46 protein-coding genes, 1 tRNA gene and 1 pseudogene (1 of these 48 only partly in view) are annotated in these 57,671 nt (G+C 69.6%); 27 read left to right on the top strand and 21 right to left on the bottom strand.

Annotated elements, in window-relative coordinates:
- Positions 1-1,176: the 3' portion of a serine hydrolase domain-containing protein gene (locus tag AB0H88_RS33515; RefSeq protein ID WP_357651566.1), read on the top strand. The gene continues 201 nt to the left of window position 1, outside the view; the window shows 1,176 of its 1,377 coding nt (coding positions 202-1,377); its start codon lies beyond the left edge, outside the window; it ends in the stop codon at positions 1,174-1,176.
- Between the two features lie 117 nt (positions 1,177-1,293).
- Here the strand turns inward: AB0H88_RS33515 and fdhA are convergent, their stop codons facing one another.
- The 6 genes from fdhA to AB0H88_RS33485 form a co-directional block, all read right to left on the bottom strand.
- A complete protein-coding gene (gene fdhA / locus AB0H88_RS33510) occupies positions 1,294-2,520 on the bottom strand; it encodes a formaldehyde dehydrogenase, glutathione-independent (protein WP_357651564.1) in 1,227 nt (408 codons plus the stop codon).
- Positions 2,521-2,574: 54 nt separating this feature from the next.
- The gene (locus AB0H88_RS33505; RefSeq protein ID WP_357651562.1) at positions 2,575-3,483 is read right to left on the bottom strand and encodes an MIP/aquaporin family protein; all 909 of its coding nucleotides are present in this window, start codon (positions 3,481-3,483) and stop codon (positions 2,575-2,577) included.
- Positions 3,484-3,561: 78 nt separating this feature from the next.
- Positions 3,562-5,496, bottom strand: a complete 1,935-nt coding sequence (locus AB0H88_RS33500) for a SelB C-terminal domain-containing protein (RefSeq protein WP_357651560.1) — start codon at positions 5,494-5,496, stop codon at positions 3,562-3,564.
- Complete coding sequence (gene selA / locus AB0H88_RS33495) at positions 5,496-6,845, bottom strand: L-seryl-tRNA(Sec) selenium transferase (RefSeq protein ID WP_357651558.1); 1,350 nt, start codon at positions 6,843-6,845, stop codon at positions 5,496-5,498. Before selA ends, AB0H88_RS33500 begins: the two co-directional genes overlap by 1 nt.
- A 15-nt stretch (positions 6,846-6,860) precedes the next feature.
- Positions 6,861-6,953, bottom strand: a tRNA-Sec gene (locus AB0H88_RS33490).
- Positions 6,954-7,027: 74 nt separating this feature from the next.
- Positions 7,028-7,735, bottom strand: a complete 708-nt coding sequence (locus tag AB0H88_RS33485) for an SDR family oxidoreductase (RefSeq protein WP_357651556.1) — start codon at positions 7,733-7,735, stop codon at positions 7,028-7,030.
- Between the two features lie 58 nt (positions 7,736-7,793).
- Between AB0H88_RS33485 and AB0H88_RS33480 the strand changes: the two genes are divergently transcribed.
- The 3 genes from AB0H88_RS33480 to AB0H88_RS33470 all read left to right on the top strand — a co-directional run bounded on the left by AB0H88_RS33480 (position 7,794) and on the right by AB0H88_RS33470 (position 9,942).
- Positions 7,794-8,201: a MerR family transcriptional regulator gene (locus AB0H88_RS33480; protein ID WP_357651555.1), complete on the top strand. Its 408-nt coding sequence runs from the start codon at positions 7,794-7,796 to the stop codon at positions 8,199-8,201.
- A 90-nt stretch (positions 8,202-8,291) separates the two neighbouring features.
- A complete protein-coding gene (gene selD, locus AB0H88_RS33475) occupies positions 8,292-9,449 on the top strand; it encodes a selenide, water dikinase SelD (RefSeq protein WP_357651553.1) in 1,158 nt (385 codons plus the stop codon).
- Complete coding sequence (locus tag AB0H88_RS33470) at positions 9,436-9,942, top strand: UTRA domain-containing protein (RefSeq protein ID WP_357651551.1); 507 nt, start codon at positions 9,436-9,438, stop codon at positions 9,940-9,942. Before selD ends, AB0H88_RS33470 begins: the two co-directional genes overlap by 14 nt.
- A gap of 30 nt (positions 9,943-9,972) precedes the next feature.
- On the opposite strand, the gene AB0H88_RS33465 is transcribed toward AB0H88_RS33470, so the two are convergent.
- A complete protein-coding gene (locus tag AB0H88_RS33465) occupies positions 9,973-10,632 on the bottom strand; it encodes an SDR family NAD(P)-dependent oxidoreductase (RefSeq protein ID WP_357651548.1) in 660 nt (219 codons plus the stop codon).
- A 77-nt stretch (positions 10,633-10,709) separates the two neighbouring features.
- On the opposite strand from AB0H88_RS33465, the gene AB0H88_RS33460 reads away from it, so the two are divergent.
- On the top strand, positions 10,710-11,087 hold the full coding sequence (locus AB0H88_RS33460; RefSeq protein WP_357651546.1) for a MerR family transcriptional regulator: 378 nt from the start codon (positions 10,710-10,712) through the stop codon (positions 11,085-11,087).
- A gap of 187 nt (positions 11,088-11,274) precedes the next feature.
- A complete protein-coding gene (locus AB0H88_RS33455; RefSeq protein ID WP_357651544.1) occupies positions 11,275-12,384 on the top strand; it encodes a serine hydrolase domain-containing protein in 1,110 nt (369 codons plus the stop codon).
- Positions 12,385-12,436: 52 nt separating this feature from the next.
- Here AB0H88_RS33455 and nrfD read toward each other — a convergent pair whose 3' ends face one another.
- Genes nrfD through fdh form a run of 3 tightly spaced genes read right to left on the bottom strand, consistent with a single transcriptional unit; the run spans position 12,437 to position 17,389 of the window.
- Positions 12,437-13,342 (bottom strand): NrfD/PsrC family molybdoenzyme membrane anchor subunit, encoded by a 906-nt coding sequence (nrfD, locus tag AB0H88_RS33450; protein WP_357651542.1) that lies wholly within the window; start codon positions 13,340-13,342, stop codon positions 12,437-12,439.
- Positions 13,339-14,160: a 4Fe-4S dicluster domain-containing protein gene (locus AB0H88_RS33445; RefSeq protein ID WP_357651540.1), complete on the bottom strand. Its 822-nt coding sequence runs from the start codon at positions 14,158-14,160 to the stop codon at positions 13,339-13,341. The genes nrfD and AB0H88_RS33445 overlap by 4 nt, the downstream gene beginning before the upstream one ends.
- A complete protein-coding gene (gene fdh / locus AB0H88_RS33440) occupies positions 14,153-17,389 on the bottom strand; it encodes a formate dehydrogenase (RefSeq protein ID WP_357651539.1) in 3,237 nt (1,078 codons plus the stop codon). The genes AB0H88_RS33445 and fdh overlap by 8 nt, the downstream gene beginning before the upstream one ends.
- A gap of 162 nt (positions 17,390-17,551) precedes the next feature.
- On the opposite strand from fdh, the gene AB0H88_RS33435 reads away from it, so the two are divergent.
- The 4 genes from AB0H88_RS33435 (at position 17,552) to AB0H88_RS33420 (ending at position 23,883) form a co-directional block, all read left to right on the top strand.
- A complete protein-coding gene (locus AB0H88_RS33435) occupies positions 17,552-18,802 on the top strand; it encodes a P-loop NTPase fold protein (protein WP_357651537.1) in 1,251 nt (416 codons plus the stop codon).
- Positions 18,803-18,805: 3 nt separating this feature from the next.
- Positions 18,806-19,801 carry a hypothetical protein gene (locus AB0H88_RS33430; protein WP_357651535.1) on the top strand — a complete coding sequence of 332 codons (996 nt, stop codon included), beginning with the start codon at positions 18,806-18,808 and terminating at the stop codon, positions 19,799-19,801.
- Complete coding sequence (locus AB0H88_RS33425) at positions 19,794-22,562, top strand: hypothetical protein (protein WP_357651533.1); 2,769 nt, start codon at positions 19,794-19,796, stop codon at positions 22,560-22,562. The genes AB0H88_RS33430 and AB0H88_RS33425 overlap by 8 nt, the downstream gene beginning before the upstream one ends.
- Positions 22,563-22,650: 88 nt before the next feature.
- A complete protein-coding gene (locus tag AB0H88_RS33420; RefSeq protein ID WP_357651531.1) occupies positions 22,651-23,883 on the top strand; it encodes an FxsB family cyclophane-forming radical SAM/SPASM peptide maturase in 1,233 nt (410 codons plus the stop codon).
- A 76-nt stretch (positions 23,884-23,959) separates the two neighbouring features.
- Here AB0H88_RS33420 and fxsT read toward each other — a convergent pair whose 3' ends face one another.
- Entirely contained in the window at positions 23,960-26,473 is a 2,514-nt protein-coding gene (gene fxsT / locus AB0H88_RS33415; RefSeq protein ID WP_357651529.1) for an FxSxx-COOH system tetratricopeptide repeat protein, read from the bottom strand.
- 184 nt (positions 26,474-26,657) lie between these two features.
- Here fxsT and AB0H88_RS33410 point away from each other — a divergent pair, with 184 nt between their 5' ends.
- Positions 26,658-26,819, top strand: a complete 162-nt coding sequence (locus AB0H88_RS33410) for a hypothetical protein (protein WP_357651527.1) — start codon at positions 26,658-26,660, stop codon at positions 26,817-26,819.
- 173 nt (positions 26,820-26,992) lie between these two features.
- A complete protein-coding gene (locus AB0H88_RS33405) occupies positions 26,993-28,990 on the top strand; it encodes a hypothetical protein (protein ID WP_357651525.1) in 1,998 nt (665 codons plus the stop codon).
- Between the two features lie 2 nt (positions 28,991-28,992).
- On the opposite strand, the gene AB0H88_RS33400 is transcribed toward AB0H88_RS33405, so the two are convergent.
- Positions 28,993-30,231, bottom strand: coding sequence for an MFS transporter (locus AB0H88_RS33400; RefSeq protein ID WP_357651523.1), 1,239 nt, complete (start codon positions 30,229-30,231; stop codon positions 28,993-28,995).
- 260 nt (positions 30,232-30,491) lie between these two features.
- Here AB0H88_RS33400 and AB0H88_RS33395 point away from each other — a divergent pair, with 260 nt between their 5' ends.
- Positions 30,492-30,926 carry a hypothetical protein gene (locus tag AB0H88_RS33395; protein ID WP_357651522.1) on the top strand — a complete coding sequence of 145 codons (435 nt, stop codon included), beginning with the start codon at positions 30,492-30,494 and terminating at the stop codon, positions 30,924-30,926.
- Positions 30,926-31,285, top strand: coding sequence for a hypothetical protein (locus tag AB0H88_RS33390; RefSeq protein ID WP_357651520.1), 360 nt, complete (start codon positions 30,926-30,928; stop codon positions 31,283-31,285). The genes AB0H88_RS33395 and AB0H88_RS33390 overlap by 1 nt, the downstream gene beginning before the upstream one ends.
- A gap of 50 nt (positions 31,286-31,335) precedes the next feature.
- Here the strand turns inward: AB0H88_RS33390 and AB0H88_RS33385 are convergent, their stop codons facing one another.
- Positions 31,336-34,836: a WD40 repeat domain-containing serine/threonine protein kinase gene (locus tag AB0H88_RS33385; RefSeq protein WP_357651518.1), complete on the bottom strand. Its 3,501-nt coding sequence runs from the start codon at positions 34,834-34,836 to the stop codon at positions 31,336-31,338.
- 103 nt (positions 34,837-34,939) lie between these two features.
- Complete coding sequence (locus tag AB0H88_RS33380) at positions 34,940-35,821, bottom strand: SDR family oxidoreductase (RefSeq protein ID WP_357651516.1); 882 nt, start codon at positions 35,819-35,821, stop codon at positions 34,940-34,942.
- Positions 35,822-35,908: 87 nt separating this feature from the next.
- Between AB0H88_RS33380 and AB0H88_RS33375 the strand changes: the two genes are divergently transcribed.
- Both AB0H88_RS33375 and AB0H88_RS33370 read left to right on the top strand, forming a co-directional pair.
- Positions 35,909-36,487 carry a helix-turn-helix domain-containing protein gene (locus tag AB0H88_RS33375; protein WP_357651514.1) on the top strand — a complete coding sequence of 193 codons (579 nt, stop codon included), beginning with the start codon at positions 35,909-35,911 and terminating at the stop codon, positions 36,485-36,487.
- A 237-nt stretch (positions 36,488-36,724) separates the two neighbouring features.
- Positions 36,725-37,870 carry an RICIN domain-containing protein gene (locus tag AB0H88_RS33370; protein ID WP_357651512.1) on the top strand — a complete coding sequence of 382 codons (1,146 nt, stop codon included), beginning with the start codon at positions 36,725-36,727 and terminating at the stop codon, positions 37,868-37,870.
- Here the strand turns inward: AB0H88_RS33370 and AB0H88_RS33365 are convergent.
- Positions 37,822-41,517: a serine/threonine-protein kinase gene (locus tag AB0H88_RS33365; RefSeq protein WP_357651510.1), complete on the bottom strand. Its 3,696-nt coding sequence runs from the start codon at positions 41,515-41,517 to the stop codon at positions 37,822-37,824. The genes AB0H88_RS33370 and AB0H88_RS33365 overlap by 49 nt on opposite strands.
- A gap of 711 nt (positions 41,518-42,228) precedes the next feature.
- On the opposite strand from AB0H88_RS33365, the gene AB0H88_RS33360 reads away from it, so the two are divergent.
- Positions 42,229-42,756 (top strand): hypothetical protein, encoded by a 528-nt coding sequence (locus AB0H88_RS33360; RefSeq protein WP_357651508.1) that lies wholly within the window; start codon positions 42,229-42,231, stop codon positions 42,754-42,756.
- A gap of 151 nt (positions 42,757-42,907) precedes the next feature.
- Here AB0H88_RS33360 and AB0H88_RS33355 read toward each other — a convergent pair whose 3' ends face one another.
- Entirely contained in the window at positions 42,908-43,957 is a 1,050-nt protein-coding gene (locus AB0H88_RS33355) for a helix-turn-helix transcriptional regulator (RefSeq protein ID WP_357651506.1), read from the bottom strand.
- A 205-nt stretch (positions 43,958-44,162) separates the two neighbouring features.
- Here AB0H88_RS33355 and AB0H88_RS33350 point away from each other — a divergent pair, with 205 nt between their 5' ends.
- Genes AB0H88_RS33350 through AB0H88_RS33340 form a run of 3 tightly spaced genes read left to right on the top strand, consistent with a single transcriptional unit; the run spans position 44,163 to position 45,544 of the window.
- A complete protein-coding gene (locus AB0H88_RS33350) occupies positions 44,163-44,336 on the top strand; it encodes a hypothetical protein (RefSeq protein ID WP_357651504.1) in 174 nt (57 codons plus the stop codon).
- A gap of 13 nt (positions 44,337-44,349) precedes the next feature.
- On the top strand, positions 44,350-44,952 hold the full coding sequence (locus AB0H88_RS33345; protein WP_357651502.1) for a dihydrofolate reductase family protein: 603 nt from the start codon (positions 44,350-44,352) through the stop codon (positions 44,950-44,952).
- Positions 44,953-44,956: 4 nt separating this feature from the next.
- Positions 44,957-45,544 (top strand): dihydrofolate reductase family protein, encoded by a 588-nt coding sequence (locus AB0H88_RS33340; protein ID WP_357651500.1) that lies wholly within the window; start codon positions 44,957-44,959, stop codon positions 45,542-45,544.
- A gap of 51 nt (positions 45,545-45,595) precedes the next feature.
- Here AB0H88_RS33340 and AB0H88_RS33335 read toward each other — a convergent pair whose 3' ends face one another.
- Positions 45,596-46,261 (bottom strand): nitroreductase, encoded by a 666-nt coding sequence (locus tag AB0H88_RS33335; RefSeq protein WP_357651498.1) that lies wholly within the window; start codon positions 46,259-46,261, stop codon positions 45,596-45,598.
- Positions 46,262-46,295: 34 nt separating this feature from the next.
- Between AB0H88_RS33335 and AB0H88_RS33330 the strand changes: the two are divergent.
- Positions 46,296-46,442: pseudogene (locus tag AB0H88_RS33330) on the top strand (isochorismatase family protein); the annotation flags it as partial.
- A 131-nt stretch (positions 46,443-46,573) separates the two neighbouring features.
- On the opposite strand, the gene AB0H88_RS33325 reads toward AB0H88_RS33330, so the two are convergent.
- Together AB0H88_RS33325 and AB0H88_RS33320 are read right to left on the bottom strand one after the other, a co-directional pair.
- Positions 46,574-48,109 (bottom strand): alpha/beta fold hydrolase, encoded by a 1,536-nt coding sequence (locus AB0H88_RS33325; RefSeq protein WP_357651496.1) that lies wholly within the window; start codon positions 48,107-48,109, stop codon positions 46,574-46,576.
- A gap of 158 nt (positions 48,110-48,267) precedes the next feature.
- A complete protein-coding gene (locus AB0H88_RS33320; protein ID WP_357651494.1) occupies positions 48,268-48,897 on the bottom strand; it encodes a helix-turn-helix domain-containing protein in 630 nt (209 codons plus the stop codon).
- A 90-nt stretch (positions 48,898-48,987) separates the two neighbouring features.
- Here AB0H88_RS33320 and AB0H88_RS33315 point away from each other — a divergent pair, with 90 nt between their 5' ends.
- Positions 48,988-49,401 carry a DUF4345 domain-containing protein gene (locus AB0H88_RS33315; protein WP_357651492.1) on the top strand — a complete coding sequence of 138 codons (414 nt, stop codon included), beginning with the start codon at positions 48,988-48,990 and terminating at the stop codon, positions 49,399-49,401.
- Positions 49,402-49,465: 64 nt separating this feature from the next.
- On the opposite strand, the gene AB0H88_RS33310 is transcribed toward AB0H88_RS33315, so the two are convergent.
- Positions 49,466-50,326 carry a TIGR03619 family F420-dependent LLM class oxidoreductase gene (locus tag AB0H88_RS33310; protein WP_357651490.1) on the bottom strand — a complete coding sequence of 287 codons (861 nt, stop codon included), beginning with the start codon at positions 50,324-50,326 and terminating at the stop codon, positions 49,466-49,468.
- Between the two features lie 320 nt (positions 50,327-50,646).
- On the opposite strand from AB0H88_RS33310, the gene AB0H88_RS33305 reads away from it, so the two are divergent.
- Together AB0H88_RS33305 and AB0H88_RS33300 are read left to right on the top strand one after the other, a co-directional pair.
- A complete protein-coding gene (locus tag AB0H88_RS33305) occupies positions 50,647-50,772 on the top strand; it encodes a hypothetical protein (RefSeq protein ID WP_284735274.1) in 126 nt (41 codons plus the stop codon).
- 64 nt (positions 50,773-50,836) lie between these two features.
- Complete coding sequence (locus tag AB0H88_RS33300; RefSeq protein WP_357651488.1) at positions 50,837-52,297, top strand: HEXXH motif-containing putative peptide modification protein; 1,461 nt, start codon at positions 50,837-50,839, stop codon at positions 52,295-52,297.
- Between the two features lie 97 nt (positions 52,298-52,394).
- On the opposite strand, the gene AB0H88_RS33295 is transcribed toward AB0H88_RS33300, so the two are convergent.
- Positions 52,395-55,337, bottom strand: a complete 2,943-nt coding sequence (locus AB0H88_RS33295) for a tetratricopeptide repeat protein (protein WP_357651486.1) — start codon at positions 55,335-55,337, stop codon at positions 52,395-52,397.
- A gap of 185 nt (positions 55,338-55,522) precedes the next feature.
- Here AB0H88_RS33295 and AB0H88_RS33290 point away from each other — a divergent pair, with 185 nt between their 5' ends.
- The 3 genes from AB0H88_RS33290 (at position 55,523) to AB0H88_RS33280 (ending at position 57,533) form a co-directional block, all read left to right on the top strand.
- Positions 55,523-56,290 (top strand): AfsR/SARP family transcriptional regulator, encoded by a 768-nt coding sequence (locus tag AB0H88_RS33290; RefSeq protein WP_357651484.1) that lies wholly within the window; start codon positions 55,523-55,525, stop codon positions 56,288-56,290.
- 119 nt (positions 56,291-56,409) lie between these two features.
- Positions 56,410-56,742: a PadR family transcriptional regulator gene (locus tag AB0H88_RS33285; RefSeq protein ID WP_357651482.1), complete on the top strand. Its 333-nt coding sequence runs from the start codon at positions 56,410-56,412 to the stop codon at positions 56,740-56,742.
- Positions 56,739-57,533: a hypothetical protein gene (locus tag AB0H88_RS33280; RefSeq protein WP_357651480.1), complete on the top strand. Its 795-nt coding sequence runs from the start codon at positions 56,739-56,741 to the stop codon at positions 57,531-57,533. The genes AB0H88_RS33285 and AB0H88_RS33280 overlap by 4 nt, the downstream gene beginning before the upstream one ends.
- The last annotated feature ends 138 nt before the right edge of the window (positions 57,534-57,671 follow it).

The following is a 57,671-nucleotide window of genomic DNA, read 5'->3' as shown; positions in this document are numbered from 1 at the left end:
CTGATGCGCCTGGTGGCGGAAGGCAAGGTGGAGCTGGACGCGCCGGTGCGGCGTTACGTACCCGAGCTCAGGCTCGCCGACGAGGCCGCCGCCGCGCAGATCACCGTGCTGAACCTGCTCAACCACACCGCCGGGCTGGACTGGAACCTGATCGACACCGATGAGAGCGACGGTTCCCTGGCCGCGTTCGTGGCGAAGCTGGACGAGCTGACCTTGATCGCGCCGCCCGGCGCCCGGGCCTCCTACAGCCAGGCCGGTTACAACCTGGCCGGGCGGGTCATCGAGAAGATCACCGGGCTACCTTTCGAGAAGGCCGTGGCCGCGCTGGTCCTGGAGCCGGCCGGGCTGTCGAACACCTTCTTCGATCATGATGACGTCATGATCCGGCGGTTCGCCGTGGGCCACAACCTCGGTGAGGACGGCACGATGCGCGCCGCGCGGCCGTGGACGTCGTGGCGGGCCGGCTCGCGGGCCAACTACCCCGGCGGGGGCAGCGTGTCCTCGGTGAGCGACCTGCTGCGCTGGGCCCGGTTCCACCTCGGCACCGGTGACGGTGTGCTGCCCGCCGAGGCGCTGCACCGCATGCAGGAGCCGACGGTCGAACTGCGGGCCAGCACGCTCGGCGACGCCTTCGGCATCTGCTGGTTCCTGCGTGAGGTGGACGGAGTCCACACCATCGGGCACGGCGGATCGGGCAACGGTCAGTTCGCCGAGCTGCTCATCGTGCCCGAACACGACTTCGCCGTCATCTCCCTGGCCAACGCCGGCCCTGACGGCTACCCCTTCAACCAGGCTGTCGTCCGCTGGGCATTGGAGAACTACCTCGGCGTGGTCGACCGGGACCCCGAGCCGATCCCCTACGACCAGGCGCGGGCGCGGCAGGTCGTCGGCCGCTACGAGATCGACGCCATGAACCTCGACATCGCCACCGACGGGCATCAGCTCACCCTTGAGGTCGGGATCAAGCCGGAGATCCGCCAGGCATCGGATGCCGACATGCCCCCGGACTACGCGCCGGCCGCCTTCGGGTTCCTGCCCGGCGACGGCGACGAGTACATCCTCACCGAGGGCGGGCTGAAGGGGCAGCGCGGCTACTTCAGCCGCGACGACAGCGGCACGATCGTGGGCGTCGACCTCGCCGGCCGGCTGTTCGTCCGGGCCACGACCTCATCGTGATCGATCGGACGTGCCGCGAGCGGCACGCGTTATGCCGGTGTGCTGCGAGCGGCACGTGTTCTGTCGGATGTGCTGCGAGCGGCGCGTGTCGCGCCGCTCGCAGTGGAGACCGCGTCGTCAGGACGCCGTCTTGGCGAGCATGCCGTGCGGGTCGAGCACGTACTTGCGCGCGGCCCCCTCGTCGAACTCGTGGTAGCCCCGCGGCGCGTCGTCGAGCGAGATCGGCGTCGCGTTGACGTTCTTCGCGATCTGCACCCGGTCGTTGAGGATCGCCATCATGAGCTGGCGGTTGTACCTCATGACCGGGCACTGGCCGGTGACGAAGGAGTGCGACTTGGCCCAGCCGAGGCCGATCCTGATGGACAGCGAACCGTGCTTGGCCGCCTCGTCCTGCGCACCGGGGTCACCGGTGACGTACAGGCCGGGAATGCCGAGCGCGCCACCCGCCCGGGTGATGTCCATCAGCGTGTTGAGCACGGTGGCGGGACGCTCCACGTCGGAGTCCCCGCCGTGGCCGCGGGCCTCGAAGCCGACGGCGTCGACGGCGCAGTCCACGACCGGCTCGCCCAGGATGTGCTCGATCTGGTCCTTCGGCTCACCCAGGGCCACGTTGATCGTCTCGCAGCCGAAGGTGTGGGCCTGGTCCAGCCGCTCCTTGTTCAGGTCGGCGACGATGACCACGGCGGCTCCGAGCAGGAACGCCGAGGTCGCCGCGGCCAGGCCGACCGGGCCGGCGCCGGCGATGTACACGGTCGACCCGGGTTTCACCCCAGCGCTCACGCAGCCGTGGAACCCGGTCGGGAAGATGTCCGAGAGCATGGCCAGGTCGAGGATCTTCTCCATGGCCCGTTCCTTGTCAGGGAACTTGAGCAGGTTCCAGTCGGCGTACGGCACCAGGACGTACTCGGCCTGCCCGCCTACCCAGCCGCCCATGTCGACGTAGCCGTACGCCGAGCCGGGCCGGTCGGGGTTGACGTTCTCGCAGACGCCTGTCTTGCCCTCCTTGCAGTTGCGGCAGCGGCCGCAGGCGATGTTGAACGGTACGGACACGAGGTCCCCGACTTTGATGAACTCCACGTCGGAACCGGTTTCGATCACCTCACCGGTGATCTCGTGGCCGAGGATGAGGCCCGGCGGGGCCGTGGTGCGGCCGCGGACCATGTGCTGGTCGCTGCCGCAGATGTTCGTCGCCACCGTTTTGAGGATGGCGGCGTGCGGTAGTTTGCGCCCTACGTTGCCCGGGTTCACTCCCGGGCCGTCCTTGAGCTCGAATTCGGGATAGTCGGTCTCGCGTACCTGGACGTTGCCTGGTCCTTCGTACGAAACTCCCCTATTGCCGGGCATGACTCCCCCTTGCCCGATAGATGGCGGATGTTCGTTCGCTCACGTGGTCACGGATCACCCCCCATGCCCAGGGCGCCAGCGGCGGCGGCCGATGTGCCCCACTCGGTCACGGATCCGGTCGTCGTGTGGGTGCCGGGCCGACGGGATGTCACCCGCGGCGCCCTGAGCGGCCTCGGGCAGCTCCTGTTCTCGCGCATCCTGTCCCCGCGCGCCGATGATCTCTCCGGCGGTGCCCTGCTCGGCCGTCACGGGCAGCTCGCGCATCGGGCGCGCCACCAGGTCGTACACCACGACGGCCAGCACCGCGCCGACGATCGGGCCGACGATGTAGACGCCGAACAGCCTCCATGGCGCATCACCGCCGAACAGACTGGTCGTGAGGTACGGCCCGAACGTACGGGCCGGGTTGACGGAGCCGCCCGTCAGCGGGCCGAGCACGAAGATCTCGCACGCCACGGCCAGCCCGATCATCCAACCGGCCCAGCCGCTCGGCGCCCGCCGGTCGACCGCCAGCGCCATGATCGTGAGCAGCAGCAGGAACGTCCCCAGTGCCTCCATCAGGATGCCCTGCCCATAGTTCACGCCCGGACCGAGCGCGGTCAGCCCGACGCCGTTGTCCACCGCCCGCCGGCCGAATCCGCCCACGATCAACAGCCCGCCGGCGAACGCGCCGACGAGCTGGGCGACGATGTAGAACGGCACCTCCGACCACGGGAACCTACGTCCCGCGGCCAGGGCGATGGTGACCGCCGGGTTGATGTGCGCGCCGGACGTACTGCCGAAGGCGTAGATGACGAGCGCGACCACCACGGCGAACGAGAACGAGATGATGCCCAGTGCGGCGTAGTCGAGCCGGCCGTTCTGCATGACCAGCGCGGACACCACGGACCCGGCACCGAAGAGGACCAGCAACATCGTTCCGATGGCTTCCGCGACAAGACGTCGCGGCAGATCTCCAACCATCGCAACCCCCCGATGACGATGGTTTATCCCACATTCGAATATATACCTGCCCTGTAGAGGAGACCCAGGTCAGGGTGGCTAGAGGCAGCGGCGATGACCCTCGTCCACCCGCCGCGTCAGCCCGCTCCGGTCGAGGTGTTCGAGCAGCGGCACCGCGACCCGCCGGCTGGTGTCGAGGGCCCGCCTGGCCTGGCTGACCGTGAAGGGCTGCGGCAGGCGGCGCAGCAGCTCCGCCGCCCGTGCGTCCGCGCCGGGCAGCAGCACGATCCCCTCGCTCACGCGCAGCAGACGCCCGGCCCGTACGGCCGCCGCCAGCTCCCGGGAACCCAGCCCCAGCCCGGCCAGCCGCCCGGCCTCCGGCGCTTGGAAGGGGTGTGCCGCCAGCTCCCCTCTCAGCCGCTCGACCGCCCGTGCCACCGGCTCGGGCAACCCGGCGGACCGGGTCACGATCCGCCCCTCGGCGAGCGCGAACGGCGCCCGGACCAGCGCGGCGACCAGCTGCCGGTCGGGCAGCCCGAGCGCGTGGCGGGCCGCCTCGATCGGCATGCCGGACTCCAGGGGGTGCTCGACGGCGTATCGCCGCGCCGTGTCGGCCAGCCGCTCGCCCAGCTCGGCCCAGTACTCGGGATCGGCGTACCAGTCCCCACAGACCGGCCCCCCGCCCAGGCCACCGGCCTCGACGGCCGTGTCCGGGTGGGACACGCCAGCTGTGGCGACCGTGCTGGAGCCGACCGAGTCCGGGCCGGATGTGCCGATCATGGCGCTCAGGTCGGCCGCGCGCAGCAGCCGGTGGATGCGCAGGGCGCAGGCCGCGTCCGGGGCGGCAGACTCCAGCCGGGCGGCGTGCGCCCGCGCCGCGCCCCGGCGGCCGAGCGCGGGCGGGCGCACGTCGAGCACGCTCGCCGCCGCCAGCACCCGCACCTCGGCCCGGTCGCGGCCGGGGTCGCGCAGCAGCAGCACGTCTCCGAGGTGGAGCGGGAGCGGGCGCGCCAGGCGCAGCCGTACGACACGCCCGCCGAGTGTCCGCACCTCACACGTCACCGCCGCCGACCCGATGTGCGCGGTCAGCAGCCGGGGCAGCCGCCTCTCCTCCTCCCTTCCCCGGCCACTCACCAGAACATCACCGCCGCTTCCTCCCGGAACGTCAGCCGCTTCGGGACAGGAGCCGGTGTCCCGGAGGGTCCCGACCGGGGTGATCCGGACGTCGACCAGGCCCGTGTACGTCCACCTGCCGGGTGTGACCAGCGCCCGGCCACGCTCGGGCAGACCATGGCCGCGCTCGGGCAGGCCGGGGCCACGCAGGTTGACCGCCACCCTGGCCACCCCGGTCACCGAGGACAACGGCTCCTTCAGGGACTCCAGCGCCCGCACCCGTACAGGCTCGCCGTCCAGCGCCAGCTCGTCACCCACCGAGATGGCACCCTCGGGCAGGGTCCCGGTCACGACCGTGCCGCTGCCCGTCACACTGAACGCCCGGTCGATCCACAGCCTGACCGGCGCCTCCGGATCGGGCGCGGGCAGCGCGGCGACCAGCCGGTCCAGCGCCTCCCGCAGCTCATCGAGCCCCTGCCCGGTCCGCCCGCTCACCACCACCGCCTCGACCACACCAAGCCCTGCAGTCAGGCGAGCACGCGCCTGGTCGAGGGCCGGCGCGGGGTCGGCGAGGTCGGCTCGGGTCACCGCGAGCAGGCAGCGCCGTACGCCGAGCGCCTCCAGCGCCACCAGGTGCTCCTCGGACTGCGGCATCCAGCCCTCATCCGCGGCCACCACGAACAGCACCGCCGGCACCGGACCCACCCCCGCCAGCATCGTGCTGAGAAACCGCTCATGCCCCGGTACGTCGACAAAGGCGAGGCGCCGCCCCGAGGGCAGCGTGGTCCACGCGTACCCCAGCTCGATCGTCAGCCCCCGCCGCCGCTCCTCCTCCAGCCGGTCGGGCTCCATCCCGGTGAGCGCCCGCACCAGCGTGGACTTGCCGTGATCGACGTGACCCGCCGTGGCCACGACGTACATCAGCCGCTCGCCCCGAAGCCGCTGGACCCGAGGTCATTCGCCTTGGAGTCACTCACCCCGAGGCCGCTCGCCCCGAGGATCGCGCGTCGCACGTCACCATCGCGATCACCGGGAACGGTGCGCAGGTCCAGCAGCAGCCGCCCGCCCTCGATCCGGCCGACCACCGGGGGCTCACCAGCGCGCAGCGGTGCGGCGAGCCGTTCGGGCAGGCTGACGGCGGCGCTCGCCAGCCTCACCCCGGGCGCCCCGCCGCCCCCGACGGCGGCCTGGCTCGGCACCGCCCGCGCGTCGACTCCCGCGTCGGCGAGCCGCCCGGCCAGGGCCGCGGCACGGTCGCCGAGCGCCGACAGGTCGGCGTACAGCGCCAGGCGGACGGGCACCACAGGGCCCCGGAGCGTGGCCTCCAGCGCGGCCAGCGTCAGCTTGTCGACCCGCAGCGCGCGGGCGAGCGGGTGCCGCCTGCAGCGTTCGACCAGGTCACGGCGGCCGAGGAGGAGACCCGCCTGGGGCCCGCCGAGCAGCTTGTCACCGCTGGCCGTCACCAGGTCCGCCCCGGCCGCGAGTACGGTCGCCGCGTCCGGCTCCTCGGGCAGCAGCGGCTCGCGCGCCAGCAGGCCCGAGCCGATGTCGGCGACGACGGGCACACCGAGCCCGGTCAGTTCGCGTACGTCGACGGAGCCGGTGAAGCCCTCGATCCGGAAGTTCGACGGGTGCACCTTGAGCACGCATCCGGTCTCCGGCCCCACGGCCGCCGCGTAGTCGCGGTAGGAGGTGCGGTTGGTCGTACCGACCTCGCGCAACCGCGCCCCGGTGGAGACGAGCAGGTCGGGGATGCGGAACCCGTCGCCGATCTCCACGAGCTCACCCCGGCTGATCACGATCTCCCGACCGGCGGCGAGCACGGTCGCCACCAGGACGAGCGCGGCGGCGTTGTTGTTGACGACGTGCACGTCCTCGGCGGCCGGCACGGCCCTGGCGAGCGCGTCCAGCGCGCCCCGCCCGCGCCGGGCCCGGGTGCCGGTCTCCAGGTCGAACTCCACGTCGGCGGCACCGGCCGCGGCGGCCATCGCCTCGATCGCGGCGGGCGACAGGGGCGCCCGCCCCAGGTTGGTGTGGACCAGCACGCCGGTCGCGTTGATCACCGCACGCAGGCTCGCGGCCCGCGGCGGGAGCGCCGCCACCGCCGCGTCGGCGACCTCCTCGGGACCGATCTCACCGCTGCGCGCCCGCTGCTGCGCCCGCGCCACCGCGTCCTTGACGACCGACCGGCCCAGCCGCCCACCCGCCGCGACCAGCCGTGGATCGGCGAGTACGGCATCAGTACGGGGTACGTGCCTGCGTGGGTCCACCCTTCGAAAATAGAGCGGAGGCGGACGGGAATCGAACCCGCCAGGCCGAGGACCTCGGCCTCGTCGGTTTTGAAGACCGCGGGGGCCACCAGGCGCCCAGACGCCTCCAACGCAGAACCTACCCGTCACAGCGGGTATGACCTCGAACGCCACACCCGCCGCGAGCCACCCGAGGCAGCAGGTCAGGCCGTGAGGGCGGCCGCCGCTTCCCGGTAGATGACGCCCGGGTCCTGGGACAGCCATGCCTTCACCTGGCGGCTCCAGTCGTCGGCGAGCACCTCGGGCCGGTGCGCCTCGATACCGTCGAGGGCCGCCGCGACGATCACCTCGGGGGCGCTCTTGTCGCCGTTGTACCAGGCCATCATGTCGGTGTCCGCAGCGCCCAGGTGCAGGCCCGTCACCAGAGTGCGCTGGTGGGCCAGCTCCAGGCGTGCGCTGTTGGTGAGCGCCCACTCGGCGGCCTTCGCCGCGTGGTATCCGCCCGCCCCGTCGAAGGCGAGCCACGAGATCGCGGACAGAACGTTGAGGATCGCGCCGTCGGCCAGCTGGGGCGCGAAGGCACGGATCACGTTGAGAGTGCCATAGAAGTGGGTGTCCATCTCACGGCGAATCGGGTCCAGGTCCCCGGTGACCAGATTCGCCCCGGTCGAGATTCCCGCATTGTTGATGACGATCTTGACATCAGGTGCCGCTGCCGCCGCGGCGGCGACCGATGCCGGATCCGTGATGTCGAGGCGCAGCGGGACGACCCCCGGTACGTCGATGAGCTCCGGGCGGCGGGCAGTGGCGTACACCTTGCCCGCGCCGCGGTCGAGGAGAGACAGGATGAATTGCCGTCCGAGGCCGCGGTTGGCCCCGGTCACCAGCACATGTGCTCCGTTTATCTGCATGCGGATAGGCTAAAACCTGACGTTGACGTCAGAGGCAAGTCTTGTGATGGAGGTCACGGTGCGTATCGGCGAGTTGGCGGCAAGGTCGGGCGTCAGCGTGCGGGCCCTGCGCTACTACGAAGAGCAGGGCTTGTTGGCCGCCTACCGGAGCGCCTCCGGGCAGCGCCGCTACCCCGAGGCGGCGGCCGACCGCGTCCAGCTGATCCAGATGCTCTACGCGGCCGGTCTGTCCAGCCGGACCATCGTCGAACTGCTGCCCTGCGTCGAGGCCAACGTCAGTACTCCGGAGTCGCGTGCCCGGCTCGCCGCCGAACGCAATCGCATCGATGCCCAGATCACCACGTTGACCCGTACCCGTGACCGCCTGGACACGGTCATCCGGCTCTCCGAAAGCCCGGACAGCGACTGCATGCGGATCGCGGACCAGGACCTCGCCGCAGAGGCGAGTCACTCCGCGACGCCGTGATCGCCGCCGCGCGGCTGGCCGGTCCTGAGGTGCTCCCACCGGGTATGAGTCCTGGACCTCTGTAAACGCGAGCCGACGAAAGCCACAGCCATGACACGCACCACCGAGACCGTCCGGCTGACGCAGTACGCGCACGGAGGCGGCTGCGCCTGCAAGATCCCACCAGGCGAGCTGGAAGCCGTAGTGGCTGAGCTCCGCACGCGCGACCGCAAAGCCGTCGGCGGGCGCGGAGCCGCAGGCGGGCATGGGGTTCCCGGCGAGCGTGAAGCCGTCGGCGAGCATGGGGTTGTCGGCGAGCGTGAAGCCGTCGGCGAGCATGGGGTTGTCGGCGAGCGTGACACCCTCGGGGAGCTGATCATCGGGCTGGACGACGGGGATGACGCCGCCGTGGTCCGTATCGACGGCGGCCGGGCGATCGTGGCCACCGCCGACTTCTTCACGCCCGTGGTGGACGACCCTTACGACTGGGGCCGCATCGCGGCGGCCAACGCCCTGTCGGACGTCTACGCGGTCGGCGGGGAGCCGCTGGTGGCGGTCAACCTGCTCGGCTGGCCGAGGGAGAAGCTGCCCATGGAGCTGGCGAAAGAGGTGCTGCGCGGCGGCCTGGACGTAGCCCGGGCGGCGGCCTGCCACGTCGCGGGCGGCCACAGCGTCGACGACCCGGAGCCGAAGTACGGCATGGCCGTCACCGGCCTGGCCGATCCCGCGCGGCTGCTGCGCATCGACGGCGGCCGGCCCGGACTGCCGATCTCCCTCACCAAGCCGCTCGGCATCGGGGTGCTCAACACCCGACACAAGGCGACCGGCGAGGTGTTCCCGCAGGCCATCGCGGCGATGACCACCCTGAACCGCGACGGCTCCCGGACCGCGCTGGCCGCCGGAGCGAGGTGCGCCACGGACGTGACCGGGTTCGGACTGCTGGGTCACCTCTACAAGCTGGCCAGGGCCAGCGGCGTCACGGCCGTGGTGGACGTGGCGGCCGTACCGTACCTGGAAGGGGCTCGTGAGGCGGTACGCGACGGCTACGTCAGCGGCGGCACCCGCCGCAACCTCGACTGGGTCCGCCCCTGGCTCGATCCCGGCGGCTACGGCGAGGCCGACCTGCTACTACTCGCCGACGCCCAGACCTCCGGCGGCCTGCTGGTGGCCGGGGAGATTCCTGGCGCGCCGATCATCGGCGAACTGGCCCCCCTGGACGGCCCCCACCTGCGACTTCGGCCACGCGGGAAAGGGCGTGTTCGTCCGTGACAGACAGCCGTTCGTCGTCAACGCAAGCGCGTACATGCCCCCAGGCCCTCGTGGATACAGCTACGAGCTTCTCAAGGTCGGGGAGATAACCCCTCCCAGCGATGTCGCCGCGGCGTTCACCGTCAGCGGTGACGATCTGGTCGTCATGCGCCACCGGCTGCTGTTGCATGACGGCGCTCCCGTTGAGCTGTCATGGTCTTACTACCCGGCGAGCATTGCGGCAGGAAGCCCGCTGGCCGCCAGGCGAAGAATCCGCGGTGGTGCGCCACAGGCGTTGGCCGACCTCGGGTTTCCGCAGCGCCACTTCATAGATCGCATCTCCGTTCGGCAACGCACCGAGACGGAGGTGCAAGGACTGGATCTCCCACCCGACGTGCCGGTGTTTCGGCAGTTCAGGGTTGCCTACAGCGACAGTGCGCGGCCGGTCGAAGTGTCGGTGCTGATCAAGGGCGGACACCTCTACGAGTTGTCGTATCACCAGCCCGCAGACTGACGCCCCCAGGCCGTTCTAAGGAGAATCTCCTTACGGCGTCGGTCCTGCGTGCAGGATTTCCTGCTGCCACCGGTGTCGCGGCTGCGTGTGCAGCTGCCAGTAACGCTCGGCGATGTCGTCCGGGTCGAAGTCGGTGCCGGGAGCGACCGGGCCGGCCACGGTGATGCTCGCCACGTGTACTCCGGAAGGTCCGTACTCCTCGTCGAGCAGCGTGACCAGGGTTCGGACGCCTGCCTTGCCCAGGGAGAGGCTCACGTACTGCGGCTTGGGCTCGGGCATGCCGCCCGTGATGAGGAACGTTCCGCTGCCACGTTCTGCCATGGCGGGCGCGATGTGAGCCGCGGCGTTGATCGCGCCGACCACGTTCACCGCCCATGCCTCCATGTGGCCGCGTACGGACAACTCGCCCGCCGCGTCCGCCTGGATGATCGCGGCGTTGTACACGACGACGTCCGGCACGCCATGCTCGCTGACAGCCTGGTCGAGTGCGGCGTTCAGCCCGGCCTGGTCGGTGCTGTCGGCTTCCAGCGTGACGACCGGGACACCGCTGGGAGCGACCGCCTCGGCCGCGGCGCGCAGCGTACGCTCGCTCCGGGCGATCAGCGTGATCGGCAACCCCTCCCTGGCGAACCGGCGAGCCACCGCCTGTCCGATCCCCGGACCCGCACCGATGATCACTGCACCTGACATCGCTATCTCCTCGCTTTCTTGATCAGTGATACTTGGGACGGTAAGGGTTCTCATCTATGTGAAGGTCAAGGATGCTCATGCGGATCGGCGACCTGGCTCACAAGACAGGGGTGAACAAGCGGCTGTTGCGCTACTACGAGGAGCAGGGTCTCCTCAGGCCGGTCCGGCTGGACAACGGCTACCGCGAGTACACCGAGGCGGACATCCCGACGGTCCGCCATATCCGCGCCCTGCTCGCCGCCGGGCTTTCCACCACGGTCATCGCCCGGATCCTGCACTGCGTGCACGACGATGGCGAGCTGATGGTGCCTTCCGGCTGCCCGGCTTTCATGGAGAACTTGCGGCGCGAGCGTGCCCACATCGCCGAGACGATCGCTCAGCTCCAGACTTCACAGAGAGTGCTGGACACGATCCTCGACGCGGCGCTACTAGATAGAGCGCGTATCGAGTCCTGATCAATCTGCCGGATTCAACGGCTGGGGCGGCCAGAAGGCCAACTCAGGCGTCCTTCCCGAGTCGGAGATCGTCGGCCTGGGATCAGGGTTTCCGTCGGGGACAGCCCCGATGCCGCACTGCCCTCTCGTGGCGGATCGTGATGCGGCAGAGGCCGACAGCCGGACTCCGTGAACCAGAGGAACGAACTTGACGGGAAAACGCCTCAGCGCGGCCGTCGTGGCCTGCGTGACCGTGTCACTGCTGGCAACACCCGCCGTGACCGACGCCGCGGCGGCCGACACGAGCCCGAGCAGTCGGCCGAATGTGCAGGCGATGCTGGACAAGGCCGTCGCCGACGGCTCGGTTGCCGCCATCGCCGAAGTTCGCGACGGAGACAAGACCTGGCGAGCCGCGAGCGGCAAGGCGAAGCTGAACAATGCCCGGCCGGCTCCGGTGAACGGGCGATTCCGGGCCGGGAGCGTCACCAAGTCATTCACGGCGACCGTGGTGCTTCAACTCGTGGGAGAGGGAAAGCTGCGACTGTCCGACAGCGTGGAACAGTGGCTGCCGGGGCTCGTGGACAAGGGCACCGACATCACGATCAGGCACCTCCTCCAGCACACCAGCGGCCTTCCCGAATACTCGACGGGCATGATGGACGAGGCGGGCATCCCCAAGGAACGCTACCGCACCTGGTCGGCACGCGAACTGGTGGAAAGGGCGGAGAAGCTCCCGCGCGACTTCCCGCCTGGAACTGACTACAGCTACTCCAACACGAACTACATCGTGCTCGGCATGCTGATCGAGAAGGTCACTGGCAGGCCGTACGCGACAGAGATCAGGGAGCGGATCCTGCGGCCGCTCGGCTTGCGGCACACCCGTGTTCCCGGGGCCTCTCCGAAGATATACGGCCCGCACGCCCACGCGTATGTGCCGGTCACCGAAGGCGGCAAGGTCATCCCTGTTGACGTAACGCGGTTCAATCCCACGATGGCCGGTGCGGCGGGCGAGATCATTTCCATGAACGAGGACATCAACCGGTTCTACCGCGCCCTGTTGCGAGGCAAGCTGCTCCGTCCTGATCTGCTGAAGGAGATGAAGGACCCCGGTACGGCGAAGGGGTACGGGCTGGGGCTGGAGCTGGCGCCCCTGCCCTGCGGCACTGCGTTCGGGCACGGCGGCGGTGGCCCCGGCTTCCTCGTGGTGGCGTTCAGTTCGGCCGACGGTTCGCGACAGGTCACATTGTCGATCACCACGTTCTCCGGCAACCCCCATAAGGCGGCCATGGCCCTGATGGCCTCTGCGCTGTGCCCTTAGAGGGCGTCAAAGGCCGAGATTGAGGCGGTTGGCAGGCCAAATTTCCCCATGATCAACGCGCCTGCCGCTGCCGTTGGGGAACGATCGTGTACTTCGGGTCGGCGGCCGAGGCTCTGCCCGCCTCCAGGACGCCGAACCGGGTGCACAAAGCACCCGCAGTAAGGGCTAGGCCGGACAGGGCGGTGAGGGTACGGCTGCGCCCGGCGACCGACGCGAGCAGCCCGCCACCGGCCGTCAGTACGCGGCCCGCGCGCATCCGGCCCCCTGCCTTGCCCAGCCGATACGGTTCGCCCACCAGGCCGAGTCGCCGTTCCATCACCACGCCCGCGACGCTCTCCATGACGGCACCCATCACCGCCACCATGCGAGCCGGTCCCGCCTGCGCCCGAGGGGTGGCCAGCATGCCCACTGCCCCGGCGCTGGCCAGCGCGCTCCCGGCGAACAGGAACGGCAGCTCCCGATAAGCCTCGTGCCAGGCGGGCACGGCGGTGTCGGCGACCACGACGGCGGTGTAGGTGGCGGTCAGCGGACCGGTCAAGCCCGTGGCCAGGGTCGCCGCGTCTCCCACGGCGGGCAGGATCCCGGTCAACCCGGTCGAGGCGGCGACCGCCGCCAGCCCGCCCTGTGCGGCCAGGAGCCAGGAGCCCAGACTCATCGGCGACGTGGGCTTGAACACGCGGAACATGTTGAGGAACCGTTCGGGCCTGCCCAGTTCGGCGATGAGGAACCCGGTGCCGGCGGCGGCGCCGATCGCCGCCGCGATCCGGGCGGTGCGCTCCAGCCGGTCGTGCCCGGTGAGCCCGGCCATGACCGCCATCACCGACGAAGCCCCCGACAGACCCCCCGCATAGAGATATGTCGGCATATGGGGTTCGTGCCAGACGGGGGCCTTGATCACTGGTCGCCCGTAGTACGACTGGAACTCCGCCTCCGGCACCATCGACCGCTCCCGCGTCACCGCCGCGCCCCCTTCCGCGACCCCGCGAAGGCCACCGCCACCACCCCGGCCACGGACAGCGCCGCCGCCCCCGCCCAGCGCCACATGGCCGGCAGGTCACGAGTGGTCACCACGGGATCCGGCGGCAGCCCGTACACCTCCGGCTCGTCCAGCAGCAGGAAGAACGCCCCCGCGCCACCCACCCCGTCGTCCGGGCTCTCGCCGTACAGGCGGGCCTCGGTCTGCCCATCGGCGTGCAGCCGCTCCACCCGCTCCTCGGCCCGCTCGCGGAGCTCATCCAGCGGGCCGAACTGGATCGAGTCGGTCGGGCACGCCTTGGCGCACGCCGGTTCGAGGCCGCCGAGCTGCCGGTCGTAGCACATGGTGCACTTCCACGCCCGCCCGTCCTCCTCACGCCGCTCGATCACGCCGTACGGGCAGGCGGACACGCAGTAGCCGCAGCCGTTGCAGATGTCCTCCTGGATCACCACTGTGCCGAACTCGGTACGGAACAGCGCGCCGGTCGGGCAGACGTCCAGGCAGGCGGCGTGCGTGCAGTGCTTGCACACGTCCGACGACATCAGCCACCGCTCGACGCCGTCATCAGCGGAAGCAGGCGTCGGCACCGGGCGGGACTGCTCGATGACCGGGCGGGACTGCTCGATGAAGGCCACGTGCCGCCACGTGTTCGCCCCGAGCGCCCCGGTGTTGTCGTAGGAGTTCGCCTCGAACACGAAGCCGTCGTCGGGCAGCTGGTTCCACTCCTTGCACGCCACCTGGCAGGCCTTGCAGCCGATGCAGACGCTCGTGTCGGTGAAGAACCCCATCCGCTCAGCCATGGCGGTACACCTCCAGCAGGTCGAGCATCGCCTGCCCCCTCGGCCGTCTACCGGGCCGTAGGTCGCAGGTCACGGCCTTGCTCTCCTGGATGTAGACATTCGGGTCGAGCGCCAGCGGGAGCAGGTCGTTGGCGACGTCGCCGGTCACCAGGCCGCCGCCGCCCCACCCCCAGTGGTACGGCAGGCCGATCTGGTGGATCACCCTGCCCTGGATCCGCAGCGGCCGGACCCGGCCGGTGACCAGCACCCGAGCCTCGATCACGGTGCGACTGGTCACGATCGTGGCCCAGCCGCCGTTGACCAGCCCCACCTCGGCGGCCAGCTGCGGCGACACCTCGCAGAACAGCTCCGGCTGCAGCTCGGCGAGGTAGGCCAGCGGCCGGCTCATGCCACCCGCCGTGTGGTGCTCGGTGAGCCGGTAGGTGGTCAGCACGTACGGGTAGCGCGGCGACTCCGGTGGGTTGTAGGGGCTCTCCGGTCTCAGGTAGACCTTGCGCGCGGGGTTGGCCTGCTGGGCGTACAACGGGTTGGCGACCGGCGACTCATGCGGCTCGTAGTGCGCGGGCAGCGGGCCGTCGGCCAGGCCGGCGGGCACGTACAGCCAGCCCTTCCCGTCGGACTGCATGATGAACGGGTCGATCCCGGAGAGCGCGGCCTCGGCCCGGGCGCCTTCGGGCGGCAGGTAGTCCGGTGGCTTGTTCGGCTCGAAGTCGGGCACGTCCTTACCGGTCCACTCGCCGCGCTCCGCGTCCCACCAGACGTAGGCCTTGCGCTCGCTCCACGGACGGCCCTCGGGGTCGGCGGAGGCCCGGTTGTAGAGGATGCGCCTGTTGGCCGGCCAGGCCCAGCCCCATTCGGGCGCCACGGGCGACTGCTCCTGCCCCGGCCTGCGCCGGGCGGCCTGGTTGACCTCGTCGGCGTACACACCGCAGTAGATCCAGCAGCCGCAGCGGGTCGATCCGTCCGGCTTGAGCTGGGTGTAGGCCGACAGCGCCCGCCCGTCCGGGCCGACCCCGTTGATCTCGCGGAGCACGGCCGACGCCGACGGGTCCCGGTGCTCTCCCAGCTCGGGGTAGTCCCAGGTCAGCTCGCGCACCGGCCGGTCGATCTCGTCGTCGGTCAGCCGGCGCCGGACCAGCTTGCCCAGGTGGTAGTAGAACCACAGGTCGCTGCGGCACTCGCCCGGCGGGTCGAGCGCCTTCTCCCGCCACTGCAGCAGCCGCTGGGTGTTGGTGAACGTGCCTTCCTTCTCCACGTGGCTCGCGGCCGGCAGGAAGAACACCTCGGTGGCGATGTCCTCGGTGCGCATCTCGCCGGTCTCGAGCTCCGGGCCGTCCTTCCAGAACGTGGCCGTCTCCACCAGCGTCAGGTCGCGTACCACCAGCCAGTCGAGGTTGGCCAGGCCGAGGCGCTGCGCCCGGCCGCCGGAGGAGCCGACCGCGGGGTTCTCCCCCACCACGAAGTAGCCCTTCACCGTCCCGTCGATCTGGCCCATCACGGTGGTGTAGTGGCTGTGGTCGCCGGTCAGGCGCGGCAGGTGGTCGAAGCAGAAGTCGTTCTGCTCGGTGGCCGCGTTCCCCCACCACGCCTTGAGCAGGCTGACCAGGTAGGCGCGCCGGTGGCCCCAGAAGCCGACGTCGCCGCCCTCCCGGGCGAGGTAGTCGTCCAGACCCTCGTGCCGGTAGGCGTGGGGCATGCTCAGATAACCGGGCAGGAGGCTGAACAGCGTCGGGATGTCGGTGGAGCCCTGGATGCTCGCGTGCCCGCGCAGCGCCAGGATGCCGCCACCGGGCCGGCCCATGTTGCCCAGCAGCAGCTGGAGGATCGAGGCGGTGCGGATGTACTGGGCGCCCACGGTGTGCTGGGTCCAGCCGACGGAGTACACCCAGGCGGTGGTGCGCTCCCGGCCGGAGTTGGCGGTGATCGCGTCGGCGAGCTCGGCGAAGCCCGCCCGCGAGATGCCGCACAGCTGCTCGACCAGCTCCGGGGTGTAGCGGGCGAAGTGCCGCCGGAGGATCTGGTAGACGCAGCGCGGGTGGCTCAGCGTCGGATCCGTCGCCGGGGTGGGATGCGCGGCGGCGCCCCCGGAGCCGTAGGTGTCCGCCCCGGCGGCCTCGGCATGGCGCCGGCCGCCTTCCATGTGCTCGCCCGGCGCCTGCGCGCCCGGCGCCTGCGCGCCCGGCGCCCGCGCGCTCGGCGTCTCCTTTTCCGGCTCCTTGTCCGTCCCCTCGTACGCCCAGCTCCCCGGGTCGTACGAGCCCGTCTCCGGATCGAAGCCGGAGAACAGCCCGTCGAGGTCCTCGGTGTCCCGGAAGTCCTCGGACACGATCACGGCGGCGTTGGTGTAGGCCAGCACGTACTCACGGAAGTCCAGCTCGTTGGCGAGCACGTGGTTGATCAGCGCCCCGAGCAGCACGATGTCGCTGCCCGCGCGGATCGGCAGGTGCCGGTCGGCCAGCGCGCTGGTCCGGGTGAAGCGCGGATCCACGTGGAACACCTTCGCGCCCCGCGCCTTGGCCTCGACCACCCACTGGAAGCCCACCGGATGGCATTCGGCCATGTTCGAGCCCTGGATGACGATGCAGTCCGCACCCGCCAGGTCCTGCTGGAAGGTGGTCGCGCCACCGCGCCCGAAGCTGGTCCCCAGACCGGGGACGGTGGAGGAGTGTCAAATACGCGCCTGGTTCTCCACCTGGATCGCGCCGAGGGCGGTGTAGAGCTTCTTCATCAGGTAGTTCTCTTCGTCGTCGAGCGTCGCCCCGCCCAGTCCGGCGATGCCCATGGTGCGGCGCACGACCTTGCCCTCATAGGTCTGCTGCCAGGTCTCCCGCCGGGTCCGTACCACCCGGTCGGCGATCATCTCCATCGCGGTGCCGAGGTCGAGCCGCTCCCATGCGGTGCCGTGCGGTCGCCGGTACAGCACCTGGGTCTGGCGGCCGGGATGGGTGACGAGCTGCTTGCTCGCCGAGCCCTTGGGACACAGCCGCCCGCGCGAGATGGGCGAGTCGGGGTCGCCCTCGATCTGCGTGACCCGGCCGTCCTTGACGTAGACGAGCTGGCCGCAGCCGACGGCGCAGTAGGGGCAGATCGACCGGGCGACCGTGTCGGCCTCCTCGGTGCGCGGGGTGAGCGCGTCCGTACGGGCGGAGCGCGCGGCGTCGCTCCTGCCGTCCTCTCCCTTGAGCTGCCGGATCACCGGCCACCGGGAGAACCACCCCTTACCAGACACAATGCGGGTCCTGCCCCAATCGGTCCGAGCTAACCACCGGCGGTCGAAGGTCAGGTACAGCCGCTTGAACATCCTCGTAGCGGGTGACCATGTAGTAGTCACAGTTCGATAACCTGAAGTATCAGGCGGCGCCGAGGATGCATCCTCATCCTTGGAGGGACTATGCCCGATATCGCGATGCTCTCGGATGCCCCGGCCAATTGGCGTGGAGATCTACTTCAGTTTCGCCGCTACGTCGATCCCCTCGTTTCGATCATCACCAATCCCGACACCGAGACGCCTTTCACGATCGGCGTTTACGGCGCGTGGGGAAGTGGGAAATCGACCGTGCTCCAAATGGTCGACAGGCGCTTACTCGATCGGCATGGCGAGGAGATCGTCCGGGTGCGTTTCAACCCCTGGATGCATCGCCGCGAGCCGGAGATGCTGCTCCCCCTGCTGAACGCGCTCCACACCGAGCTCGACCAGGACCCCGAGCACCGCTTCGCCGGCACGGTCCGCCGTCTCGGCGTGATCATGGCCAAGCTGGCCGCCGACGAGATGCTGAAAAGGCTCACCCTGAGCTCCATGAGCGTGGAGAAGATCGACAAGCTCGCCCAGCAGTACGCGGCGATGCGCGGCCAGGTCGACAGCCAGACCGGCCGGCTGCGCGGGCTGCTGCAGCAGGAGGTCGATCGCCTGGCCGCGCAGGGCAAGAAGATCGTCTTCTTCGTCGACGACCTCGACAGGTGCGAGCCCGACCAGATCATCGACCTGCTGGAGTCGATCAAACTCTTCCTCGACCTGAAGCACGTCTTCGTGGTGATCGCCCTGGCCAAGGACGTGGTCGACCGTGGGGTCCTGGTGAAGTACCAGCCGTTCGGCTTCCCCGACCACGCGGCCATCGGCGACGACTACCTGGACAAGATGATCCAGCTCCCGCTGCACCTCTACCCGCTCGGCCCCGCGGAGGTGGGTCGCTTCATCCGCGCGTCCCGTCCGGGAGAGCTGGCCAGGAAGCACGTCGGCACGCTGGAGAAGGTCCTCACGCCCAATCCCCGGAAGATCAAACGCGTGCTCAACCTGCTGCGCGTGACGGAGGCCATCATCGAGGGCACCCCCGGCCTGGCCGATCTGCGCACCGACCTGGTCGTCCGCCTGGTGGTGCTGCGGGTGCAGAGCCCGGAGCTGTTCGCGAGCGTGCTCCGCCAGCCGGCGTTGCTGGTGGCTCTGGAGCTCGTCCACCAGGACAAGCTGGCGGCCGACGTACTCCAGGGTTTCCAGACGCGGTTCAAGACGCGGGCGGAGGCGCTGCAGAAGCTGACCCTGGCCTTTCGCGGCAAGCACGATTTCCTGGCGCCGATCTTCGCCGACTCCGCCTTCGAGGCCGCCGCGGACGACCTGCCCGTCTACCTGACGATGATCGGCGGGTGAGGCATGTTCGACGACCTGCGTTACGAGTTGTACGGGCTGCCCGCCGGAAATCCCTACGCCGCTCGCCCGCTGGATCCCCTCGCGCTGCCGGCCGATCGCGAACTCGTCCTCGAACTGGCGGGCTTCATCCGGCTCGCGGTCATCGAGGCGGCGGTGAAAGAGGCGATCAGCGAAGGGAAACCGGCCTTCTTCCTGATCACGGGGGTGGGAAACAGCGGGCGGACGTCGCTGGCCAATCATGCGATGTACCTGTACCAGCAGGCCGCCGCGGCGCTCCTGCCGCCTGGCTTCACCTTCGTGACGCATTGCGCGGAGCGCGGTGACATGACACACGACGCCTACGCGACCCTGTGCTCCACGCTGCTCTCGTTGCGCAACAAGATGAACGCCAAGGGCATCGACATCCCGCCCGCGCTGCGCGCCCATTTCGGCACGCTGAGCGAAAGGGGCGCGGCCAACCCGATGAACGAATACGACCTGCAGGAGATCGCGGAATTCACCGCGACGACGTTCGCCGGCCGCAACGCCGGCTTCGGCATCCGGTACGAGGGCGTCCCCGCCAAAGAGCTGATCACCCAGGCCCAGAAGGTGTTCGAGAACACGAGCACCGTCGTGGTCTTCGTCATCGACAATTACCAGCACGCGAACACGGTCCAGATCACCGAGGCGGACCGGCAGGCGTTCGCGGAGCGCGGGCACGTCTTCGACCTCGACACGCTGACTCCTGAGCAGATCGCGGCACTGGCCGAATACCGGTGGAAAGGCAACCCGCCCGCCCCCTTCGACGAGCAGGGCGTGAAGAACGTCTTCGGCAAGCGCCCGTACACGATCGGGCAGGCCATCCAACACCTCGAAGTGCTCCTCGACCTCCGGCTCAGCGAGTACGAGAGCGACGAGCCATGGCCGGCCGCGGAAGACCTGCGCATCCATGAGCGCTGGGTGCGGCTCAAGATATGGCAGCGCGACAGATGGAACAGGCTGAGAGGCTTCCATGCTTGAACACCCCGCGCGCAACCCCTTTCCGGCCCGCGGCATCTCCAGCGCCGAGGAGACCTCCCTCGCCGAGTTCCTGCGCGACTGGTCACGGCGAACCCCCACCGCGATCCTTCCCGGAGTGCGCGAGGCCCAGCGCTGGGCCACGGACTACCTGCGCGGGTTCGCCGATGACAGGACCCGCGACGGCGGTCTCGCCTGCCTGTACGGCGCCCACGGCGTGGGCAAGACGCACGCGGCCCGCCACATGATGGCCTTCGTCAACGACGCCGACCCCAGGGCGGTCCAGCTCTACCTGCGCTTCCAGGAGGACGACTTCGTCGCCGAGTACCGCCGCCTGGTCTCCCAGCTGTCGCAGGACCTGCTCACGGACCTGAGCCTGCGCTATCTGGGCACGCTCGCGGGCGACCGGGCCGGGCACGCCGACGGTCCGGCCAGCAGGGGCGCGGTCCTGTCCGCGGTCGGGGACGATCCCGCCAGGGTGTACGACCTGTTCGGCACGCATCAGGTCGAGGCCGGCGAGGTGCTGGAGGAGCAGGCCAAGGAGATCGCCGCCGTGGCGGGCAGCGGGCCCGAGTTCCAGCGGGCGCTGTCGTTCCTGCTGCGCCCCGAGTTCGCCGGCGTGGCCTACGACTGGCTGTGCGGCCGGCCGATCAGCCCCGACGCCGCCCGCGCGCTCGGCGTCAGCGGCCAGATCGACGACCCCCTGACGTGCCGGTACGGCCTGCAACTGCTGACCAGGCTGGTGACCAGGAGCGGGCGGCCGTTCGTGCTGGTGCTCGACCAGTGCGAGAAGTTCCTGCCGCCGGACGGGAGTTCGGTGACCGCGAACATCGGGTTGCTGCAGAGCCTGGTCGAGGTGATCCCGCAGGCGTCCGGGCTGCTGCTCCTGGTGTCCAACGACACGCTGTGGGACCGCCTACCGCCCGATCTGCGCCAGCGCATCGGCACCGGCGCCTGCCACATGCTGCCGCTCACCCCCGACGAGGCCCGGCTGGTGCTCGGCGCGTACATCAGCGCCGCCGGCCCAGGGCCCGGCGAGAGCATCTGGCCCTTCACCGACAGCGGCCTGCTCGAACTCCTGCGCCACAGCGGCGGCAACCTCCGCCTGCTGCTCCAGCTCAGCTGGGCGAGCTTCGAAGCCGCGTGGCCGGTGTCGGTCATCGACGCCGAGCTGGTCACGAGCGCGTCCGCCCGCCACAGCCACTCTCCCAGCCTCGCCGAGCTGGCGATGCTCGTCGAGACACGCCTGCTCGCCGCCGGGCTCACCATCGAGCGAACGGAGACGGTGGACGGTGGCGTCTCCTTCCACCTGCCTGACCGGCGTGAACCACGCGCCCTGGTCAAACTGTCCGAGGCCGTCTTCTTCGACGACGAGATCGCCAACGCCCTCCAGACGGTCACCCAGACCAGACACGTGCGGACCGGCGGTCGCCCGGTCTTCACCGCGCTGCTCGCCACGGGCTACGTCAGCCCTCCGGTGCTGACCGGCCTACGTGGCGCGGTGCACGTGGTGCTGGTGGCCGACGGCTCCCCCGGCTTCCCGGGCCGGCTGGACGAGCTGGTCGAGCGGATCGCCGCCATGCCCCCCAAGGACGAGGAGCCGGGCGCTTTCGACGACACTCTGCGCGCGATCGTGGAGCACCTGGAGGAGCTGAACTCCGAGCGCCGCGCCGAGATGATGATCCTCACCCGCAACCTCACGGCCGTGAGCGAGCGACTCGAACACCAGGCGCCGAAGGCGCCTCCCGAGTGGCCGCCCAAGCGCGCGGAGCTGGTGGGACGCATCGCCGAGGCCAGGGCCGCGCGGGCCGCCGCGGACTGGGCGGAGTTTCGCAACGCTCGGGCGGAGGTGGTCCGCGAGCGCTCCTCGCGGCTCAGGATGCTGGCCGCCGCCGTCATCGCGGCGGTCGTCACGACGGCCGCGGCCCTCGCCACCGTCTCCCTCATGTCGATCCAGCTCACCGTGGCGCTGTTCGCGGGCACCGCCGTCGCGGCGACCGCCGCCTGGTTCCTGTGGCGGCGGTTCGCCGCGTTCGACGTACGCCGGGCGAACGCGCCGCTGGAGTCCCGGCGCGACCTCGACCAGCTCGCCCGTGAGCTGCGTGAATACGCCGATCCGCGCTCCGCCGACCCCGTCGGCCGCTACGCCCACGCGCTCAGCGAGGACCCCGACAGCGGATACCGGGCGCTGACGGAGGCCATGCTGGTGGAGCCGCTGGCGCTCGTACGGCAGGCCATCGGGCGGCGGCTGGCCGTCTCCGAGCGCTCTCCCGCCGACTGCGTGGCGGAGGTGCAGCGCGGGCTCCGCGAACGGATCCCCGAGGTGCTGCTGCTCCTGGCGCGCGGGCAGCGGCGCGCCGAGTCGGACCGCCCGCCGCGCGTGCTCCGCGACCTGCCGCCCGAGCTGCGGGTGCTGGTGGCGATCGCCAATCCGGGCTCGCCCGAGCTGGCCGACGGCGCGGTCTCCAAACATCCCGCCGAAGCGGCCCTGGCGGCCCTCGGGGTACGCGGATCGCGGCATCCGCTCGCCCGCGCCTTCCGCGACGGCATGGCCGAGGTCGTGCCGATCGAGATCCCGTCCAACGAGCTCCGCGCCACCGCCCGCCTCCTTTCCCCCCTCGAACAAGAGTCCCCTCTGGAACAGGATGGGCTCGGCACCTACGACTGGCTCCCCCTCGTCGCGGAAATCGACGAGCTGTATCTGTTCTTCGAAAAACTGCTCCATCACCAAGAGGAAATACGGTCCAATCGGGGTAAATCTTGACTATCCCCCGAAGCCATGAGAAATAGGGATCGGGAGACCACTTCGTGAAACCCGGGTAATGGGGCACACGACACATAAGAGGTAGCCGTTGTTAGGAAGCCCTGATTCGGAACCGCTGCTCACCCAGGGGTTCCCGGAATTCCTCGACGTCGACGCATTGCTGGCCGGCGGATGGGAGCCGTTCGCCTTCCAGCAGTTCATCCTGAAGATCCACAGTCGCTGTGATCTGTCCTGCCGCCACTGCTACGTGTACGAGATGGCGGACCAGAGCTGGCGCGAGCAGCCCCGCAGGATGTCCGACGCCGTCGCCGACCGCACGATCGAGCGCATCGCCGAGCATGCCGGCCGCCACAACCTGCCTGAGGTGGACATCATCCTGCACGGCGGCGAGCCGCTGCTGGCCGGCCCCGAGCTCATCTCCCGCCTGGTACGCGGCATCCGTGGCGCCGTCGGCACCGGCACCCAGGTCAACGTCAACATCCAGACCAACGGCGTACGGCTCGACGAGTCGTTCCTGCGCCTGTTCGACTCGCTGGAGATCCGCGTCGGAGTGAGCGTCGACGGCGATGAGGAGAGCCACGACCGGCACCGCCGGTTCGCCGACGGGCGCGGCAGCCATGCCCAGGTCAGCGCGTCGCTGCGCAGGCTGACCGAGGGGCCGTACCACCGCCTGTTCAGCGGGCTCCTGTGCACGGTGGACGTGCGGAACGACCCGGTGCGCACCTATGAGGCGCTGCTGGAGTTCGATCCGCCGGCGATCGACTTCCTGCTGCCCCACGGCAACTGGCCGGCTCCGCCGCCCTTCCGCGACCCGGACTCGACGGCGACGCCGTACGCCGACTGGCTGATCCAGATCTTCGACCGCTGGTACGAGAGCCCGGTGCTGCAGACCGAGATCCGGATGTTCCAGGAGATCATGCGCCTGCTGCTCGGCAGCCCTTCGCGGGCGGAGACGGTGGGATTGTCCCCGGTGCGCATGGTGGTGATCGAGACCGACGGCGGCATCCAGCAGTCGGACATCCTGAAGAGCGCCTACCCCGGCGCCCCGCAGACCCGGCTGCACGTGCTCAGGGACCCGCTCGACCGGGCGCTGCTGCACCCGTCGATCGTCGCGCGGCAGGTCGGCGAGCTGGCGCTGTCTCCTGCCTGCCGCGCTTGCGACATCGTCTCCACCTGCGGGGGCGGGCTCTACGCGCACCGCTACAGCCAGGACACCGGCTTCGCGACTCCCTCCGTCTACTGTCCTGACCTGTACCGGCTGATCACCTACATCGCCGCGCGGTGCGCCCGCGACGTGGCGCGGCTCCGAGGAGCGAGCTGAGCCCTGTCTTGGATGGCGGGTCTCAGATGGGTGGCGGGTCTCAGATGGGTGGCGGGTCTCAGATGGGTGGCGGGTCTCAGATGGGTGGCGGGTCGAAGTCGCAGTTGATCCGCTCGCCCGCGAGGGCCGCGAGCGTATCGGGATGGTCGCGTCCCACGATCAGGTCGAAGCGCCTCATCGTCTCCTCGTGCAGCCGCCCGGCTTCGTCCTCCGCACCCGTCTCCTGGAGATCCAGGCTCAGATTGGCGGCGCAGACGAGGCTGAGGTAGTGGTCGGGGGTGAAGTGCGCCTGGATCCGCTGGTAGTTCTCCTCGCCGAGCCGCCGGGCCCGGTCGAACTCGCCGAGCGCGGCCAGGTCGTTCTGCAGGTTGATGCCGCAGGTCACCGTGTAGTCGTGATCGCGGCCGAGCCGCGCGGTGAGGCCGTCCAGGGCCTTCTGATCGATCTCCCGCGCCTTGGCGGCGTCGCCGCTCAGCCGCATCAGCAGCGCCAGATTGATCCTGCTCGCCTGGGTGAACGGGTGATCCTCCCCGAACACCTGGGGGTAGTACTGCAGCGCGCGATCCACTATCGCCCTGGCCTCCTCCAGCTCACCGAAGGCGCGCAGGGCGTTGGACAGCCCGAGGGCGGCGGCCATCGTGTCGGCGTGCACGTCGCCGTAGAGTCGCCGCAGCCGGGTGTAGGTGTCCTGCATGAGCTCCAGGGCTTCGCCCATCCGGCCGCTCCGGCGCTGACTGATGGCGAGGTCCTTGGCCGCGAGCAGGGTGGCGGGGTGGTCTTCGCCCAGCTGCGCCACGCCGTATCTGTAGGCCTCCTCGGCCATGTCGGTCCCCACGTGGAACCGGCCGTTCAGCCGCACCGCCCGGCCCAGGTTGGTCCAGGTCTGCAGCAGGAGGCGCCTGCCGCTGCCCTCCGCGCCGCTCATGTAGAGGTAGGCGGACTGGAGGATCTTCTGCGCCTCGCCGTATTCGCTCGTCAGGGCGTAGTCGAGGGCCAGGTTGTTACGGGCGCGCAGCGTCCGGATCTCGTTCTCACCGTACAGTCGCTCGTACGCCTCGCGGACCTCCGCGTCGACGTCGCGCGCCCTCAGGAAGTCGCCGCGGCCACGGAGCGAGGTGGCGTAGCCGTTCATCGCCCACAGCGTCTCCGGTTGCTCGTGGCCCAGGACTTCCCGCATCACCTCCAAGGCCCTTGAGTCGATCTCGTACGCCTCGGGATAGAGGGTCAGCGCCAGCTTGATGTTGCCCAGGTGGATCTGGGCCACCAGCACGTCCTGGTGCCGCGCGCCGCTGACCTCCGTCCACTTCTCGATGTATTCGCCGAGCAGTGTCTGCGCCTGTTTGTAGCTACCGCGTACGTAGAGATATCGCACCAGGTCGATCGCGAACTTGCGGACGTTCGGCTCCACGCAGCTGATCAGCCCCGACGGCTCCAAATGGGCGGCCAGCTCCTCGAAACTGGACCATTTGGTCTCATCGTCCGGGTCGCTCGGCGCGCTGCCCGCCAAGAGCAGGTGCACCTCGTGGCGGAGCTCGCCGCGGTCCTTCTCCGGCGTCTCGTCGCGGAGGAGTGCCTGGTTGAGCCGGTGGACCTGAAGGGTGCGGGCGGCGGGCTCGACCTTGACCAGCGCGTAACGTTCCAGATTGCTCAGGGCGTTGGTCAGGAGGATGGCGTCGGACAGGATGGGCGCCAGCCGCGGACCGACCAGCCGGTTGCCGCGGCGGAACACGTCGCGCGGGATGGGCTCGGGGCCGAAGAAGGCGCAGCAGCGCAGGAGTTCGACCGCCTCGGGGACACGGTCTTCGAGCTGTGAGACGGACAGCTGCCACGCGGCGGTCATGGACTGCGGGTAGGTCGGCGCCTTCTCCAGGCTGAGCAGCCGGCCCGTCTGCTCCTCCAGCAGCGAGAGGTACTCGTCCACCGGCATCAGGGTGCGGGCCAGCAGCGCGGCGGCCTGCTCCAGCGCCAGCGGGAGGTCGCCGAGCCTCTCGGCCAGCAGGGCCGCCCCGTCCTCGCTCACCGCCCGGCCGAGGCGCTTGCGGAGGAACTCCACGCTCTCCTCGCGCCTGAAGACGTCCACCTGAATGGTGGGCTCATGGTCGCTCCAGCGCGAGTTACGCGAGGTGATGAGGACGTGGCCGGGCCCTCTGGGGATGAAGTCCTTGATGTAGTCGGGCTCTTCGGCGTTGTCGAAGATCACCAACCAGCTCCGGTACGGGACGCCGCTCTGCAGCGCACGCAACACCGCCTGGGTGGCCTGCTCGGCGCCGGTCGCCTGAGGGAGCCCGAGCACCTGGCCCATCGCCGCCAGCGACGACGGGACCAGCACCGGCTGGTCCGCGGAGATCCACCAGACCAGGTCGTAATGGGCGCGGTACTGCCAGGCGTACTCGATGGCCAGCTGCGTCTTGCCGACGCCGCCGAGCCCCTGGAGGGCCTGGGGCTGCGCCACGACGGCGGTCACCGTGTTGATGCTCTTCCTGAGCACCGTCAGCAGGTCCGCGCGGCCGGTGAAGTTCGGATTACGCTTGGGGACCCTTTCCCAGACCTTCGGCCCCTGCGGCACCATGGAGTGTGAATTTTCCGTCACGTCAGCCTCCGCCCCAGACGCCGGTAATCGTATGTCTCATCCTAGAGCTTGATTAGTCCACCCGTTTATCACAGAATCGAAATAAGAAGAAGTCAGGCTGGCCTCGGTCGGCCTGACACACGCACGCTCATAAGCGCCTGTACATCATTAGACATTCGGATGGCCCGAAATGGACGGAGTACACATGCGTGATGGGCAGTACAGATCCAGCCTGCTGATCGACGTCACCACCGTTTCCCTGCGGCACATGCAGGAAATGGAGAGCGCCGCCCTGCGAGCAGCGGTGGCATCCTGCCTGGGCGACCAGAAGGAGCAGGTGGCGGGGGGCTTCTCAAACACAATTTAAGACATACTCCGCATTTCTCAGCAGCAAGGCGGAAATCGGGCGTACAACATGCGCCCGAAGAGTGCCTCATCCAGCGGGATGGGCGCGCGCCCGCGCGCGCATGCGAAGATTTCGCCCACCTTGACCGTCACGGAGGAAATGTGCGGTGAAACGCGGCTGCGGATAGGAACGACATGGGCACTTCCGGTATGGACGCACGGCAGGCGGCGCCGGGACCATACAGGGGGTTACGCGTCTTTCGCTCCGAAGATCGGCACGGTTTCTTCGGACGCGACGCGGAGTCTCGCGTGATCTGCCAGCTATGGCAGAGCAAACGACTGACCGTCCTGTACGGCGCTTCGGGAATCGGAAAGACCTCCCTCATCCAGGCCGGCGTGATCCCGCTCCTCAGCCCGAACCGGACCGACGTCCTCCCCCTCGGCCGGGTGTCCTATGGATCATGCTTTCCGCAGGCCGCGCTCCCCGCCCACGATCCGTACGTGCTCGCCCTGCTGATGTCGTGGTCCCCCATGGCCACGCCCACCCGGCTGGCGAGCATGACGATCCCCGCGTTCCTGCGGGCCCGGCCGGTCAAACGCGACACCTACGGCGATCCGACCCTCACCATGGTGGCCATCGACCAGGTCGAGGAGCTCTTCGCCACCGGCCGCCGACGCCATCCCTATCGGGACTGGTTCTTCGGGCAGCTCGGCGAGGCGCTGCACGCGGACCCCGGCCTCCGGCTGCTGCTGTCGATCCGCGCGGACCGGTTGCGGGACCTGCTGCCGTACGAGCGCGAGCTGGCCGGCTCCGAGCGGGAACGCTTCCCGCTGGAGGCGCTGGATCAGGCGGGCGCGCTGGAGGCGGTGACCGGGCCGATCGAGGGCACCGGGCACGTGTTCGCGCCTGGGGTGGCGGAGCAGATCGTCCGGGACCTCATCCAGATCAGGGGGCGCTCGAACACCGCGCAGCAGGCAGAGGGCGTGGACCCGGTCCATCTCCAGGTGGTGTGCGAGGCGCTGTGGAACGCGCTGCCCGCCGAGGCCACGAAGATCACCGCGACCGAGGCCGGCCTGTACGCCGACAAGACGCTCTCCGAGCACTACCACCGGGTGATCGGGGAGATCGCGGCCGAGCGGCTCAACGGTGACGAGCACCGGCTGCGGACGTGGTTACGGCTGGCGTTCGCCGACCGGCCGGGGAGCCGGCAGCCCGTCCGCCAGAGCGCGATCACGCCGGCCGGGATCAGCAGGGCCACCGTCGCCCTGCTGGTGACGCGGCACCTCCTCCGGGCCGACCAGCGCATGGGCGAGAGCTCGTACGAGCTGGCGTACGACCGCCTCTTACAGCCGCCCGCACAGGAGGACTACCAGCCCCGCGCCTACCCCTGCCGGCTGCCGGCCGAGGAGCATCTCCGCGCGGCCGAAAGCGCCCTGCGCGAGGGCGATCTCGTGCTGGCGGAGACGCACGGCAATGAGGGCCTGGCCCGTTCCGGGCACGACGACCTCCGGGTGCGAGCGCGGATCGAGTCGCTCCTGGGCAACATCGCGCTTGAGCGGGGGAAGCTGAGTGACGCCGTCTCCCGTTACAGCGCGGCCGCCAAGAGCTTCGAGACGGCCGGCGAGGTGGCCGCCGTCGGCCCCATGCTCACGGCCATCGGACGGCTGCGGCTCACACAGGGGTCCCCCAACGAGGCCGTACGCCACCTGCGGGCCGCGATGGTGCGCGTGCCCGCCGATCTCACGATCCAGACCGAGCTGGCGTGGGCGCTGTGGCACGGCGGGCATCCGGACGCGGCGGTGGGCGTGCTCAACGACGTGCTCGACCGTGAGGGCAACAACGTCGACGCCCTGCTCGGCCGTGGCCAGATGCTGGCCGGCATGGGCCGGGCCCGCGCCGCGCTGCGCGACCTGGACCGGGCCCGGCCGCTGCGGTGGCCGTTCGCCAAGATCGCGCACGCGCTGGCACTGGCCCAGACCGACAGCCTGGAGGAGGCCCAGCAGGAGATGATGGAGGCGCTGGCGGAGGCCGTGGACGATGGGCCGCTGCTGCTGTACGCGGCCCGGGTGGAGGAGCTGGCGGGCAAGACCACCTCGGCGATGGACCTGGCCAGGGCGGCGATCCGCGCACAGCGGCCTGGCCTGCCCGAGCACATGAAGCAGGACGCGCACCGGCTGGTCGGCGCCCGGTGACGTCATACCAGGTGGGGCTCACCGACGAAGTCCGGTAGCGGCGGAGTCAGCCATTTGCGCAGTTGCGGCACGGTCAAAACCGACAGTGCCAGGATCAGCATCGCGCCGAACAGCAGCATCGAGCCGCCCGTCACGCCGTGCCAGGTGACCAGGAAGGCACCGAGCGGCGCGGCGAGGGAGAGCGCGCCGTAGGACGACAGTCGCGAGACGCCGACCACGCGGGCCAGTGTTCCCGGGTCGATTCTGGCGACCTCCACGGCCCTGATCGCCACATTGCTCATCGCGCCGCCGATTCCGGTGGCGAAGAAGGCCAGGGCGAAGAAGAGCGGCTGCGATCGGAGCACCGATCCCAGCATCGCCAGGAGCATGGCCATCAGAAAGATCCCCGTGTGGATCAGCAGGGTGAAGCGCAGCGGCCGCTGGAAGAAGGTCAGGGTGGCGCCCAGCGCTCCGCCCATTCCGCCGGCCGCCAGTACGAGCCCGATCGTCAGCGACGGCATACCGTCGGACCCCGCGACGAAGATCATGATGAGCGTGTTGACCATCAGGTTGGTGATGGTGACGAGCATGATCGCGCCCCGCAGGAAGTCCTGCTTCATGAGCACGTGGAACCCCACGGACAGATCGCTGAGTTGCAACGAATGGGCGGGCCGCCGCCCGGAGCCCGGACTCCCTTTCCAGAACAACACCAATGAAACGGCGAACAACACGGCGTTAAGTACAAAAGGGATAAACGCTCCCACTCCAAACAGATATCCGCCGAGCGGCCGACCGGCGAGCGAGGCGAGATGGCTGGCTCCTTCGCTCTTGGCCAGCGCGCGCCGCATCATGACCGGCTTGACCAGCGACGGGAGCAACGCCGTCTCCGCCAGGTTGCACATCACCCAGAACGTGCCCTCAAGCAGGGCCGCCGTAATGAGGTGGCAGAGCGACGGCCCACCGAAGAGCATCGCGAACGCCACAGTCGCCACGGTCACCCAGCGGCCGAACTCCGCCCAGAGCATGATCGAGCGATTGGACATCCTGTCGACCAGAAGCCCACCGGGGATATAGAAGACCAGGATGGGGATGGTCAAAGCGAACCCCGCCCAACCGGCGGCGGCCGGCGATTTGGTCTGCGCGAGAGCGAGGAGCGGGTAGGCGACACCGAGTGTCCGTGTGCCTACCGTGGAAATGGTCGAACCAGCCCATACAAGGGCAAATCTAGTTGTCTTCGGTGGGCCCGAGTTGTCGCCCGACAAGCTTTCTGTCTTAGTCAACTCCCCCGCCCTGGCCGGTTCTTCCTGGAGCCCGACCTTAGGGTCACAAGTGGGGATGGCCACGGCGAACAGTCTGCCTCTTATGCATGGATGGAAAGCGCTGTACCGACTCTTGGGGCTTTGCGACCCGTCGGAGTATAGCCCGGCTCCGGTAGACCCATCAGGGCTTGCGACTACGCGGCAGCGGAACGATTCCCTGCAGGGAATCGCAAAGTCGCAGGCCGCGCTGGACACTGCTACGCATGAGCAATGAACTCGATGTGAAGCAGTGGGCCGAGCGCTACATCGCCCAGTGGAACGAGCCCGATCCGGCGACGCGAAGCGCCCTCATCCGTGAGCTGTGGGCACCCGACGGGATCCAGGTGCTGGTCGACCCGCCCCAAGAGATCCGCGCCGCCGCCACGGCACTCGCCTTTCCCGTGCCGCCCCTGGAGGTCCGGGGTCATGACGCCTTGGACGCCAGGGTGAGTCGTGCCTACGAGATGTTCGTCGAGCCGGGCGAACACGTCTTCGAGGCCGCCGAGGAGGCGTACCCCCTCATGCCCAACGTGCTCGCCATCCGATGGTCGATGGTGTCGACCCGAACGGGCGAGGCCGTCGGCGGCGGCCTGGACATCCTGGCTCTGGACGGCGATGGCCGGGTGCGTACCGACCACCAGTTCATCGGAGCGAGCTGATGCGCTTCACCCGGATCACCCGCACCGAGGACGGCGGATCGGCGTTCGAGGACGGCGAGATCGCGCTCACCGACCGGCAGGTCGCCGAAGGGGTGCCGGCCATGGCGGTCGGCGGGCTGCCGTCGAGGGGCGGCGTGCAGTTCGTCCGCAGCGCCGCGTTCGACAGCGCCGCGCACCCGGCGCCGCGCGAGCAGTGGGTGATGATGCTGCGCGGCACGATCGAGGTGACGGTCACCGACGGCAGCCGGCGCCGCTTCGGCGCGGGCGACCTGGTGCTCGCCGCCGACACGACGGGGCTGGGACACATCACCACCGGGGTCGGCGAACCGCCGTTCGAGGCACTGTTCATCCCACTCTGACCGCCGGTCGGACGTGCGTCTCACCGGCTCGCGCCCGGCCGGTGTGACGCTCACCGGCCGGGGGCCTCCGGGCAGGTCTCCCGGTACGCCACGTCACCCAGGTACTGGCTCCACTCCGCCTCGGTGAGCCGGCGGCCCGCGCGCCCGCACACCAGCGCGGCGACCCGCTCGGTCCCCACGGGCATCTCCAGGATGTCGCCGTCGGCCGAGAAGTACAGCGTGCCGCCGTCGGCGCTGAAGGTCAGCGAGTCGACGTCCTGGATCGTCCGGGCGTCGAAGGAGCCCCCGAGCCGCCGCCTGTTGACGGGGTCCCAGAGCTGAACGAGGCCGCCGCTGGCCGTCGCGAGCACGTCTCCTCTCGGCGAGAACGCCAGGGCGTCCACGGGGCTCGCCGCCTTCGGCAGCATGGGCCGCAGCGCCGTCGGCCCGGACGGGTCCCAGAGCGAGACACGTCCTGTCTCGTCGTAGGCGATGGCCATGAGGCCACGGCTGCTCAAGGCCACGCCCGCCCCGCCGTCGTAGGACGTGTCGTAGGCCTCCCCGACCGGTTTGCCGGTCGCGACGTCCATGAACCTGCCGGAGCCGGTGGCCAGTCTCTTGCCGTCGGGCAGGTACGGGCCGCCGACGCTGGTGGTGAAGCTGTCGTGCAGGACCCGGCCGGTGGCCGCGTCGAGCACGGTCAGCCAGTACTCCAGCGTCTGCCCGTACGGGCCGAGGACGAGCGCGATCGTCCTGCCGTCTGGGCTGAAGGCGGCCTGTGACGCTGAGAAGCCGTCGACGGCATGCCGGGACCGGATCGACCAGATCCGTTTGCGGGTACCGACGTCGACCAGCTCGACCCGGCCGGAATCCGACGCGATGAACAGCCGTCTGGCTGGCTGGTCGAACGCCGACAAAGCCGACAAGCCCGGTTCGACAGGAAAGCGGGCGACCTCCTGGCGTTCGTGCACGTTCCAGAGCCGGACGTACTTGCTGTCATCGGGGCGGACCGCGGCCCACTGGCTGTCGGGGCTGAGGATGGCGTCGCCCCCCGCCTTGATCGAGGTGGCGCGTGGGGACAGGTCCACGCTGATCACCGAGTCGTCCATCAGGTAACGCAGCGTGGAGCCGTCGAAACCGACGCCGGACAGAGTGCCCTCCGTCTGGTACACGAGCAGCTCGATGTCGTGGTCGGCGACCTCCCATACCCGGAGCTTCCGGCCCTTGAACGCGGCGAGGTAGCGGCCGTCGGGACTGAAGCGCAGCCGGGGGAGGAAGCCGCCGCCGCCGCAGACGTCGCAGGTCCAGTCGCGCTTGTCGCGGCGGCGCCCGGTGGCGGCGTCCAGGAGCACCACGTAGCTGCCCGCGCAGGCCAGGGTGGCGCCGTCGGACGAGAACGCGGCGACCGAGTGCGCCCCTCGGCAGCCGGGGTAGCGATGCTCGGGGGTCCAGCCGGGCAGGGCGCGCTCGGCGAAGCTGTCGCCGGTGAGCAGCAGGTGCCTACCCGTCGGGTCGATCACCGGACCCCACCCGTGCAAGGCGGCCTTCTTGCCGAACCTCCTGCCGGTACGCAGGTCCACCAAATGGTCGAGGTCGTTGTCGAAACTGACGGCGAGGGTGGCCTCGTCCTGGCCGATGTCGATCTGGATCGTCATGTCGCCCGGTGGGAAGCTCTCCTTGAACAGTCGCTTGCCGTCGGTGATGTTCCAGACGCCGAGCTCGTCATGGGTGTACACCGCCAGCAGCCGTCCGGTCCTGCTCAGCACCGGGTCCATGAGCTCCTCGCCTTCCAGCCCCAGCCCCTTCCAACCGCCCGTCCGCTTGTGCGTGCGGACGTCGTACACGTTGACGCCGCCGCCCTCGCTGACGCTGACCAGCGTGCGGCCATCGCCGCTGAGCGTCCGCGTGGCCAGCCCCTTGACCTGCGGGTCGTGGAAGACGGCCGTCTCCTGCTGCTGGGCCGAGGCCATCAGCGCGGAGTGGGCCTCGACCTGCGGGGAGACGCGCCAGGCCGCCACGCTGAGCAGCATCGCCAGGACCGGGTCGGTGGTGCGCAGCCGGTCCGCCTCGACCGCCACCTGCTTGGCGGTGACCACGTCGCGCTGGTCGGACGCCTGCTGGCGCTGCCACAGCGCCAGCACGCTCGCCACGAGCGACACCACCAGCAGCCCGGCCAGCGCCGTGGTGGTCAAGGTCCTGCGCCTGGCGCGCTTCCTGGTCAGCGCGGTGCCCGCCTGGAGGAAGTCGCGCTCGCGGGGAGTGAGCGTCACATGGCGGCGCCCGGTGGCCGCCCAGCTCAGCGCCTGCTCCAGACGGCTGCCCTGGAGCAGGTCGGCGTCGCGCCTGCCGTTGCCGGTCCAGTGCCGCGCCGCGCTGGTGATCTGGCTCAGGACGGCGAGACCTTCACGGTCGGCGTCCACCCACATGCGCAGCCTGGGCCAGGCCCGCAGCAGCCCGGGACGCGACAGCGCGACCGACTCCTCGTCCGTGGCGACGACGTACGAGAACGTCCGCAGGATGCGCCGGATGGCGGCGGCCTCGCGCTCGGGACGCCCGCCGAACAGCTCATCCTGGGAGACCGTCCGTCCGCTCTCACGACCGTCCTCGTCCACGGCGACCAGCCGCAGGAACACCTCGGCGGCCAGCTCACGCTCCTCCGGCCCGAGCGCGCCGTAGGCGTCCTCGGCGATGGCGCCCAGCGCCGGATCGGCCCCGCCCTCCCCACGCACCCCCTGGGCAGCGCGGCTCCCCTCCGCCAGCAGCCCCCCGATGTCCGCCCCGTTACCGCTGACCAGCGCGAGCAACAGCTCCTGGGAAGTCGGCCTGCCAGCGGGATCCTTACGCATCGCGGCCGCGACCAGCGCGCCCAGCTGTGGCGGCAACGCACTCAGATCGGGCTGGTACGACAACACCCGGTGCATCACGCCACCGAGGTTGTCGGCATCGAAAGGTTCCTGTCCGGTGGCGGCGTACACCATGATCGCGCCCCAGGCGAACACGTCCGCCCGAGCCCCCGCCCGCTGCCCGGTGAACACCTCGGGCGCCATGTAACTGGGCGTGCCCGACACCTCTCCGGTCTTGGTGAGCGACATGTCCAGCGTCCGCGCGATGCCGAAGTCGATCACCCGCGGCCCATCGGGGCCGAGCAGCACGTTGTCCGGCTTCAGATCGCGGTGGATGACCCCCGCCTCGTGGATGGCCGTCAGCGCCGTCGCGACCGCCGTCGCCAACCGGTGCAGGTCGTCACCGGTGAACCTGCGCCCCTCGCGCACGGCCTGCCGCAGGCTCGGCCCCGACACGTACTCGGAGACGATGTACGGCCTGGGCCCGTCCAGATCCGCGGCCAGCACCCTGGCCGTACAGAACGAGGCCACCCTGCCCGCGGCGGTCGCCTCCTTGGCGAACCGATCACGGCTGCCGTCGTGGCCGGCCGCGTGCAACATCTTGAGCGCCACCCGGCGCCCGTCCGCGTCGTACGCCTCGTAGACGACACCCTGACCACCGGAGCCGAGCCGCCCGGCCAGCCAGTAGCCCCCGATGTGCTGCGGATCTCCCCCGCTGAGCGATTCCACGGCGAATTAGACGCGAATGGTCACCTATGAGTTGTGATGCTTCGCCCCTCCTGCCTCTTCTCCATGTGGAGGAGCAGCAGCGGCAGAGCGATCTGTTTCCATGTCAGGACTGGATGTTCTCCAGGTCCTCCAGAAGGCGCGGGTGCTTCGGCTCCCAGCCGAGCGCCTGCCGGGTGTGGGTACTGGAGGAGGGCTGGTCGGTCGCGAAGATCGGGCCGAGAGGGCCGTAGGTCTCCGATGGCACCGACTCGACCGGCAGGCCCAGCCGTCGGCCGATGACCGCGGCGATGTCACGCACCTTGTCTCCCTCGTCGTCCACGGCGTGCCAGGAGCTACCGGCCGGCGCCGACTCCAGGGCGAGCCGAAAGAGGACCGCCGCGTCGAGCGCGTGCACGGCCGGCCAACGCTGTGCGCCGTCGCCCGGATAGCCGGACACTCCGGTCCGGCGTGCGATGTCGGTCAGCAAACCGGCGAACCCGCCCGCGCCCTGGTTGTGAACCGTGCGCGGCAGGCGTACGGCCGTGCTCCGGACCCCGCGCGAGGCCAAGCCCAGGACCGCCGTGACCGCGCGACCGCGACCACCGACCGGCCCGTCGGTCGGCAGCGGGTCGGCCTCGGTGGAGACGCGGCCCGGCACCCACGGCGTACCCGAGACGGTGACGAAGGGGCGGTCGCTGCCGACGAGTTCCTCGCCGAGGGTCGCGAGGGCGGCACTTTCCTCGGCGACCGCCTTCGCGAGGGCGTCGGGGCTGCTGAAGTCGTTACCGAATGCCAGGTGGATCACCCCGTCGGCCTGAGCGACGCCGGCGCGAAGGATGTCCAGATCGGCGAGACCTCCCCGGAGCGGCTCGGCGCCGGCCGCCTCGGCGACCAGCGCGGACGCGTCGGAGCGGGCGAGTGCGAGGACGGTGTGGCCGTTGCCGAGCAGTTCGGCGAGGACGGCGGAACCGATCAGACCAGTGCCACCGGTGACAAAGACGCGCATGGAGCTCTCCCCGCAAGTGATGGGACTCTTGTCCCGTCACCCTAGCAGAGTGACGGGACAAGAGTCCCATCACGCTATGATGGGCCCATGGGTCGATGGGAACCAGGGGCGCGCGAACGCCTCGTCGTGGCTGCCTGCGACCTGTTCGCCGAGCAGGGGTACGACGCCACGACGGTCGCGCAGATCGCCGATCGCGCCGGGGTCACCAAAAGCACTTTCTTCCGGCACTTCCCCGACAAGCGCGAGCTGCTGGTGGCCGGACAGGAGACCCTGAGCCGGCTGCTGGCCGAGGGGATCGCCGAAGCGCCCGGTGACGCCAGCCCGCTCGAGGCGGTCGCTGCCGGTCTCGAGCGCGCATCGAGCGCGATGGGCCCCATGACTCGCGAGCTCGCCCCTCGCCTGAAGGCGGCCGTCGCCTCCAGCGCCGAACTTCAAGAGCGTGACGCCCTCAAAAGCGTCAGCCTCGCGACCGCGATGACCACCGCCCTGGTCGCCCGCGGCGTACCCGATCCGACCGCGGCTCTCGCGGGCGAGCTCGGCGTCCTCGCCTTCAAACGGGGATACGCCGAATGGTCCGAGAGCGACCGTGACGCCGAGGACGACCTCGCCGGGTACACCCTGGCGGCCCTGGACGAGCTGCGCGCGGCGAGCGCATCACTGGGCTGACCGGCCACCCGTCCGCCTACCCCGTACAGACCGCAGCCTCCGCCGCCACGGCCATCGCGTATGGAGCCGAAAAGCATTTCGCAAGACGCGCTGGCAGTACGTAGCGTCGTCGCCCCCATGACCTGCTGTCCTCGTCGCTCTCCCTGTAACGTTCACAAGATCTTGCCGAAAACCTTTTCGCGCGTCATCGTATGCACAGGTCTGCCCTCGTTCCCAGGACTCGGAGGACGCGTGTCGATGAAACGATTAGCCGCCGCCCTTACCTCGCTGACCACCGCCCTGGTCTTTGTGATCATGATGGTCGGCGCCCCACCAGCCAACGCCGCGACGACATTCACCTCGACAGCCGTCAACCAGAACGGCGCCAACTGCCTGACCCTCCCCAACAGCTCCACCACCAACGGCGTCCAGCTCACGCAGGCGTCCTGTAACGGTGGCGGCAACCAGAGCTTCACCTTCACCCCGGTGAGCGGCACCACCGACCAGTACACCGTCGGCACCTCGACCAGCGGCAGATGCGTGGACGTCTACGGCGCGTCCACCGCCGACAACGCCACGGTCATCCAGTGGAACTGCTCCAGTGCCAACAACCAGAAGTTCCGCCTGGTCCCGGTGACGGTCAGTGGCACCGACAAGACCTTCAGGCTCCAAGCGGTGCACTCCAGCAAGTGCGTCGTCCCCGCGGGCGGCTCATCGGCCGCCAACACCGGCCTCGTACAGCTGCCCTGCGACGCGGTGTCCTCACGGACATGGCGGTTGCCGAACTACACCAGCGGTGGCGGCACCCCCACCACACCCCCGGAAAAGACCATCCGGGTGTACTGGCTGAAGCCATCCGACGTGGCCTTCGACCAGCGGTGGCCGGACGGCATCGCCAACGTCCTACGGGAGGCGCAGCGCTACTACAAGCAGGAGTTGGGCAAGACCTTCACCCTCAACGACCCCGTGGTCGAGGTCGTCAACGGCGACCACGTGAAGAACTGGTACGAGACCACCCCCAACGGAAGCGACCCGTACTGGTGGACCGTGTTCAACATGCAGCAAGAACTACTCAGGAAGCTGAACCTGAGGTCACCCGACCCGCGTTGGATCAACGTGGGTGAGATCAGCGCGGAGGGCAACGGCGCGGGCGGTGGTGGCGGCGGTGGCTGGGTGATCCTGAACCAGCACGACGCCGATGGCGCCGCGGGCGTGAACGGCCCGATGAACCGCTGGTACGGCGGGATGGTCCACGAGCTGGGCCACGCCTTCGGCCTGCCCGACTCCTCGTCCACCGACGGGACTCCGATGTCCGCCTCGTTCTACGACTACCCGAACACGCATTTCAGCCAGAGTCAGAAGAACCAGATCCTGTCTGGTCCGTACGGCAGCTTCCTGAGCTGACCCCGGACAGACCTACGGCCGGCCCGTCCCCGCTCGACGGGCCGGTCCGTCGGTAACGAACAGACCTCCCGGTACGGCACTCCGGGCAGATACCGCTGCCAGTCGGCCCGCGTCAGCCCCCGCCCGGCACGAGCGCAGACCGTGGCGGCCGTCGCCTCGGGCCCGACGGACATGTCGCGCAGCACGCCTGTGTCGTCGAGGGTGTGCAGTACCGCGCCATCTGATCCGAACGCGGCTGACAGGGAGTCCACCTCCGCCACCATCGACGGCCCGAGCTTGCGCGGCGTGGCGACGTCCCACAGCTGGACCGCTCCCGCGCCGATGGACGCCGCCACGTCCCCCTTCGGGGAGAAGACGATCTGGGTGATCCCGACGCCGTCGTTGGGGTTCGCCCGGAATGTCGGGCCGCGCTTGTCCCCCGTGGCCACGTCCCAGAACGCGAGCCTGCCCGACTCGTCGCCGGTGGCGAGGATCGCTCCGTCGGGGCTGAAGGCCATCGCCCCCAGCCCGCCGTTGAGACCTCCCGGGCCGAATCCGGGACCCACCGGTTGTCCGGTGGACAGATCAATCAGGTGGTTCCCCGAGTTGGTCACCGGGACCATCATCGAGCTGCCCGGCCGGAACACGACCCCCGACAGGTACCCGGTTTCGACGGACCGCATCCACGTGTGCCGCGGCACGTTCCAGACGAACACCCGACTGTGCCCCGTACGCTCGAGGTCGTCATCGGTGTCGCTGGCGCCGACCGCGACGAGCGTCCCGTTCCTGTTCACCGCCAGGGTGGACGCCGTCCAGCGGCCGGGCAGCCGGGCCTCGGACACGTGCGACGGTTGCGAGGTGTCCCGCATCTCCAGCCGCTGTCCCATACCGCCGATGGACGCCAGCAGCCGCCCGTCACCGCTGAAGGCGAGGGCCATGTCGCCGTCTCCGATGGTGACCTTCAGCGGGGTTCCCAGCGGGCGGCGCCGCGCCACGTCCCAGAGCAACAACTGCCGCGACTCTGCCTTCTGCTGCGTGGCCAGGAACCGGCCGTCGGGGCTGAACACGGCGGTCGCCGGGGTGTGGCCGGGCAACCGCACGGGGTGGAGCAGATCGGAGATGTCGAGGCTCACCACGCTCTCGTCGGCCAGGTAGCGCAGGGTCGTACCGTCGAAGGCCACGTTCTGCGGCGCGGCCCGGTAGTCGAGCAGGGTGCTCCCGTCGGAGACGCGGACGAGCGCGAAGCGGTCGGTGCCGCCGGTCACGAGGTGGCGGCCATCGGGGCTGAACCAGATTTGGCCATCGCCGTTGGAATCCCAGCCCGGGGACGCCCGGTGGGAGAGCGTACGCCCGGTGCGCAGGTCCACGAACGAGATCTCCGAGCCGGTGCCGCACGCGACCATGTGACCGTCGGGGCTGATGGCCGCCACCTGCCCGTCCTTGACGCAGGTCTCGCCGTCGTGCCACCTGGCCACCGGCTTCCCGCCCGGCAGCCTCAACAACTGGAAACGCCCTTCGAGGTCGACGTTCACCACCAGGTCGTTGGCCGGAGTGACGGCCGGCCGCACCATGCCGGCCCTGGTGGAGACGGTCGCGCCGGTCCGTATGTCCCACAGGTCGCCGCCTTGGGACCCGACGACGTTCACGTACCGGTCGCCGGTCAGGAACTGGACGTCACTGAAGAATCCCGGCACATCGATCTTGCGCCTGGCCCCCGTCTGCCTGCCGGTGTTCGTGTCCCAGATGGTGAGGGCATGGCCCGCGGCCACGGCCAGCAGCCGGCCGCTGGGGCTGAGGTCGGCTCCGAGGAACCGGTCCGTGCCCATCTTCAGGTCGTTCCAGCCGCCGATCTTCTTCCCCGTACGAACGTCGTAGATCCGCACGCCCTGCGGGGACACCCTGACGAACGTGCGCCCGTCCGCGGTCATCCGCCGTACGGTCTCGGCACCGGTGTCAGGGTCGGTGAACGCCGCGCGCTCACGCTGTGCCCACGCGTTCTCCAGCGTCGCCCGCGTCGCGGCGACGGGGGCCAGCCGCCAGGCGGCCACGCTGAGCAGCATCGCCCGAACCGGGTCGGTCGCGCGCATGGTGTCGGCCTGCGCCGCGACCTTGCTCGCGACCGCCTCGTCACGCTGTGCCGCGACGATCCTGCTCTGCTCCGAGACCAGGCGGCTCTGCCGCAGGGCGAGGCCGCCGCCCGCCAGCGCGAGGACGAGCAGGGCGGCCAGGGCGACGGTGAGGAGACGGCGGCGCCGGACCCGGTGGCGGGTGGCGGCGTTGCAGGCGTCGAGGAAGTCGCGTTCGAGCTTGCTCAGGGTGAGGTGGCGGCGGCCGGTGGCGGCCCAGCTCAGTGCCGTCTCCAGGCGGCTGCCCTGGAAGACGTCGCCCTCACGACGTCCATGGGCGTTCCAGTGGCGCGCGCCGGTGCGGATCATGTCGTGCGTGGGCAGCCCGTCGCGCTCGTCGCCGACCCAGGTGCGCAGCCGCGGCCAGGCCCGCACCAGCGCCGGCCGGGCCAGGGTGATGTCATCGCCCCGCGTGATCACCAGGTACGCGAAGACCTCCAGGATCCGCTCCAGCGCGGCCCGCTCCTGCGGCGTCCTGGCCTCCGACAACTCCTCCCGCGACGCCGCCCGTACGGTCACCTCGCCGGTGTCGGTGACGTTCACCAGGCGCAGGAACAGATCGGGGACCAGATCACGTCCGGCGGGGTCGAGGAATTCGTAGGCGTCGTCGGCCAGGGTGCCGAGAGTGGGATCGGCCGCGGCCCCACGGCCGAGCAGCCCGGCCTCGGCGCTGCCGACAGTGAGCAGGTCGGCCTCGGCGCTGCCGACGGTGAGCAGGCCGGCCTGGCCGCCCTGGCCGCCGCTGACCAGGCCGAGCAGCAGCTCGCGCGCGGCCGGCCTGGCGAGGGGGTCCTTGGCCAGGGCCGCCGAGACCAGAGGCCGCACCGACCGCGGCAGCACCGTCAGATCCGGCTCGGCCGACAGGACGCGGTGCATGACCGCGCCCAGGCTCTCCGCCCGGAAAGGATCGTCACCGGTCGCCGCGTAGACCATGATGGCGCCCCAGGCGAACACGTCGGCGGGAGTGTCGGCGCGCTGGCCGGTGTACACCTCCGGAGCCATGTACGTCGGGGTGCCGGTGACCCGGCCGGTGGCGGTCAGCGACATCTCCGGGGTCCGCGCCACGCCGAAGTCGATGACGCGCGGCCCGTCCGGCCCCAGCAGCACGTTGTCGGGTTTGAGATCACGGTGGACGACCCCGGCGTCGTGGATGGCGGTCAGCGCCGTGGCCACCGCGGTCGCCAGACGATGCAGCTCGTCGCCGCTGAAACGCCGCCCGCCGTCGACCGCCTGACGCAGGCTGGGCCCCTCGACGTACTCGCTGACCAGGTACGGCTTGGGCGCGTCCAGATCAACCGCCAGCACCCGGGCGGTACAGAACGAGGCCACCCGCTGAGCGGCCGCGGCCTCCTTGCCGAACCGGGCCCGCAGACCCCGATCACCGGCTGCATCCCCGTGCAACACCTTGATCGCCACCCGGCCGCCCTGGGAGTCGTACGCCTCGTACACCACCCCTTGCCCGCCGGCCCCGAGCCGCCCGGCCAGCCAGAAATCCCCCAGCCGAAGAGGGTCACCAGGAAGCAGGGCCGACGCCGAAACCATCTCACCACCCCGTCATCACTGATCGACTACGTCGTTTAGATGCCGTCCCCATCCCAGGAGTTGCCATCCTTGTGGTTTTGGCGTCTTCGACAGCATTCACGAAGGTGTTCGGCGTGCAGCACCCCATCGCCCGGGGACCGCCGACGGCCGAGGGCTGGCCGCCGTCCTGGCTCTGGGGGCCGCGGGCCTCTGGCAGAACGCCCTGGGGTGCATTCATTGCGTTTCATTCTTCCGCGAGCTCGACTCAGCGAAGATGCCGCACAAATTCTGCCCCATAGAGGCGCCGATCGGGAAACCATCTTATGGAAGCTGGGCGTGGAACTTTCTTTGCCGCCCTGGCAACCATGAATCAATCGCCTTGAGCTACACGTCCTGTTTGCAGTCCGTGATTGTCGCGGTCGGCGAGATGAGCCCGGATAACGTCACAGGACATTAAAGCGCCGCTCTTCCGTTTTTCTTCCGTCCGCCTTCCGTCGCAGGTGAGAGACGATATGACCACCTGACGAGCCACTTTCCGCAGCCGATCGAACGGAGCGGATCACTATCGCGATCGGTTACCAGAATTCGCCGCCGCCCTCGGAGACCGGCCGAATCTGCTATACCTCTCAGGGCCGTGCGAAATACGCGCGGCATTAACGATCGCGGAGTGCCTGACACAGGTCGGCAATCACCGCATCGTCGAGACGCACAACGTTCCTGAAAGAGGTCCGCATGGCCATGTACGAACAGCAGGCACCCGCAAACTTCGAAGACCGGCGCGCCGCCAAGGCCCCCGAGAGGCCGGCGAACTTAACCCGAGCGGTGTACACGGCCATCGCCGCCGCGGCGCTCAATGTGATCAGCGCCATCGGACTCATCGTCTCCGGCGCAGAGGCGATCAAAGAACAGATCGCCGCGAATTCGGACGCGGGCTCTGCCCCCGTAAGCCTCGACGAGGTCGACATCCACAGCGACCGGTTCGAGTCGCTCCAGATGATCTACTCCGGGCTCGCCTACAGCACGATCTTCTGGTCGCTCGTGCTCGTACTGCTCGCCTGGCTGGCACTGCGCGGCGGCGGCGCCGTCCGGATCTTCGCCACCATCATCGTCATCATCTCCGTCCTGTTCAAGCTGGTGGGCCTGTTCATCACCCTGCCCACTCTCACGCTGGTCGCCGACGTGCTCGTCGCCGTGCTGGGTCTGGCCGCGACCATCTTGTTCTTCGGTGCCGGTGGCAAGGCCGCCCGCCGGGGAAGGTGACCCGCTCCGCCTTATGGCTGGGACCCCGATGTCCGGGTCCGAGCCATAAGGTGTGCACGGTCTCTTGCTGCAACTCGGCCAGGAACGGCGGGACATCCGGGTCCGGTTCGGTGTGGGCGTTGAGGATGACCGCGGCTTCCTTCAGCGGCCTTCACGTGTGTGCCGCGCCTCCCGACGTCAAGGAGGCGGCATAGTGATCGAGGAACAGCCGGGCGATCAGGTCGCCGCGTGAACCGGTGCCCGACTTGGCGAAGATCGACTTCAGGTGGTCCTGCACGGTGTACGACGACACATGCAGCCGACCGGCGATCTGCTTGGTGGACAAGCCCTTGGCCACCAGCTCGGTGACCCGGCGCTCGCTGTCGGTGAAGCCGTAGGCATCGACCATCAGCGGCGCCATCTCGGCGGGGCGAGCGACTTCCAGCATCACCGCGACCTGCGGTTCCGGACCGTCATTCAGCAGCGAGCCGCGGACGATCAGCCACTGACCGGCCCGGGTGCGCGCTCGGGCCCTGGCCGGCCGGAGATCGGTCGGCGCAGGTGCCGCACTGGTTGCCGGGCCGCAGAGGGAACGGGCCTGGCGAGCGACAGCGGAGATCACCAGCGGCAGCCGAGCGCCCGCTCTGTCGCCGGTGCCCAACTCGTCCAGCCAACGATCCGCTGCCTTGTTGGACATGCGCACGCCGTCATCGGTGTCGAGGATCAGCAGACCGACGTCGTCGTCACCGGCCTGTGCGCCACCGAGCAACAGGCCACGCCGTAGACCATCGGTGATCAGGGGGGCGATCGACGATACGAACTCCACCTCGGCCAAGGAGAAGTACGGGCGCTTCGCCTCCCGGAACACCGTCAGCTGCCCCCATGTCCCCGTGCTGCCGGCGAGCACCACCCGCAACTCATCGGAGAATCCCCCGGGGCTACGGATCTCCCGCTGACGCAGGCTACGGTCGAGGTCACCGGCGGTTGCTTCGCTCAGGCTGCCGGCCGGGCGGCCGGCATGGGCGAGCTGTACCCACCTGTTGAAGTCCGGCTCACGCACCTCGATCTCCACGAGCCGGAGCAGCTCTGCCGCGGGCAGGCCGTTCTCCACGAACTCGGCGGTCGGGAGCATGGTCGCCGGGTCGGTCGTCATCAGGCAGGTGCCTTCGGCGGGCACGGCCCGGCCCAAGGCATCGCCGACGGCCCGCGAGAACTCTGGCACGGACAGTCCTCGGTGAGCCAGCCTGACGATTTCTTCGCGGACGCGCGCATGCGCCGCCATCGCGTTGACCACGATCGGGATCTTATGACGATCGTCGGCATCATCCCAGAAATCTGGGATTCCACCCGGCTGGACGATCTCGCATGCTGGGCGCATATCAGTATTCGCCCGGGCAGGCCGGGCCGCACAAAGGGAGCCCTACGCCATGATCACCGTCGATAGCACCCTCGCCGCCGGCGCCTGGGTCGGCGATCCCGTTCATTCCGACATCTCGTTCAAGGTCCGCCACATGGGCGTCGGCAAGGTCAGAGGGGATCGAGTTCACGACCACCGAATCGGACCCGCGATGACTCTCGTGGTACCCCGTTGGACGTACTGAAAGGACCGGAAACGTGAGTAAGACGGTGCTGTACATGTCGATGTCGGTGGACGGGTTCATCGCCGGGCCGAACGCGGGGCCGGGCAACGGGCTCGGTGACGAAGGGCATCGGCTGCATGAGTGGTTTCTGCCGGATGCCGACGCCGATCACAGGAGCGACCTCGACCACCTGGCGGGCGCGAACCGTGAGGTCATGGACGAGGTCATGGCCACCGGGGCGGTCGTCGTCGGCCGGCGGACGTTCGAGCTCGCCGACGGCTGGGGCGGCGACCATCACGACGGCGTGCCGATCTTCGTCCTGAGCCGCCATCAGCCCGATCCCGGGCTGCAATGGCCCGGGGTCACCTATGTGAGCGACGTAACGGCCGCGATGAACATGGCCAAGGACGTGGCCGGCGACAAGGACGTACTGGTCCACGGAGCCCGCACCGCTCAGCTGGCACTTGCCGCCGGCGTCCTGGACGAGCTGCAGATTCACCTGGTCCCGGTCCTGATCGGACAGGGTGAACCGCTCTTCGAGGACATGCCGCCCGACCACATCGAGCTCGAACTGCTCCGTGCCGCGGACGGGCCGGGCGTGACGCACCTGCGCTACCGCGTGAGGACGGGGGGCTGAGGCGATGGCGCTCATCCGGCTGTACATGACCATGTCCCTGGACGGTTACGTCACCGGGCCGCAGGACAGCCCGGACACCCCGCTGGGAATCGGCGGGTTCCGGCTCTTCAACTGGCTCGACCGGCGCAACGCCCCGGGACCCAGCGGACAGGTGTACGCCGAGGCGCTGGCCACCCGCGCCGTCATCGCCGGCCGCCGCACCTACGAGCACGCCGACCGCTGGCAGGGCGACCATCACGACGGCGTCCCCATCTTCGTCCTGACCCACGACGTCCCGGACGACCCGCCGCCGGGCAGCGTCCGCTACGTCACCGACGTCCGCGAGTGCGCCGCACAGGCCCGCGCGGCGGCCGGGGACGGCGACGTGATGGTGCACGGCGCCGGGGCGGCGCAGGCGCTGCTGCGCGCAGGGCAGCTCGACGAGCTCGAACTACACGTCGTACCGGTCCTGCTCGGGCAGGGACGCCGGCTGTTCGACGACCTGCCGGCCGAGCACATCGAACTCGACCCGGTCCGCCGGTTGACCACGCCGCAGGTCGAGGAACTCACCCAGCACGTCACGCACCTGCGCTACCGCATCCGCCGCCCGTGACCCGCCGCCGAACTGACGACCCGCCTGTTGTGAGGATCACCGGTCAGCGGGTCACACTCCGATGAAGCTCACTGTCTCTGTCATGTCCGCCCGTCCAGTACGCAGCCGTGGCACGCCTTCCTTCTCGAATCCCACCGCGACACCGCAGAACAGCACAAGCCCGTCATCGGCTCCGACCATCTGGCTGACGGTCTTGCGATACATCGTCCACATCACCTGGGGGCAGCTGTGCAACCCCTCCGCCCTCAGCAACAGCATGACCGTCTGCAGGTACATCCCCGCGTCCCCCCACTGACCGGGCCCCATCGTCCGGTCGAGGTAGCAGAACAGTACGACCGGCGCCCCGAACGCCTCAGAGTTCAAGGCGGCGATCTTCGCGGGCCTGTCGGGGTCGTCGCGCTTGATTCCCAGCGCTTTGTACCGCTGGGCGGCCGCAGCGGAAAAACGGTCCAGATACGGCGAGGTCAGTCCGGCCGGGTACATCGGATACTCCCGCTCATCACCCGGGTCTCCCGCCAGCGCCCTGGCCGTCGCGCGTCTCTTCAGTTCGGCCAAGGGCTCGCCGGTCACAACATACACATGCCACGGCTGGAGGTTCCCACTCGACGGAGCCCGCGTCGCCGCAGCCAGCACTCGTTCGAGTACCTCCTTGGGCACCGGCTCATCGCTGAACGCCCGCACAGCCCGGCGGCTGTTCACGGCTTCATACACATCCACGTCTTTTCGTCCTCTCACTCCATGGCGGGCAGCGGTGCTGACCGGTGTCGCGACCGGGGCGATGGTCGCCGCTGCGCTCTACGACGCCGCCGACCGCGACTACCGCCTGACCGTGCTCAGCGACGCCTGCGCCGACGAGGAACCGGACGTGCACGACTTCCTGACCAACCGCGTCTTCCCGGCCAGGGGTGCTGACACGGTCATGCTGACGATCCTGCGTGGATGCGTCGAGGTCTTCGACCAGACGACCACAGCCGTCTCAAGAAAACCGCCGGACCGCGGCGTGTGCCGTGGTCCGGCGGCTCTGATTACCTACCAGTGCTGTTTGTCCGTCGGCCACGTCTTCTGCGGCAGCTGCTGCTTCTTGAGCACGCTCTCCTCAGGCGTGCCCACGGCGCAGCGGGTGCCGGGCGGCGGCACGGTCAGAGCGATCAGGTACTGGTCGATGATGTCCGTCTGGCACTTGTCCTTGCCGTAGATGCGGTGCCCCCAGCCCTCGTAGGTGAGCAGCACCGCCTTCGGACCGAGTTGCCGCGCCGCGTTGGCGGACCACATGTACGGCGTGGCGGGATCATGCAGCGAGTTCCCCAGCAGGATCGGCGCGTCACCCGTGTACTTCAGCCGGTGCGGCGGGTTGGTCGTGGTGGAGTTGAGGCAGATGGGCATGTCGTCGATCGGGTACGGGTGGTACCGCACGTCAGGGGCCAGGCGCTTGGAAATGCCCATGTAGACGGCGTATTCGGCGTAGTTCCGCACCCGGAGGCTGTAGTCCTGGCAGAGGATCCGGGTGGGCAGCTCGGCGGTGTCGCCCTCCACGGGCCCCCGGCCCGGCAGCGGCGGTACCCACGACGGCTCGGGCCCGCCGCTCAGCCAGTTGATGACCTCGCTCAGCAGTCGCCAGTCGGGCCCTTCGGTGCCGAGCGCCGCGTTGTAGATGACCTGCAGCTCGGTCATCGGGCGGTCCGGGGCGGTCGGATAGTACAGCTCGCCGCGCCGGGCCTTGGCCCGCAGATCCCGCCACATCTGACGGACGTCACGCCCGTGCAGGATGCAGCTGGTGTCGGCCTCGCACCAGCCCACGAACTGGTCGAAGGCGTCCTCGATGGCGATCGCCTCGGTGCTGAGGAAGCCCGCGACACCGAGACTGTGGTCCATGTTGCTGTCGAGCGCGAGGGCCCGGATCCGGTTCGGGAACATCTCGGCGTACATCTGGCCGATCAGCGTCCCGTACGAGATGCCGTAGTAGGTCAGCTTCTCCTCGCCGAGGGCGGCGCGGAGGGCGTCCATGTCGCGCGCGACGTTGCGCGAGTCGACGTGGTCGTACAGGGGGCCGGTGCGTGCCCGGCAGTCCTGGTGCAGCTTCTTGGTGAAGGCGTCCCAGGCGTTGTAGTCGGCCTGGCTCGACATGACGGTGTGCGGCATCTGGTTGTACACCGAGGCCGAGCAGATCACCGGATGACTGCGGCCCACGCCCCGGGGGTCGAAGCCGACGATGTCGAAGCGCTTCTGCAGCTCCTCGGTGTAGGAGTCGGGAGCGCCGTACACGGCCTCGACGCCCGAACCGCCCGGGCCGCCGGGATTGATCACCAGGGAGCCGACCCGAGCCGCCGGGTCGGTGGCCTTGCGCCGGGCGATGGCCAGGTCGATGGACTCGCCGTTCGGCTTGGACCAGTCGATGGGGACGGTCAGCTTGCCGCACTCGGCACTGGGTTCCTCCTCACAGGGCGCCCAGGTGATGCTGCTCTGTCCTACGGCTTCGGGCTCGGTCGCCGCGCCGGCCGCAGGAACTGGTAGAACCGCGGCCAGTGCTAAAAGCGCGGTAGCGAGCAGAGTCGTCTTTCTTCGCACGTTGCTCCAATCTTGGTCGGCCTGCACGCCCCCCGTTTTACGAGCGTGCGGCCTGCCTTGATCATGGCCCGTGCGGGACTTTGATGGGACTTGCACTCATAAATTGGCGGAAAGTCGACGCACCCCGAACAGACGGTGCCGTTCAGGGCACCCAGGCCCTAGGCACCCGCGGCGGGCCCTCGTCGCGGCCAGTCGGGGGCGGGGTCCTCGGCGAGCAGCGGCCGGAGGGCGCCGAGAACCGCGCCGATGCAGACATCGCGCAGCTGGGTGCGGGTACAGGTGGCGTGGGTGAGCCAGTCGACGCAGAGGACCTGGACGAAAACCAGCCAGCTTTTCAGGACACCGGGCACAGCCTCGCGGGCGCTCTCGTCCGCGAGCGGGAGTACGGTCAGCAGCCGCGCACGGAGCGCGTCCAGCTCGTTCGTCATGATCGTCTGGATCACCGGGTCGCCCGCGAGGACCCGGTTCGCGGCGAGGACGGCGTTGCGGTTCGCCACGAAGTAGTCGAGATGGACGTCCATACCCTGGATGAGCTGCTCCACCAGGGAGGCGGCGGGGTCGAGTCGCGTCTCGGCAAGCAGTTGGTCCGCCGCCTGCTGGTAGATGGCCGCGAAGAGGGCGTGCTTGCTGGGGAAGTGACGGTAGAGCAGGGCCCGGGAGACGCCGGCCTCTTCGGCGACCTCCTCCATCAGCACGTCAGCGTACGGGTGCGCGGCGAAGAGCCGGGCGCCGACGGCGAGGAGCTGGGCGCGGCGGTCGGCCGGGGTGAGTCGCTGGCGAGGAGGCACGCAAGAAGCTTAGTTGACACGGGTCTACTAGAACGCCCAATGTAGTAGACGCATGTCAACTAAGCTCCGCCACGGCGACTTGGAGGGATTATGGCCAGGGTTCTGCGCGTACTCACCCAGCTGATGGGCTGGGCCTGCGTCGCGATCGGCCTGTTTCACGTGGCACTCGGCAACGCGGCGATCCCCGGCGCCGGTTCCGCCGGCACGACGATCGACAGCTGGGGCCGGTTCATGGGGGCCAGCTTCGCCGGCTACGGGCTGGCCTGGCTCTGGGCCGCGCGCCAGCGTCCGATCCCAGCTCGGGCGGTGCGATGGCTGGCCGGCGTCTTCCTGCTGGGCGGCGTGGGGCGGCTGCTCTCGCTCGCCGTGCACGGCTGGCCGCAGGGGTTCCAGATCGCGCTGACGGTGATCGAGCTCGGCCTGCCGCCGGTCTTCTTCTGGCTGGCCGACGCGGAGGAGCGGGCCCTGCGCAGCGACGTGGCGCCCGAGCCCGCCGGGCGATGAACGCGCGATCTCCACGGCCGCTGCCGGAGGCGTCGTTTCGACGATGTCGCCGCCCTTTCGTGGGTCAGCCGGTGCTGAGCAGAGCGAACCGTTCGGCGAACGCGGACATCTCATCGCGCTGGTGTTCTGGTTCCGCAGAGGTGGGGCTGACCACGATGCGGGTCACGCCTTGCGCGGCGAAGGCCTCGACCTGTTCGGCGGACATGTCGATCGACCCCCATCGGGTGTGCTCCAGCGCGCCAGGGTCACGGCCGGCCTCCGCTGCGGCGGCTTGGGCCAGCTTCCATTGGATCGCGCGTTCCTCCAGAGTGAGCGCGCCGCCGGGGAAATACCCGTCACCGCGCTGCCCGGCGCGTCGTGCGGCCGCCCGGCTCGACCCGCCGACGTGGATCGGCAGGTGTGTGGCTCGGTGCGGCTTCGGGTAGCTCGTCACGTTGTCGAAGCCAAAAAACTCACCGTCGAAGCTGACACCCTTCTCGTCGCCTTCCCACAGCAGCCGCAGCACGTCGATGGCCTCGTCGGTACGTCGTCCGCGTGTGCTGAAGTCGACTCCCATCGCCTTGGCTTCGCCGGGCAGCGTGCCCAACCCCACGGTGAACAGCCGCATCCGTCCCTTGGACAACGCGTCGATGGTCGCCAGGCGCTTGGCCAGGACCACCGGGTGGTGGTACGGCAGCAGCAGCACGCCAGTGCCGAGCAGGATGCGCTGGGTGGCCGCCGCGACGAAGGCCAGGCAGTCGAGCGGGTCGGGGTAGGGCAGGGCCGGCGGGAGCTCAAAGGGGCCGACCGTGGCGCCGGGATACAGCACAACGTGTTCAGGCAGGTACAGCCCCTCAAAGCCGCAATCCTCAGCATGCCGGGCATAGGTCACGAGCCTGTCGGGGTCGAGCCCGTCGGCTGTCGAGTAACTGATCGCGAATCTCATCGTCATACCTTTCGGCTCGACCTAGACCCGTCAAGCCCCCAAGAGACGATCTGATTGGGGTGATCGTGATGATCTCCCGTGAGAAGTACGGCACCGGCGGCTCGTGATCGAATCATGCGGCAAGTATGCAACCTTGACATTGGCGTCAATCAATACGAACCGCTGGCTCCTGTCCCCTGCATGCCCGCCGCCGCGGGCTGGTTACCACCGCGACCGTTCGTGCTTATCCGGCGCGGCTCCGTGCTCCGCCACACCGGGCCCACACCCTCGCTTCGTAGGTTCAAGAGCGCCAAGCGATCCACCGCACGAAAGGAAACAGCATGCCGACTCAGACCGTGGAATTGCCGCAGTTCCCGCTGGCAGGGAACACCGCCCCCAGCGTGACGACCGATGCCGTGCACGAGCGCGCGTGGGTCCCGGAGTTCTCGTCACCCCGCGTCCAGTAGAACCAGCCGACCGGCGGCGGGACATCCCGCCGCCGGTCCCCCACCAGTGAATGGAGGCGACGTCTTGGACACCGAATCACCTGCCGATCTGACGGCCCGCATCGACCTGACACTCGGCTCGGATCCCCGGTTCGGCAGCGCCGAGGCGATCGAGGTCAGGAACCTGGCTCGCTACCGCCTGGGTCTCGGCGTGCTGGCCCGGCACCACCCACACGCCGCCGACCGGCTGGAGCGATTGTGCCAGGCTGATGACGCCGAGCTCCGCCCGGTGATGTACGACCCGGTGCTGCGCAACGCGTTCGAGAACGACCTGGCCGCCCTGGAATTACAGGCCGGTGAGAACGACACTCTGGTCGGCTACCTGGAAGGCGGTGCGGCCGACGTGCTCGACGGCCTCGGGCCATGCGAGCGCCTGTCTCATCCCAGGGTGCGTCCATGGCCCAGCCATGCCGTCTCGTGGGTGTGGACCGATCTCGAACCGCGCTCCGAGCCGGAACGGGTGCTGGCCGCTCGCCTGGAAGAACTGCTCGCCGGGACCCTCTCGAAAAGCGGCTCCGCCGGTCGGGTACGTCCCGACGCCGGCATGCTGGCCAGACTCGGCCAGGGCGCCGAACTGCTCGCCGAACTGCTGCCCAACACCGGCGCCGGCGTGCTGCCGCACATCTCCCTGACCGGGCTGGCCCGTGATGAGCTGGCCGACGGGGTCCTCAACTCCATCTCCGGCGGCGATCCGCTTCCTTCGGCGGTGCTCCTGGCCCCCGAGCGGCTGGCCGACCCCTGGATGGCGGCCGAGACGCTGTTCCACGAGGGCCTGCACCTGAAGTTGTTCGACGTGCTGCGCACCGGGTCCATGGCCGCCGATCCGGACCAGCTGATCCCGATCCCCTGGCGCCTGAAGTCGTGGACGCTGTCGCGGGTGCTGTTCGCCATGCACGTCTACGCTCACCTGCTGCTCTTCCGCGCGGCCGCGGCCGACGCCGGCCCGGAGCTGCGCGCCAAGTACGGAGAGCCGCCCGCGATCGACTTCGTCGATCAGGCCACGCCCGGCAGTCAGGCGGCCGGGAGCGGTGAGTACACCACCACTGTCGAACGGGTGACCTATCTCGCCCGGCAGGCCTCGCAGGCGTACGGCGGGATGCTGACGGCCAGTGGGAGGCGGTTCGTCGACTGGCTGATCGGCGCCGTGGCCCCCCTCGCGCCGGAAATCCTGCCCGAACCGCTACCCGTCGCGGCCCACCCACGCACGGAGGTGGAGCTGGAGGTACGGGGCTACCGCCAGGCACAGCCGGTTCAGGTGTGCCCGATCCCCGAGCAGGGTCAGCTGGTGGCCGTCACACCCGGCGCGCCGAGCTTCCAATGGCTGAACGAACAGGCCTGGCTGATCTACGCCCTGTGCGATGGCAGGGACCTGCCGTCGCTGCGCGAGCGGTACCGCCAGGCAGCCGGACCCGGCACGGATGACCGGTTGGGGCTCGGTGTGGCCGATCTCCTCTCGGTCGGGCTCATCGTCCCCGTAGGCTCCTGAGCTCACCGTAGGCTCCTGAGCTCACCGTAGGCTCCTGAGCTCACCGTACGCTCCTGACCTCACCGTACGCTCCTGACCTCACCGTAGGCTTCTGAGCTCAGGTGATCACGCCCAGCTCTTTGAAGATCTGGTCGGCGGCGGCCAGATGGTGGTGGGCGGTGGCGTCGCCCTGGTCGGCAAGGGCCTCACCGAGATCCCTGTGGGTTTCGGCGAGGCCCCTGCGGTCGCCGATGCCGGAGCGGATGCGCAGCGCCGCGGCGAAATGCGTGCGCGCCTCCTCCTCCCGCCCGAGACGGTGGTAGAGGCCGGCCAGGTCGTTGGTCACCTGCCCCTCGCCCTTGAGGTCGCCGCTCTCGCGATGGCTGGCCAGCGCGGCCAGGAGATGCTCGCGCGCGGGTTCGAACCGGCCGAGCTTGGCCTCCACCAGGCCGATGTTGTTCAGCGCGCGGGCCTCTCCCTTGCGGCTGCCCGCCGCCCGGCGCAGGGCGAGCGCCTTCTGGTACAGGTCCAGCGCCTCGGCGTGACGGTCTTGGGCCTCGCGTGCCACGCCGAGATTGTTGAGGGTGTTCGCCTCGCCTTCGAGGTCGTCCGTGCGCTGGTGGATGGCCAGCGCGCGCTCATAGTGGGTGACGGCCTCCTCCAGGCGGCCCAGGTTGCGCAGCACGATGCCGAGCATGTTGAGCGTCTGGCCCACGGCGTCGTCGGCGCCTGTGCCCTCCAGGAGGCGCCGTGCCTCCTGAAGATCGGTGAGGGCTTCGCCGTACCGGCCCAGCAGCCAGGAGACGGTGCCGATACTACGCAGCGCGGTGCCCATCCCATGCTGGTCCTTCAGTTGCCGGTAGATCTCCAGCGTCCTGCGGTGCTCGGCCAGGGCTTCGGGGTAGCGGCCCAGGTGTTCCAGGACGGCGCCGAGGTGGTGGTGGGCGGCGGCGGCCTCCAGGTGCCTGCCGGCCCGCTCGGCGGCGGTGGCGGCCAAGGCGTGCAGCTCAGCGGCGTCGGCCAGGCAGTGGCGCAGTCGCAGCGGCTGCGCCAGCGCGGCGGGCAGCCGCCAGGCGGCGTCCATGCCATGCTCCGCGGCGTGGCGGGTGCCCGCCATCACGTTCTCATGCTCGTCCCGCAGCACGAGCGGATCGTCGATGGTGAGATACCACTCCAGCAACCGGCGTACGGACTCCTCGCGGATCGGCGGAGCGTCCTCGACTTGGGCTCGGTCACGGGCGTAGTCGAGAAGGAGATCATGCAACTGGTAGCGCTCTTGGAGCGGTCGGCCGCGGTGCGGGTGGATCAGGCTGGCCGCCCGTAACGCGTCCAGGTGCGTACGGGCCTGGGCGGCGGAGACGTCGAGCATCGCGGCCAGCGACTGGGCGGTGAAGCCGGAACCGGGCATCAGGCCCAGGCGGCGGAAGGCGATCTGGTCGGCCTCGGCCAGCGCCTGGTAGGACAGGTCGAAGGTGGCGCGGACGGCGTCGGCCGGGACGTCGCCGAGGGACAGAGTGCTGAGTCGTCCGCGCTCGGTGAGGTCCGCCAAGTAGGTGGCGACGCGGCGGTGGGGGTGGCCGGCCAGGTGGGCGGCGGCGATCCGCAGTGCCAGGGGCAGGTGCCCGCACTGGTCCGCGAGTTCGGCGACCGCGTCCGGCTCAGCGCCCGCGCGTGGGCCGATGACGGCGGCCAGCAGGGCGACGGCCTCGGGCTCGGCCAGGATGTCGAGGTCGATGGTGCGCGTCACGTGGCGCAGGGCCAGACCGGCAAGCCGGTTCCTGCTGGTGACCAGCGCCAGGCAGCCGTCGGTGCCGGGCAACAGCGGTAGGACCTGGGCGGCGTCGGCCGCGTTGTCGAGCACCACCAGCACCCGCCGTCCGGCGAGCAGTGTTCGGTAAGCGGTGGCGAGCTCGTCTTCTTCCGCCGGGACCTGCTCCGGAGGCATGCCCAGGGCGCGGACGAACCGGTCCAGCGCCTTCCGCGGGGTGATCGCCTCCTGCGGCCGGTGGCCGCGCAGGTCGATGAAGATCTGCCCGTCGGGAAAGCGCTCGGCCATCCGGTGGGCCCAGTGGACGGCGAAGGCCGACTTCCCGACGCCGGGCATGCCGCTGATGACGGCCACCGTCCCCGGTGCGGTCCGCGTCAGCGCGGTCAGCTCACGGAGAGCGGTGCCGCGGCCGGTGAACTGGGCCAGGTCGGGCGGGAGCTGCGGGGAGATCGGCCCACGAGCCTCCCGCCCGTCCTCCCGCCCGTCCTCCCGCCCGTTCTCCCGGCCGTTCTCCCGCCCGTTCTCCCGGCCGTTCTCCCGCTCGTTCTCCCGGCTGTCCTCCCGCTCGTTCTCCCGCCGCAGGATCCCGGCCTGCAGACGGCGCAGCTCCGATCCGGGGTCCAGGCCGAGTTCCTCGGCGAGCACCCGGCGCGCTTCGCCGTAGGCGGCGAGTGCCTCTCTGGTCTGACCTGAGCGGTCGAGAGCGGCGATCATTCTGACCCACAGGGATTCGCGCAGCGGGTGTTCCGCCAGCAGCGCGCGCAGCTCACCGGCGACCTGGGCGTGCCGGCCGAGCCCGGCCAGCGTGTCGGCGTACTCCTCGAAGACCGCCAGCCGCAGCCCGTCGAGCCGGGCCCGCTCCGCCTCGATCATCGGCGACTCGGGCGCGTCCGCCAGCGCCGGCGCCCGCCACAGATCCAGAGCCTGCCGGAAACGCCGCGCGGCGTGCGCCGGCTGCCCCGCCTCCGCCAGCTCCCTCGCCTCTACGGCGAGCCGCTCGAAGACACGGGCGTCCAGGGTCGCGCCTTCCAACCCCAGCCGGTAGCCGCCCGGCTCCCTGACGAGCGTGACGACGCCTCTTCCGCGCAGACGGGAGAGCAGGGAGTGCAGCGTGCTCTCCACGCTCCGCGGTGGTGTCGCGCCCCACAGCTCGTCGACCAGGCGCTCGACGGGGACGGGCCGTCCCGCCTTGATCAGCAGGATCGCGAGCAGCGCCCGCTGCTTCGGCGCGGTCAGCGGCACCGGCGAGCCGTCGTTCCAGAGCTCCAGGGTCCCGAGGATCCGGAAATCCACGCCGCCCCCTTCACCGCGCAAGTCCGTCTTCACCGCGCAAGTACCGCTTCACCGCGCAAGTACCGCTTCACAGCGCAAGTACCGCTTCACCGCGCAAGTCCCGCGCAAGCCCGGCGTGGCAGTCTAGATCGCGATTCATCCCGTCCGGTAGTACGGATCCGGCCTGTCCGGTTCAGGAGGTGATCGTGCCCTTGGCATTCCGCGGCGCCCGGCTCAGTCTGCTCGGCCCGCTCCAGGTCGTACGCGGCGACGGAGTGGTCCCCATCACCGCACCCAAGCATCGCGCCGTCCTCGCCATCCTGGCGATCAACGCGGGCCGCCCGGTCTCGGCGGACCGGATCATCGAGGAACTCTGGCAGGGCTCCGAGCCCAAGTTCGCCCGTAAGACGCTGCAGGGATACATCTGGCGGTTGCGCCGGGTACTGGGCGAGGACCTACGCACCCGAGGGGCGTTCTACGAGCTGGGCGGCGCCGCTCTGGAAACCGACGCCGCCCGCTTCCAGGGGCTGCTCGCCGAAGCACAGCAGGCCGTTCGAGCACGTCAGCTGGAGCCGGCCCGCGGGCTGCTGGGCGCGGCGCTGGATCTCTGGCGCGGGCCCGCGCTGGCCGACGTACCCGCCAGCCCGATGATCCAGGCGCACGCCGACCGGTTGGAGGAGGCGCGACTACTGGCCGTCGAGGTCAGGCTGAGGGCCGACGTCGAACTCGGACACCAGGCGACGGTCATCCCCGAACTACGCGAGCTCACCGCCACTCACCCGCTGCACGAACCACTGCACGCGCTGCTCATGCTCGCCCTGTATCGGTCGGGACGGCAGGCCGAAGCCCTGTCGGTGTACACCGGGTTGCGCGCGGCGCTGATCACCGAGCAGGGCCTGGAGCCGGGCACGACCGTACGGGAACTCCACCAGCGGATCCTCACGACCGATCCCGCCCTCGATCCTGCGGCCTGAGGAGCGAGCCTTCGGCACGCACCAGGCTGCTCGCGTTGCGATGGAAAGCCGGGCGCAGGGAACGGCCCCGCGACGTGCGGAACACCTGAATCCCGCCCGCATATATCAGATTCTGATATATGCTGCCCGGCATGATCAGGATGACAGAAGCGACATACTTCATCCTCGCCGCACTGCTCGACGGTCCCCTGCACGGCTACGGGATCATCTTGCGCGTCGGCGAGCAGTCGAACGAACGGACTCGCATCCCCGTCGCCACGCTGTACACCACGCTGGACCGCCTGGAGAATAAAGGCCTGGTGGCGAGGGACCGGGAAGAGATCGTCGAGGGACGTTCCCGACGCTACTACCGCATCACCGATGACGGCGTCGTCGTGGTGCGCGCGGAAGCTGTCCGCCTGCAGCACGCCGCGAACCTCGTCACCAGCAGGGTCGCGGTGATGGGCACGTGAGCGGCCGCCTCGAACGGTGCTACCGCCTACTGCTGCGCCTGTATCCCAAGGACTATCGAGACGAACACGGCGAAGAGCTCATCGGCACGCTCATACTGGCGTCTGGCCGGTTCCCCGTTCGCGAGATGTCGGCTCTCGTGGCCGGCGCATTCACCGCGCGCGCGTTGCAGGCACGGACGACTCGGGTGCCATGGTGGGCGGACGGCCTGCACTTGGGCGTATTCGTGCTGACGGTGTTCGAGCTGTCCGGAGCGCCGGACCCGCTGCACAGGCCCATGTGGTGGGCAGAGGCGATCACCTTGCTCGTCTTGACGGCACGAGGTTGGGTTCGGCTGGCGCTGCCTTTGTCCCTGGTCGTGTTTCGTGTGCTGCCCGACGGGTGGACTCCGACGATCCGCACCTGCGTGATCATCGCCGGTCTTGCTGTCCTGTCGATATGGCCAGGCAAGGGTCTGGCCAAACGGTCCTGGGCCTGGCTGCTGATTCCCGCCTTCTGGTGGCTGGCGCCCGGAGGCTCCTTCGGACTGTACTCCGGGCTACCGTGGGTACTGCTCAAGTTGGGAGTCGAGGCGCTCCTGCTGGTCTGGGCGATCTGGGCCACGATGGCGGCGAGGGACGCTCGCTGGGCGCTGGCAAGCGCGATCTACGTCTGGACCGGCCTTGCTCTCTTCCAGTTCGGCGCCAGGGGCTTGGCCTGGCACAGCACACGCGACTTCCTCTACTGGGGCGGATCATCACTGCTCGTGCTCATCTCCCTCGCCATGGCCCGTCGTAGCAAACGGGTGATCTGAGCGCATCCAGCACCAGCGGGCCGGTCCGCGGCCGACGCGCAAGCGCTGTTTCACAAGCGCTTATGAAACAGCGCTTATGCCTAGAGGGCCGCCCTGCGGGTGAGCAGCTTGATCACCCGCCGGTCTGCGAATCAGCGA

Origin of the sequence: Nonomuraea sp. NPDC050680, from assembly GCF_040654555.1 — a bacterium.
GTDB lineage: Bacteria > Actinomycetota > Actinomycetes > Streptosporangiales > Streptosporangiaceae > Nonomuraea.
This window is presented reverse-complemented; position numbering and strand designations above follow the sequence as displayed.

Coding starts and splice junctions, on each gene's coding strand:
- fdhA (WP_357651564.1), bottom strand. CDS start 2,520: ATGCCCGGCAATAGGGGAGTTTCGTACGAAGGACCAGGCAACGTCCAG.
- AB0H88_RS33505 (WP_357651562.1), bottom strand. CDS start 3,483: ATGGTTGGAGATCTGCCGCGACGTCTTGTCGCGGAAGCCATCGGAACG.
- AB0H88_RS33500 (WP_357651560.1), bottom strand. CDS start 5,496: ATGTACGTCGTGGCCACGGCGGGTCACGTCGATCACGGCAAGTCCACG.
- AB0H88_RS33485 (WP_357651556.1), bottom strand. CDS start 7,735: ATGCAGATAAACGGAGCACATGTGCTGGTGACCGGGGCCAACCGCGGC.
- selD (WP_357651553.1), top strand. CDS start 8,292: ATGACACGCACCACCGAGACCGTCCGGCTGACGCAGTACGCGCACGGA.
- AB0H88_RS33465 (WP_357651548.1), bottom strand. CDS start 10,632: ATGTCAGGTGCAGTGATCATCGGTGCGGGTCCGGGGATCGGACAGGCG.
- AB0H88_RS33460 (WP_357651546.1), top strand. CDS start 10,710: ATGCGGATCGGCGACCTGGCTCACAAGACAGGGGTGAACAAGCGGCTG.
- AB0H88_RS33445 (WP_357651540.1), bottom strand. CDS start 14,160: ATGGCTGAGCGGATGGGGTTCTTCACCGACACGAGCGTCTGCATCGGC.
- AB0H88_RS33435 (WP_357651537.1), top strand. CDS start 17,552: ATGCCCGATATCGCGATGCTCTCGGATGCCCCGGCCAATTGGCGTGGA.
- AB0H88_RS33430 (WP_357651535.1), top strand. CDS start 18,806: ATGTTCGACGACCTGCGTTACGAGTTGTACGGGCTGCCCGCCGGAAAT.
- AB0H88_RS33425 (WP_357651533.1), top strand. CDS start 19,794: ATGCTTGAACACCCCGCGCGCAACCCCTTTCCGGCCCGCGGCATCTCC.
- AB0H88_RS33410 (WP_357651527.1), top strand. CDS start 26,658: ATGCGTGATGGGCAGTACAGATCCAGCCTGCTGATCGACGTCACCACC.
- AB0H88_RS33405 (WP_357651525.1), top strand. CDS start 26,993: ATGGGCACTTCCGGTATGGACGCACGGCAGGCGGCGCCGGGACCATAC.
- AB0H88_RS33395 (WP_357651522.1), top strand. CDS start 30,492: ATGAGCAATGAACTCGATGTGAAGCAGTGGGCCGAGCGCTACATCGCC.
- AB0H88_RS33390 (WP_357651520.1), top strand. CDS start 30,926: ATGCGCTTCACCCGGATCACCCGCACCGAGGACGGCGGATCGGCGTTC.
- AB0H88_RS33380 (WP_357651516.1), bottom strand. CDS start 35,821: ATGCGCGTCTTTGTCACCGGTGGCACTGGTCTGATCGGTTCCGCCGTC.
- AB0H88_RS33375 (WP_357651514.1), top strand. CDS start 35,909: ATGGGTCGATGGGAACCAGGGGCGCGCGAACGCCTCGTCGTGGCTGCC.
- AB0H88_RS33370 (WP_357651512.1), top strand. CDS start 36,725: ATGAAACGATTAGCCGCCGCCCTTACCTCGCTGACCACCGCCCTGGTC.
- AB0H88_RS33365 (WP_357651510.1), bottom strand. CDS start 41,517: ATGGTTTCGGCGTCGGCCCTGCTTCCTGGTGACCCTCTTCGGCTGGGG.
- AB0H88_RS33360 (WP_357651508.1), top strand. CDS start 42,229: ATGGCCATGTACGAACAGCAGGCACCCGCAAACTTCGAAGACCGGCGC.
- AB0H88_RS33350 (WP_357651504.1), top strand. CDS start 44,163: ATGATCACCGTCGATAGCACCCTCGCCGCCGGCGCCTGGGTCGGCGAT.
- AB0H88_RS33340 (WP_357651500.1), top strand. CDS start 44,957: ATGGCGCTCATCCGGCTGTACATGACCATGTCCCTGGACGGTTACGTC.
- AB0H88_RS33315 (WP_357651492.1), top strand. CDS start 48,988: ATGGCCAGGGTTCTGCGCGTACTCACCCAGCTGATGGGCTGGGCCTGC.
- AB0H88_RS33310 (WP_357651490.1), bottom strand. CDS start 50,326: ATGAGATTCGCGATCAGTTACTCGACAGCCGACGGGCTCGACCCCGAC.
- AB0H88_RS33305 (WP_284735274.1), top strand. CDS start 50,647: ATGCCGACTCAGACCGTGGAATTGCCGCAGTTCCCGCTGGCAGGGAAC.
- AB0H88_RS33285 (WP_357651482.1), top strand. CDS start 56,410: ATGCTGCCCGGCATGATCAGGATGACAGAAGCGACATACTTCATCCTC.